General features: G+C 54.0%; 53 protein-coding genes and 1 tRNA gene (2 of these 54 cut by a window edge). 34 read left to right on the top strand and 20 right to left on the bottom strand.

Annotated elements, in window-relative coordinates; all coding sequences use genetic code 11:
• The 11 genes from NDQ72_03585 to NDQ72_03535 form a co-directional block, all read right to left on the bottom strand.
• Window positions 1-136 carry the 5' portion of a branched-chain amino acid transaminase gene (locus NDQ72_03585; protein WKD29039.1) on the bottom strand. 821 nt of this gene lie to the left of the window's left edge, so 136 of the gene's 957 nt are visible here — the first part of the coding sequence; the start codon lies at window positions 134-136; its stop codon lies off the left edge, out of view.
• Window positions 133-1,239: a class II histone deacetylase gene (locus NDQ72_03580; GenBank protein ID WKD29038.1), complete on the bottom strand. Its 1,107-nt coding sequence runs from the start codon at window positions 1,237-1,239 to the stop codon at window positions 133-135. Before NDQ72_03580 ends, NDQ72_03585 begins: the two co-directional genes overlap by 4 nt.
• Window positions 1,240-1,249: 10 nt before the next feature.
• Window positions 1,250-2,290, bottom strand: coding sequence for a histone deacetylase family protein (locus tag NDQ72_03575; GenBank protein ID WKD29037.1), 1,041 nt, complete (start codon window positions 2,288-2,290; stop codon window positions 1,250-1,252).
• An 18-nt stretch (window positions 2,291-2,308) separates the two neighbouring features.
• The gene (locus NDQ72_03570) at window positions 2,309-3,583 is read right to left on the bottom strand and encodes a TRAP transporter large permease (GenBank protein WKD29036.1); all 1,275 of its coding nucleotides are present in this window, start codon (window positions 3,581-3,583) and stop codon (window positions 2,309-2,311) included.
• Complete coding sequence (locus NDQ72_03565; GenBank protein ID WKD29035.1) at window positions 3,580-4,125, bottom strand: TRAP transporter small permease; 546 nt, start codon at window positions 4,123-4,125, stop codon at window positions 3,580-3,582. The genes NDQ72_03570 and NDQ72_03565 overlap by 4 nt, the downstream gene beginning before the upstream one ends.
• Window positions 4,126-4,182: 57 nt before the next feature.
• Window positions 4,183-5,256, bottom strand: a complete 1,074-nt coding sequence (gene dctP, locus NDQ72_03560) for a TRAP transporter substrate-binding protein DctP (protein WKD29034.1) — start codon at window positions 5,254-5,256, stop codon at window positions 4,183-4,185.
• Between the two features lie 155 nt (window positions 5,257-5,411).
• Entirely contained in the window at window positions 5,412-6,347 is a 936-nt protein-coding gene (locus tag NDQ72_03555; GenBank protein ID WKD29033.1) for an ornithine cyclodeaminase family protein, read from the bottom strand.
• 1 nt (window position 6,348) lies between these two features.
• Window positions 6,349-6,705, bottom strand: a complete 357-nt coding sequence (locus NDQ72_03550; GenBank protein ID WKD29032.1) for a RidA family protein — start codon at window positions 6,703-6,705, stop codon at window positions 6,349-6,351.
• A gap of 130 nt (window positions 6,706-6,835) precedes the next feature.
• A complete protein-coding gene (locus NDQ72_03545) occupies window positions 6,836-7,603 on the bottom strand; it encodes an AraC family transcriptional regulator (protein ID WKD29031.1) in 768 nt (255 codons plus the stop codon).
• A 196-nt stretch (window positions 7,604-7,799) separates the two neighbouring features.
• Window positions 7,800-14,255, bottom strand: coding sequence for a calcium-binding protein (locus NDQ72_03540; protein WKD29030.1), 6,456 nt, complete (start codon window positions 14,253-14,255; stop codon window positions 7,800-7,802).
• 401 nt (window positions 14,256-14,656) lie between these two features.
• The gene (locus NDQ72_03535) at window positions 14,657-15,580 is read right to left on the bottom strand and encodes a LysR family transcriptional regulator (GenBank protein ID WKD29029.1); all 924 of its coding nucleotides are present in this window, start codon (window positions 15,578-15,580) and stop codon (window positions 14,657-14,659) included.
• A gap of 109 nt (window positions 15,581-15,689) precedes the next feature.
• Here NDQ72_03535 and NDQ72_03530 point away from each other — a divergent pair, with 109 nt between their 5' ends.
• The 4 genes from NDQ72_03530 to NDQ72_03515 all read left to right on the top strand — a co-directional run bounded on the left by NDQ72_03530 (window position 15,690) and on the right by NDQ72_03515 (window position 18,487).
• On the top strand, window positions 15,690-16,673 hold the full coding sequence (locus tag NDQ72_03530; protein WKD29028.1) for an MBL fold metallo-hydrolase: 984 nt from the start codon (window positions 15,690-15,692) through the stop codon (window positions 16,671-16,673).
• Window positions 16,674-16,858: 185 nt separating this feature from the next.
• On the top strand, window positions 16,859-17,392 hold the full coding sequence (locus NDQ72_03525; protein ID WKD29027.1) for a TetR/AcrR family transcriptional regulator: 534 nt from the start codon (window positions 16,859-16,861) through the stop codon (window positions 17,390-17,392).
• Window positions 17,393-17,506: 114 nt separating this feature from the next.
• Window positions 17,507-17,770, top strand: a complete 264-nt coding sequence (locus NDQ72_03520) for a hypothetical protein (GenBank protein WKD29026.1) — start codon at window positions 17,507-17,509, stop codon at window positions 17,768-17,770.
• A gap of 93 nt (window positions 17,771-17,863) precedes the next feature.
• Window positions 17,864-18,487, top strand: a complete 624-nt coding sequence (locus NDQ72_03515; protein ID WKD29025.1) for an NAD(P)H-dependent oxidoreductase — start codon at window positions 17,864-17,866, stop codon at window positions 18,485-18,487.
• 10 nt (window positions 18,488-18,497) lie between these two features.
• Here the strand turns inward: NDQ72_03515 and NDQ72_03510 are convergent, their stop codons facing one another.
• Window positions 18,498-19,919 carry a PLP-dependent aminotransferase family protein gene (locus tag NDQ72_03510; protein WKD29024.1) on the bottom strand — a complete coding sequence of 474 codons (1,422 nt, stop codon included), beginning with the start codon at window positions 19,917-19,919 and terminating at the stop codon, window positions 18,498-18,500.
• A 162-nt stretch (window positions 19,920-20,081) separates the two neighbouring features.
• On the opposite strand from NDQ72_03510, the gene NDQ72_03505 reads away from it, so the two are divergent.
• Complete coding sequence (locus NDQ72_03505) at window positions 20,082-21,188, top strand: redoxin family protein (protein ID WKD29023.1); 1,107 nt, start codon at window positions 20,082-20,084, stop codon at window positions 21,186-21,188.
• 77 nt (window positions 21,189-21,265) lie between these two features.
• The gene (locus NDQ72_03500) at window positions 21,266-23,431 is read left to right on the top strand and encodes a thioredoxin family protein (GenBank protein ID WKD29022.1); all 2,166 of its coding nucleotides are present in this window, start codon (window positions 21,266-21,268) and stop codon (window positions 23,429-23,431) included.
• 153 nt (window positions 23,432-23,584) lie between these two features.
• Here the strand turns inward: NDQ72_03500 and NDQ72_03495 are convergent.
• Window positions 23,585-23,671, bottom strand: a tRNA-Leu gene (locus NDQ72_03495).
• 113 nt (window positions 23,672-23,784) lie between these two features.
• Here NDQ72_03495 and queA point away from each other — a divergent pair.
• The 5 genes from queA to secF all read left to right on the top strand — a co-directional run bounded on the left by queA (window position 23,785) and on the right by secF (window position 29,391).
• Entirely contained in the window at window positions 23,785-24,816 is a 1,032-nt protein-coding gene (gene queA, locus NDQ72_03490) for a tRNA preQ1(34) S-adenosylmethionine ribosyltransferase-isomerase QueA (GenBank protein ID WKD29021.1), read from the top strand.
• 46 nt (window positions 24,817-24,862) lie between these two features.
• On the top strand, window positions 24,863-25,999 hold the full coding sequence (tgt, locus tag NDQ72_03485) for a tRNA guanosine(34) transglycosylase Tgt (protein WKD29020.1): 1,137 nt from the start codon (window positions 24,863-24,865) through the stop codon (window positions 25,997-25,999).
• Window positions 26,000-26,070: 71 nt separating this feature from the next.
• On the top strand, window positions 26,071-26,397 hold the full coding sequence (gene yajC, locus NDQ72_03480) for a preprotein translocase subunit YajC (protein ID WKD29019.1): 327 nt from the start codon (window positions 26,071-26,073) through the stop codon (window positions 26,395-26,397).
• A gap of 135 nt (window positions 26,398-26,532) precedes the next feature.
• Window positions 26,533-28,386, top strand: a complete 1,854-nt coding sequence (gene secD / locus NDQ72_03475) for a protein translocase subunit SecD (protein ID WKD29018.1) — start codon at window positions 26,533-26,535, stop codon at window positions 28,384-28,386.
• A gap of 78 nt (window positions 28,387-28,464) precedes the next feature.
• The gene (secF, locus tag NDQ72_03470) at window positions 28,465-29,391 is read left to right on the top strand and encodes a protein translocase subunit SecF (protein WKD29017.1); all 927 of its coding nucleotides are present in this window, start codon (window positions 28,465-28,467) and stop codon (window positions 29,389-29,391) included.
• Between the two features lie 119 nt (window positions 29,392-29,510).
• Here the strand turns inward: secF and NDQ72_03465 are convergent, their stop codons facing one another.
• Entirely contained in the window at window positions 29,511-30,305 is a 795-nt protein-coding gene (locus NDQ72_03465; protein WKD29016.1) for an inositol monophosphatase, read from the bottom strand.
• A gap of 142 nt (window positions 30,306-30,447) precedes the next feature.
• On the opposite strand from NDQ72_03465, the gene trmJ reads away from it, so the two are divergent.
• The 15 genes from trmJ (at window position 30,448) to NDQ72_03390 (ending at window position 44,895) form a co-directional block, all read left to right on the top strand.
• Window positions 30,448-31,194, top strand: coding sequence for a tRNA (cytosine(32)/uridine(32)-2'-O)-methyltransferase TrmJ (gene trmJ, locus NDQ72_03460; GenBank protein WKD29015.1), 747 nt, complete (start codon window positions 30,448-30,450; stop codon window positions 31,192-31,194).
• 173 nt (window positions 31,195-31,367) lie between these two features.
• A complete protein-coding gene (cysE, locus tag NDQ72_03455) occupies window positions 31,368-32,321 on the top strand; it encodes a serine O-acetyltransferase (protein WKD29014.1) in 954 nt (317 codons plus the stop codon).
• Window positions 32,322-32,397: 76 nt separating this feature from the next.
• A complete protein-coding gene (gene iscR, locus NDQ72_03450) occupies window positions 32,398-32,865 on the top strand; it encodes a Fe-S cluster assembly transcriptional regulator IscR (GenBank protein ID WKD29013.1) in 468 nt (155 codons plus the stop codon).
• Window positions 32,866-32,896: 31 nt separating this feature from the next.
• Window positions 32,897-34,063 carry an aminotransferase class V-fold PLP-dependent enzyme gene (locus tag NDQ72_03445; GenBank protein WKD29012.1) on the top strand — a complete coding sequence of 389 codons (1,167 nt, stop codon included), beginning with the start codon at window positions 32,897-32,899 and terminating at the stop codon, window positions 34,061-34,063.
• A gap of 56 nt (window positions 34,064-34,119) precedes the next feature.
• Window positions 34,120-34,446, top strand: a complete 327-nt coding sequence (locus NDQ72_03440; GenBank protein ID WKD29011.1) for an iron-sulfur cluster assembly accessory protein — start codon at window positions 34,120-34,122, stop codon at window positions 34,444-34,446.
• A gap of 166 nt (window positions 34,447-34,612) precedes the next feature.
• The gene (gene ndk / locus NDQ72_03435; GenBank protein ID WKD29010.1) at window positions 34,613-35,038 is read left to right on the top strand and encodes a nucleoside-diphosphate kinase; all 426 of its coding nucleotides are present in this window, start codon (window positions 34,613-34,615) and stop codon (window positions 35,036-35,038) included.
• Window positions 35,039-35,123: 85 nt separating this feature from the next.
• Entirely contained in the window at window positions 35,124-36,308 is a 1,185-nt protein-coding gene (gene rlmN / locus NDQ72_03430; GenBank protein ID WKD29009.1) for a 23S rRNA (adenine(2503)-C(2))-methyltransferase RlmN, read from the top strand.
• Between the two features lie 188 nt (window positions 36,309-36,496).
• Window positions 36,497-37,231: a type IV pilus biogenesis/stability protein PilW gene (pilW, locus tag NDQ72_03425; GenBank protein WKD29008.1), complete on the top strand. Its 735-nt coding sequence runs from the start codon at window positions 36,497-36,499 to the stop codon at window positions 37,229-37,231.
• Between the two features lie 39 nt (window positions 37,232-37,270).
• Window positions 37,271-38,266, top strand: coding sequence for a DUF4115 domain-containing protein (locus tag NDQ72_03420; protein WKD29007.1), 996 nt, complete (start codon window positions 37,271-37,273; stop codon window positions 38,264-38,266).
• An 8-nt stretch (window positions 38,267-38,274) separates the two neighbouring features.
• Window positions 38,275-39,390, top strand: coding sequence for a flavodoxin-dependent (E)-4-hydroxy-3-methylbut-2-enyl-diphosphate synthase (gene ispG / locus NDQ72_03415; protein ID WKD29006.1), 1,116 nt, complete (start codon window positions 38,275-38,277; stop codon window positions 39,388-39,390).
• Window positions 39,391-39,476: 86 nt separating this feature from the next.
• Window positions 39,477-40,772 (top strand): histidine--tRNA ligase, encoded by a 1,296-nt coding sequence (hisS, locus tag NDQ72_03410; protein ID WKD29005.1) that lies wholly within the window; start codon window positions 39,477-39,479, stop codon window positions 40,770-40,772.
• A 76-nt stretch (window positions 40,773-40,848) separates the two neighbouring features.
• Window positions 40,849-41,508: a tetratricopeptide repeat protein gene (locus tag NDQ72_03405; GenBank protein ID WKD29004.1), complete on the top strand. Its 660-nt coding sequence runs from the start codon at window positions 40,849-40,851 to the stop codon at window positions 41,506-41,508.
• Window positions 41,505-42,689 (top strand): outer membrane protein assembly factor BamB, encoded by a 1,185-nt coding sequence (gene bamB / locus NDQ72_03400; protein ID WKD29003.1) that lies wholly within the window; start codon window positions 41,505-41,507, stop codon window positions 42,687-42,689. Before NDQ72_03405 ends, bamB begins: the two co-directional genes overlap by 4 nt.
• Window positions 42,686-44,089, top strand: a complete 1,404-nt coding sequence (der, locus tag NDQ72_03395) for a ribosome biogenesis GTPase Der (protein ID WKD29002.1) — start codon at window positions 42,686-42,688, stop codon at window positions 44,087-44,089. Before bamB ends, der begins: the two co-directional genes overlap by 4 nt.
• A gap of 191 nt (window positions 44,090-44,280) precedes the next feature.
• Complete coding sequence (locus NDQ72_03390; protein ID WKD29001.1) at window positions 44,281-44,895, top strand: hypothetical protein; 615 nt, start codon at window positions 44,281-44,283, stop codon at window positions 44,893-44,895.
• Here NDQ72_03390 and NDQ72_03385 read toward each other — a convergent pair.
• A complete protein-coding gene (locus NDQ72_03385; protein WKD29000.1) occupies window positions 44,892-45,770 on the bottom strand; it encodes an ATP-binding protein in 879 nt (292 codons plus the stop codon). The genes NDQ72_03390 and NDQ72_03385 overlap by 4 nt on opposite strands.
• 97 nt (window positions 45,771-45,867) lie before the next feature.
• Between NDQ72_03385 and NDQ72_03380 the strand changes: the two genes are divergently transcribed.
• On the top strand, window positions 45,868-46,671 hold the full coding sequence (locus NDQ72_03380) for a M48 family metallopeptidase (GenBank protein WKD28999.1): 804 nt from the start codon (window positions 45,868-45,870) through the stop codon (window positions 46,669-46,671).
• A gap of 22 nt (window positions 46,672-46,693) precedes the next feature.
• A complete protein-coding gene (locus NDQ72_03375; GenBank protein WKD28998.1) occupies window positions 46,694-46,951 on the top strand; it encodes a hypothetical protein in 258 nt (85 codons plus the stop codon).
• Between the two features lie 95 nt (window positions 46,952-47,046).
• Here the strand turns inward: NDQ72_03375 and aroE are convergent, their stop codons facing one another.
• The 5 genes from aroE to NDQ72_03350 form a co-directional block, all read right to left on the bottom strand.
• Window positions 47,047-47,874, bottom strand: a complete 828-nt coding sequence (gene aroE / locus NDQ72_03370; GenBank protein WKD28997.1) for a shikimate dehydrogenase — start codon at window positions 47,872-47,874, stop codon at window positions 47,047-47,049.
• 9 nt (window positions 47,875-47,883) lie between these two features.
• Window positions 47,884-48,816 (bottom strand): oxygen-dependent coproporphyrinogen oxidase, encoded by a 933-nt coding sequence (hemF, locus tag NDQ72_03365; protein WKD28996.1) that lies wholly within the window; start codon window positions 48,814-48,816, stop codon window positions 47,884-47,886.
• A gap of 73 nt (window positions 48,817-48,889) precedes the next feature.
• Window positions 48,890-49,447: a Sua5/YciO/YrdC/YwlC family protein gene (locus NDQ72_03360; protein WKD28995.1), complete on the bottom strand. Its 558-nt coding sequence runs from the start codon at window positions 49,445-49,447 to the stop codon at window positions 48,890-48,892.
• A gap of 81 nt (window positions 49,448-49,528) precedes the next feature.
• Entirely contained in the window at window positions 49,529-50,650 is a 1,122-nt protein-coding gene (gene dprA / locus NDQ72_03355; protein ID WKD28994.1) for a DNA-processing protein DprA, read from the bottom strand.
• 27 nt (window positions 50,651-50,677) lie between these two features.
• A complete protein-coding gene (locus tag NDQ72_03350) occupies window positions 50,678-51,472 on the bottom strand; it encodes a peptidoglycan-binding protein (protein WKD28993.1) in 795 nt (264 codons plus the stop codon).
• Between the two features lie 246 nt (window positions 51,473-51,718).
• Here NDQ72_03350 and def point away from each other — a divergent pair, with 246 nt between their 5' ends.
• The 6 genes from def to NDQ72_03320 all read left to right on the top strand — a co-directional run.
• Window positions 51,719-52,231, top strand: a complete 513-nt coding sequence (gene def / locus NDQ72_03345; protein WKD28992.1) for a peptide deformylase — start codon at window positions 51,719-51,721, stop codon at window positions 52,229-52,231.
• Between the two features lie 154 nt (window positions 52,232-52,385).
• Window positions 52,386-53,372 carry a methionyl-tRNA formyltransferase gene (fmt, locus tag NDQ72_03340; protein ID WKD28991.1) on the top strand — a complete coding sequence of 329 codons (987 nt, stop codon included), beginning with the start codon at window positions 52,386-52,388 and terminating at the stop codon, window positions 53,370-53,372.
• The gene (gene rsmB / locus NDQ72_03335; GenBank protein WKD28990.1) at window positions 53,369-54,703 is read left to right on the top strand and encodes a 16S rRNA (cytosine(967)-C(5))-methyltransferase RsmB; all 1,335 of its coding nucleotides are present in this window, start codon (window positions 53,369-53,371) and stop codon (window positions 54,701-54,703) included. The genes fmt and rsmB overlap by 4 nt, the downstream gene beginning before the upstream one ends.
• Before the next feature lie 48 nt (window positions 54,704-54,751).
• Complete coding sequence (locus NDQ72_03330; protein ID WKD28989.1) at window positions 54,752-54,958, top strand: dodecin family protein; 207 nt, start codon at window positions 54,752-54,754, stop codon at window positions 54,956-54,958.
• Window positions 54,959-55,071: 113 nt separating this feature from the next.
• Entirely contained in the window at window positions 55,072-56,445 is a 1,374-nt protein-coding gene (gene trkA, locus NDQ72_03325; GenBank protein WKD28988.1) for a Trk system potassium transporter TrkA, read from the top strand.
• A gap of 63 nt (window positions 56,446-56,508) precedes the next feature.
• A protein-coding gene (locus NDQ72_03320) for a TrkH family potassium uptake protein (protein WKD28987.1) crosses the window boundary here: on the top strand, window positions 56,509-57,671 show its 5' portion. The gene runs 286 nt beyond the window's last position; the window shows 1,163 of its 1,449 coding nt (coding positions 1-1,163); the start codon lies at window positions 56,509-56,511; its stop codon lies off the right edge, out of view.

The raw sequence follows: 57,671 nt of genomic DNA, 5'->3' as shown, positions 1-57,671 counted from the left end.
CATAGGCGCGCACGCCCTCAAAACAGCCCATTCCATAGTGCAGCGTATGGGTAAACACATGGACCTTGGCCTCTCGCCAAGCCAGCCATTCACCATCCTGCCAAATCCAACCATCGCGATCATAAAGCGGTGTCATTGCGTAACTTGCTCCCACTGTTGGCGCCAGCCGTCGATTAGCGCTTGCTGGTGCGGTTGTAAGGCTTGATACCCCCAGGCAGCAATTTCATCGTTTTGCGGGTCGGGGACACTAATGGTGCTACCTGCCAGCGTTTGAATAACGCTATGTCCGCATAGCGGCACATAGCCTTCTGAGTAACCACCTTCATGGACGAAGACCAGCTTCCCCTGACAACAACGGGCGGCCAGCGCTTTTAGCTGTGCGGTCATTTCGGCAAACGCGGCACTGTTGAGCAACATCTTGCCTAGCGGATCTTTGGCACAGGCATCATAGCCACAGGCCACCACGATTAAGTCTGGGTTAAAAGCTTCCAGTGCTGGCAACACCAGCGACTCCATCGCATAGCGATAAGCGCCCAAACCACAGCCCGGCGGCAGCGGCAGGTTAAGGTTTGCCCCTAGCCCTTCGCCTTCGCCTTGCTCGTCAAAACTGCCGCTATCAAGCGGATAGTTCGCGGCTTGGTGAACGGAAACGGTAAACACCTCAGGCTCGGCATAAAACGCCGACTGCTGGCTATTACCGTGGTGCACGTCCCAATCAAGAATCGCTACCCGTTTCACTTGCCCCAGGGCTCGGGCACGCATCACCGCTACCGGGATATTACCCAGCAAACAGAAACCTCGCCCCTGATCCGCCTCGGCGTGATGCCCCGGCGGGCGACAAAGCGCATAAGCGTTATCAACATGCCCAAGCGCCACGTCCTCTACCGCTGCGACGGCAAGCCCCGCGGAGTGCCTTGCGGCGGCCCAGCTGCCAGGAGTAAAGGGGGCGCAGTCACCACCATTGCCACCACCACTCGCATCGGCGTCCGCCAGCATTTGCAGGTAACGTGGGGTGTGAAAGCGCAGCAGGTCTTGCTGCGCGACAACGGGTGGTTTGACCACTCTCAATTCATCTATCAGGCCGCTGACTTCAAGAATATTCTTCAGTCGTCGCTTGCTCTCGGGGCTTTCTGAAGCAGGCTGAGGCTGCAGAAACTCACCGGGAGCAGAGAAAACACCAATTGCCCCCTGGTCGTGCCAAAAGCAGCGTTCGTGCCAGTAAAACCCTGTCTTACTCATTGAGCTTCTCTCAACTTCTCTGATAACCACGCATAAAGGCGGCAAGGTTAGCGCTTAGCTGCTCAGTCGGATAGCCACCTTCCTGAATCACCACAGTGGGGTACGGCAAATCGCTCAACTGCTTACCTAGTGCGACAAAGGCTTCGGTTTCCACGCTTAACCCGGCAAGCGGATCATCCTTGTGGACATCCAGCCCCAACGACACCACGACCGCTTCTGGCTGGTAACGGTTGAGCTGCTCAATCAGCATAGCCACCGCATTAAGGTAGGTCTCACCATCGCTGCCCAATGGCAGAGGCAAGTTGACGTTGGCGCCTTCACCCTCTTCGCACCCTATCTCGTCCACGCCCCCCCAGAAGAAGGGATAAAAAACACTTGGGTCGACGTGTACAGAACCCGTCCAGACATCCCCGCGGGAGTAGAAAATATCCTGAGTACCGTTACCGTGATGCAAATCCACGTCAATGATCGCTACTTTGGCAAACTTCTCACGCAGCACGCTGGCAGCCAAGGCAGCGTTATTCAATAAACAGAAGCCACCCGCATTATCCGGCCCTGCATGATGACCCGGTGGCCGACACAAGGCGTAAGCGCGGGCGAGCGATGCGCCATTCATCACTTCCTCAGTGGCAGCCACGGCTGTCGCAGCCGAGGCTAATGCCCCTTGAAAGCTCGTTTCGCTTAATGGGCATGCCATATCGTGCAAATGCCAGCCTGCCTGGCCAACGGGGTGACTCGGGTAGTGGCTAGCACCACCACAAGGGTGAACGTTCGGGGCCACCAGCGCCGCTGCATTAGGCAGCGCTTGCCAACGCTCGTAAATCGTTTCCAAAAAGTGTAAATAGCGCGGTGTATGAATCTGCTCAAGACGTTTACGCAGCATCGGCGAGTCAGTTTCACTGGGTGCCGTCAAGCTCAAACCAGCCGCGGCCAGCCCTTTGCTTAGCAGCTCAGCACGCACCGGCCCTTCCGGTGATGGCGCTGGCTGTCCACGCAGCAGAAAGGTCGGCGGCGCATGGTAGTCCTGGTCAGGGTGGTAAAAGCACTTCATGTGTTGCACATCCGCCTTTTAAAGTAGTGAGGGAATCCAGGTTGAAAGCGCTGGAAATGCCGCTAACAGCACAATAACGCCAATGAAAGCCACATAAAATGGTAGTGATGCCACAATGGCCCGCTCATAAGGCACTTCGGCTATTCGGGCCGCCGTCATTAATGTCATCCCTACTGGGGGCGTCACATTGGAAACGTTAAGCACCACAATCATCAATATAGCGAAATGCAGCGGGTCAAAACCCAGCTGAATCATGGCTGGCACAAGTACGGGCGCAACCACTACAAGTGCCGGCAACACGTCCATCACCGTACCAATCACCAACAGTAGTAAGCACACCAGCATTAACTGTAGGAAGGCGGCATCACTAAAGGTGGTAATAAGCCCGGCAGCATCTCTGGCAATCCCTGAGCGTGTTACAAACCAGCCCAGTACCGCCGAGGTGGCAAGCAAGAAAAACACCACTCCAGAGAAACGTACTGTCACGACCAGCGCGTCCCAAATTTTTCGCCAAGTGAGATTCCGATAAAATACGACGCCAATCACGATGGCATACACCGCCGCAAACCCAGAGGCTTCAGTGATGGTGGTTAAGCCCGACAGAATGCCACCCAAAATAATCAGCGGCACCACCATGGCGGGCAGCGCAACCACAAACGACATCAGCGCTACTTTAAACGGCGTGGGCGCCTGTTTGGGATAACCCCGTTTCCAAGCTAGGAAAAAGCTCACACCTAGCAGCGCCAACGCCATCAACAGCCCAGGTACAATGCCGCCCGCGAAAAGGTCGATCACCGAAATATCACGCAACAGCGTGGCGTACACCACCATCACCACACTGGGCGGAATAATCGGCCCAATAATCGATGAACATGCCGTAACGGCGGCCGCGTACTCAGCGTCATAGCCCTGCTTTTTCATTTCGGGAATCATGATTTTGCCGATTGCCACGGTGTCAGTGACAGCGGCACCGGTTAACCCGGCAAAAAACACCGATACCGAAATATTGACGTGGGAAAGTGCGCCACGAACCCGGCCAAACAACGAATTATTAAACGCAATCAGCTTGTGGGTTAGGCCGCCCTGATTCATTAACTCGGCGGTAAAAATAAAATAAGGCACCGCAATTAACAGAAACCCAGAGACCCCTGAAAACATACGGTCAGCAATGATGCCGAGCATGCGTTCTCCCCCCAGGGAGAAACCGCCAGCCAGCCCGGACATGGCCATGACGACCGCCACGGGAGCCCCAATAAACAGCAACAGCACAAATACAATAATCGTAGGCGTCATGGGCGAGCCTCCTCTTCAGAGCTCTCAAGAAGGTCATCGATCACCTCATGCTCGCTTGTAAAGTGCTCAAGCAGTGCAAAGCCGTGAACGAGATGCAGCAACATAATCAGGCCGCTGATAGGAACAACAATGGCCGTCACTTTGCTAGGAATACGGATTTGATCCGACACCATGTAGACCTGCGTCGCGTTGGAGAAGTAGCCCCAGCCATACCAAGTAAGCATGAGTGCAAATAAGCCGAGGATCGCCAGACACATCACCGCCGCTATTTTCACCATGATTTTAGGCAGGCTACGCACTAACAGCGTCATCGCCACATGCTCGCCATAGCGCAGTGAAATGGTCATTGAGAGAAAGCCTATCCATGGCAAAAAAAGCCGGGCCAGCGAATAGGTCCAGCTCAGCGTGCTGCCGGTAAACAGTTTGTAGAGAAAGGCGGTAAAAGAAATGCCCAGCATCGATAAAATACAGCCAACGCATAATACAATCGCCGCCTGATTGATGTGATCGCTTAGACGGCGTAACGGGGGTAAAACGCTCATCGTGATTCCTCACGCTGGGGCAACCTTGCTACCCCAGCGTTTGTCCGTCGCTAAACCTTACTGGCCGTAAATGCGCAGATCATCATCTGCCAATTGCTGACCAACCCGCTCAACTTCGTCAAGCAGCCCCTGCACGCGGGCTTCATCCATACCGAAGTCATCGACAATCCACTCTTTCCAAGCGGGTCGGGCAACTTCTGCCATGCGTTCCCGCTCAGCATCAGGCATCAGGTAGCACGCTTCGAAACGTTCGCAGGACTCTACCCAACTGGCGGTGGACAGCGCACCCGACATACCGTGGCTCAGTTGAATCGCTTCGCGGGCAGAGCTGATTAACGCCTGCTGATGCGTTTCCGGCAGCGACTGATACCAGGATTCACTGACGACCCAAGGGGCGCTGTTGTACACATGCCCTGTCAGGGTGGTGTAGTCCGTTACCGCATCAAAGTTGAACGTGGTATTCAGCACGGGAGCGTTAAACTGGCCATCCGCCAACCCCGTTTCAAGGGCAGTAATCAGCTCACCCCAAGGTAGCGGCGTGGCAGAAGCACCAAGTGAGCGCATAATAGCGACGTGAGCGGGGTTCTCTTCGGTACGGATATTGAGCCCTTCGAGATCTTCCATGGTCTCAATCAAGCGCCCGTTGTTAGTGAAGGCTACAAAACCACCGCCATCATCGAACGTTCCTAAGTAGCGCATATTGGCGTCTTCAACGGTGCCGGACATGAAGTCAGCAAACCATTCGCTGTCAAAGAAGCTCCACGCTTGGCGCCAGCTGGTAAACAAGAAAGGAGCCGTTACGGCTTGGTAGTCACCATAAAACGACGACATCGCACCCGCTGACATAATGGTCGATTGCAGGGTACGACCACCCTGCACTTCTGAGCCATTTTCGACTTCTGAACCTAACTGACCGCCACCAAAAATAGAGACCTCAAGATCGCCATCGGTACGCGCTTCCACAAGGTTTTTGAAATGCACCAGGGCAGGATAGATTTCGTTATTTTTCATATCCTCTGGAAGCTGGGTGGCGATGACCATTTCATAGGACTGTGCCTGGGCGGTTGCACTGGCAATAGCCAGTGGCAGAGCCGCCATGGCAGCAAATAAAAAAGACTGTGTAGGTTTCATAACTTACCTCGTTTTGGTTATTAGCTGGTTTGCGTTATGACTGGCGTTTCCACTCGTAAGCGATTGTTTTATTATCGTTATTATCCATGCCTTAGACGGCAAATGTGACTATTCCCTGTGAGTTACTCGGCTCTCTGTTAGTTACTGGCTGTTAGCTACTGGTTAATGGCCTCCCACACTTCAATGGCCGCTGCTAAGTCTTCAAGCGATGCGCCAACTGACTTAAACAGCGTGATGGTTTCAGCAGAGCGCCGACCTGGCTTGGTTCCCGCAAGCACCTCAGCAAGCTCTGCCTTGATATTCTCAAAACGGAACGCACCCTCATCGATTGCCTGAAGAATATCGCCGGCTTCGCCCTTAGCCCCGGCGTAGGTATCCACAAATACGGCAGATCGACGCAGGCACTCAGCATCGGTTTCGCGCATTTGGGGGCGGAAAGCGCCGATAAGGTCAACATGCGTGCCCGGTGTTAACCACTCACCTTTAATTAGCGGCTCTGTGGAGAGCGTGACGCAGCTGACAATATCAGCCTGTACAACCGCGTCTTGCAGATCACTAACGACCTGGGTGTCAAACCGGTCGGCATAGGCCTCGACGATAGCAGAAGCCTTTTCAGGATTTCTGCCCCATACCAGCACGCGTTTGATTGGTCGAATGCTGGCATGGGCTTCAATGACCATAGGGGCCAACTTGCCAGTCCCTACCACCAATAGCGTTTCCGCCGCCTCGTTGGCTAGTGCTTGTGCCGCCAAGGCAGAGGCAGCCGCTGTGCGGCGGCGCGTTAGTTCGCTGCCATCAATGCAAGCCAGTGGTTGGCCATGCTTACCTTCACTAAGCAAATACAGCCCGGAAATAGCAGGAATATTGTGCTGGGCGTTCTGAGGAAAGACGTTGACCATTTTGACGCCGATATAGCCTGCTGGCTCCCAGGCAGGCATCAGCAGCATGGTGGCTTCACCGTCGGGGCGATGCATCGCATGATGATGGCGTGGCGGAGATTCAACGCCATTCACAAAGGTAGTATGTAGCCGCTTAATCAAACCTTTCCAGGTAAGATAGCGCTCCACTTCCGCCGCAGACACAACCCGCATATCAGGCCTCCGGCAGCGCAGCAACAACCATGATTTCTACTTTCCATTCCGGCTTGGCAAGCTTAGCTTCAACCGCTGCACGTACGGGCGGGCGGCCAGGCACTACCCAGGCGTCCCAAGCAGCATTCATTTGATCAAACTCGGCCATGCTGGTGACCCAAATTTGTGCAGAAACCAGCTGCTCTTTCGAGGTGCCTGCCTGGGCTAACAGTTGGTCAATGCGCGCGAGCACTTGCTCGGTCTGGCCACGCATGTCAGCCGTTGCGTCACTGGGCACTTGGCCGGCGAGATAAACGGTGCCGTTGTGAATCGCGACTTGGCTCATGCGGGCATTGCTGTCTTGATAGGTAACGCTCATGGTGTCTCTCCAAGGAAAATGAGGTTCCTTTTGAGACTACGATGATGATGAGCGGCGTGCTTGCCCGAAACTCTGGCAAATTTGCCCGTAAGTGTTGTAACTCATCGAGCAATGATTTCTGTTTGCCAAGCTAACGGTCTGAGGAGGGGGCAATCTCAAAGTAACGCCGATAGGCGCGAGAAAAGCTTCCTTGGTCGCGGAAGCCAACCAGCATGGCAATATGGCCCAGGCTTAGGGCGCTGTGCCGAACCAACGTACGCGCGTGTTCAAGCCGTCTGCGCTGAACATATGCTAATGGCGTCACACCAGTTAGGTCACGAAAGCAGGCATGAAAATGCCCAGGGCTTAGTGCACATAATGCGGCTAATTGCTCAACCCGGATATCGTCCGCCAAGTGCTGATCCAGCCAGGCATCCAGTCTTTCCAGGTCAAGCCGTTCACTGATACAGCGAACACCAATCTGATCAGCAACTTGCTTCGGCTCATCTTGAAGGTACATATACAGCGCTCGAAGCAGCAGCACGGCAATTTCATTTTGCAGCGCAGGACACTGCTCCAGCTGGTTCGTTAAGGCATGGGTCAACTGATTAAGCGCCGGAGGTACGGTAAAAAAACGTGGTTTGTCGAATAGCCGCTCGATTTCACTGCCTTTTTCCAACACCGCTAAGTGCTTAACAGGAATGTCCAACACCAGCGTGCGGTTACCGCCATCGCCTTGGTACTCATGGTGTCGAGACGATGGGATCAAGCAGCCGCGACGTGCCGTGACGCGCTCGCTCTGCCCTTCCATAGCAAGCTCAGTCACGCCGCACGTTGCCAGAATTAACTGGTGAAAATCGTGTGAGTGGGATACCTGTTCAGGGGCTAAATTACGGTTATGCAGCTCAAACTGGACCATGAACGTACCGTTTGGTTCTACGTTGACGCTTGCACTATAAAACGGCTGACCATAGAAAAGCGAGAAAGCGCTAACGCTTGGCTAACGCTCTCTTTTTGCGTAAAGCAATTTAACTAATGGCTAATTACAGATAACTACGCTCATCTGTAATTAGCGGTAGCTGCTAAGCTAGTCCAGTACCGCTTTGGCAATGTCATTAGGTCATCGTGTTGTAATTGGTATTCCAGTTAACGTTGTCAAAGTCGCCAAGATTAATAGCCTCGAACGACGCTAGCGTGTCTGTATCAAACGCACTGTTTGAGAGTGCTTCCACACGCTGCAGCAGCGCATCATCGGCGATGTCTGGCGTATTGCCATCTCCGGCTAAGAGATACACCACGTCACCGGTTTCCAGGCCAAGTTGATCAAGCCAATCAACACCGCTTTCAAATTCAGCGGTCGTGAACACGGCGAAGGCGTCATTAACGTCTAGCGCTTGCACCTCTTCGCTGATCACAAGTCCAATCCCCTCGCCGCGCAGTGCTGCGAACTCATCGGCGGTCAGGTCAACGCGTAACTCGTCAGCACCTGGCACATCACCGACGCGGAAGTCGGTGATGCTCATCACCTCGCCACCAGGCTGACCATCCACCGTAAAGGTTTGGGCAAGTTGATCAATGCTTCCTCCGACTTCAGCACCCGGCTGATGCTCGTAGCCATTGACCGTAAAGGCAATATTCAGATCCTGCTCATCGTCACTGTTAAGCGGGTCATCAATGACGACAATGCTTGCGGCATCATCGACTAGAAAATCAGCCGGAACCCCACCATTGCCTGCGACATTAAGGGTGTAGATATTGCTGTAGGTATCCTGCACTACCCATGAGGTTAGCGAGGAGAGAGGCACGTCGTTATTTACCGCGCCGTCCAGCAGTGTACTGGCGGTATCAAATAGCTCCTTCGCCGCGCGAACATCCAACAATCCAGCATCAAAAAATGCGCTTTGATCGGTCTCCAGCGAGTAGTTTTCAGGGATGCTTCCCCCGCTGATAAAGCGCTGCACCAGATCCGCTAGGGGGTAAGACACCGTTAGCCCTGTTTGGTCAAAGTTCTTTAGCTCGCTGAGCACTTCAAAATCTTGATAACCGATCTCATCAGTATTGACGCGTACACTGCTCGCCGCTAATAGTACGTCACTATCGATAGCGTCCATGAGCTGCTGGACACTATCTTCCACCACCCAGTTCAGCAACGTTTCGCGGTCCAGCTCAGCGGCATTGTTGGCATCTGCCATAATGGAGGCGACGGTGGCTAGCAGCTGTTCACCTTCCGCGACGGTTAACGAAGAGGCATCAAAAAGCTGGTCAGCCAGCACTTGGTAGCTACCCGGGCGCTCATCGGTGCTGGCTGGCAATACCTCTCCGGCATTTATTACGGCAACCGCTTCTTGTAAGGAGTAACCCACTTCCACGCTATCGAGCGTCACATTGCCTAGCGCGACAAACGCCTCGTACTGCTCGGCGCTCAGGAGCTCATCAGCTCCCAACTCCAAGCTGATAGTAGTAGCGCCCGTTACCCACGCTTCATCACTCGCCGCTAATAAATCATCCGCCTGAGCCCTGGTAATACTCCACGTTTGCAGCACTTCCACACTGACATCGCGGCTGTTTAGTGCACCATCGACAATTGCCTGAACCGACTGATATCGGGCTTGTGCATCAGCAACCGAAGCAAGTGAGAAATTGGGTAACTCACCACTGTTTGGGGAGATTTCATAGCTATTGGCAATGCTTTCAATCTGATTCAGCGTTAAGTTACTGGTTAAGATAAATCGCACGGGCGTATCGCCAAGCTCAAAATTATCTAACCGTTGCAAACGCTGTAAATCAGCAATCGCTAGAATGTCGTTATTAACTGATACCTGCTCTGCGCCAGTGATATGCAACGGGAATTCGGTGCCAGCCTGAGCCTCTAGCAAGGCAGCTGCCGTATCAACAACCGTCCATTTCAGTAGTGCATTTACCGCTGGCGTGGGCCCATTGGCATTTGCCAGTGCAGATAGCGCTTTATCCACCAACGGTTTAACGTCAGCAGCGGTGAAAGTACCCACGGACAGCTCTTCATCAGCAATGCGATAACCCACACTGTTATCGCTTGGATCTTTATTGAGACTTTCAACCCCCTCTTCGTCAATGATCTCTAATGCTTCTTCTAGGGTATACAGCACTTCAATGGGGTCATCGGCATACTGATAGTTACCTAGGGTCGTCAACGACTGATATTGCGCGTAGGTGATTTGATCATCCGTAATCGTGACATTGCCAGCCAGCGTTACGTGGCCCTGATTGATCGCACGAATAACGTTGTCAGCTGTGTCGCTTACCGTCCAGTCAAACAGGGTTTGAACGGTTTCATTGTTATTTTCAAGACCGTTAGCCGCTTCCAATACCGTGCGGATATTTGCCAAGGTGTCGGCGGAGTCTACGACAGTTAAGGTTTCCACCCTGGCTGTCGTGTCATCTAGCAGACTAAAACGCCCTGCTGGTGCGAGCAGATCGGCCTCTTCGGCACGCAGCGCATCGCTAATATCGGCATAGGTTACTGCGGTCGTATCACCTAAGCTAAAGTTGTTCAGCGTCGTATCCAAACGCTCATATTGTGCTGCGGTTAAGGTGGGGTTAGTGACTTGAATGGTATCCGCAAGCTGCAACCCTTCAGGGAGATTAGCCCTTAACTGCGCCTGGATATTAGTGTAGCTATCAAGCACGCTCCAGGTATAAACGCTGCCGAGGTTCGGCGCGTTTTCGGCGCTATCTAGCAGTTGGCGCACAGCGGCCAGATCATTAATAGCAGACTGTGCAGTCAATGGCTGCGGGGCAAATAACGCGCCAGTACTGATGATGTAATTAGCCACGACATCGTCGATACCGACGCTAAACGCCTGTGCTAGCGTGTACTCCACCTGCTCGTCGCCACGCTGGTAGCCGACATTATCGCTTTCAATCGCTAACAGCGCATTGTATTCGCCGATGCTAATCGTTGGGTCGGTGACACGAAGTTCGTCAGCAAGGGCGATATGCAATGCACCTTGCTCAACGGCTAAAATCGCCTCAGCAGTATCATTAATCACCCAGTTGAATAGCTCGTCAGCGTCTAGCCCATCGGCGTTATTGGCGCCGCTTATTATGTTTTCAACACGAGCAAGCTCAGAACTAGCGCCAGCAACGCTGAGCTCTCCTGGGCTGTAAACATCTGGTGCAATCTGATAGTTATCCGCCAGTTCAATGTCGGTACTGATAGCACCTTCTAAGGTGTAGCGAACAACCGTGGTGGCCAGTTCAAAGTTTTCTAACATGGCCAAGCGTTCGTACTGGGATTGATTAATTCCTACATTGGCGACACGCACCTGATCCGCCAACATCACGTGATCTTCAGCAATATCACCAATGATGGTGTTGGCGTTATCGACCACTACCCAGCTAAACGGCTGGTTTTCGCTTAGTTCAGCACTATTTTCAGCGTTTTTCGCCAACTCGACGACCTGGGTATACGCGTCACGTGCGTCTTCCACGGTGACTTCGCCAGCCTCACGAATCGCCTCTAGATTGATCGCATAATTATTGAGTAGCGAATCACTATTGTCAGCGGCAATGGCGCTTGAAAGGGTGTACTCAACGGTTTCTCCGCTGCGTACGTAATTGCTCTGAAGTCCTGTTAGGGCTTCATACTGTGCCAAGGTAATCACACCATCGCTAACGTTGACGGCATTGGCACGCAGTAAATGGGCAACATCACCCGCATCCAAAATAGCGTCAACCGTATCAAGCACTGTCCAGTTGAAGAGTTGATCGACATTGGGCGTTTCTGGGTTCAGCGCATTCGCCAGAATGTTTTCTACGGTCGCGAGCGTATCTTCTGCTTCCAACACGCTAACACTGCCCGCATTAAAGGGCGGCTGTTGGGCGATTTCGTAGTTATCGGCAAGCACGTCAGCAGCGATTGCTTGTGCCAAGGTGTAGCCTACAACGGTGTCGCCTAGCTGGAAGTTATCCAGCGTATTAAGCTGGTCAAACTCATCAACGGTTATCGCACGATCACTAATCGTGACGGGGTTAGCGCCAGCGACGTGGCCATCGTTGATATCCGCAATAATGGCACTAGCACTATCACTGACGGCCCATTGAAATAGCGTCAGTGGCGGTTGATTGTTGGCACCTTCCAAAACACGCGAAACATCGGCAAAGGCTGAAGCGGCTTGTGCGACGGTCACGGTACCGACATTAAGGGGAGCATCGAGATCAATGATGTAGTTGCTGGCCAGCGGTGTTGCATCGAGGGCTTGTGCAAGCGTATAGCCTACTTCTGTGGCACCTAGCTCGAAATTGCTCAGCGCATCGAGCTGCTTAAATTGCTCTGGCGTAATGACGGCTTCTGTAACGCTGACACGGCGGGCTTCATTAAGCTGCGGGTCAGCGCTGGAAGCGTCTATCACGTTGTCAAAACTATCGAGGATGGTCCAGTTCAACAACATCTCGCGTGTTAAACCATCATCCCCAGTATTCAGCGCGCGATCTGTTAACAGCCGTGTTTCATCAATAAGCTCTGCCGCTTCACGCAGGCTTAATTCATTATTAACAAACGGCGTTTCTGGATCTAACGTGTAGTTTGCGGGCATTTCTGCCGTTTTCAGCGCCTCTTCAAGCGTGTAAGGCACCACCGTGCTGCCAAGTACAAAGTTATCCAGCGTATTCAAATCTGCAAACTGGTCCGGCCGGATTGTTTCATCCGTTAGCGTAACGCGCTCAGCACCTAAAACGGTGGGGCGCTCCAAACCGCCAGTCACTAACACATCTTCGACGCTAGCGCGAATTGACCATGTGTAAATGTCGGAAAGCTCGATAGGCGCCGTTTCAACATCGTAATCGCCCGCTAAAATCTTCTCCACCAGCGCCAAGCGGTCGGCGGCAACGGTCAATCCCAACGTACCCGCAGAGAACCCCTGATCAGGGTTGATCAAGTACTGAGAGGGCAAGTCTCCTTTTTGCGCAAGATTAACCGCGGTTTGAAGCGTGAGATAAGGAAGATCAGCGCGAACATCAATCGTATTAGAAAGATCGCTGTTGGGGTTTTGAACCGCTTGTTGAGCATCGCGAAGTGGGTTGCTGTCGCCGTCTCGATAAGCATCAAGGTTGACGTCTGCCCCCGCGTTATCAATAGCGTCTAGTGCTTGCTTTACCTGACCGGCAATAGAAGGCAGCCCTAATGCATCAGCCATTTGCTGATTGGTCAGCTCACGACCCGCGTCATTGGCTTGATTGAGTGCGTTGGCAAGTAGTGAAAGCGCGTCGCTACTGCTAATACCCGCACTGTCGGCCATCGCTAGCAAACCAGCAACTTTAACACCCGCGACAAGCAACTCAACGCTAGCGGATTGATCGCCCAGTGGGTCGGTAGTCAGCAAATCAACGCGTTCATCTAATCCCAATGCAGTTTTAATGACACTTTGTGATGTGGCGTCGTTAATATCGAACTGCGCCGATAACTGAACCATCATGGTGGTCAACGGCGTGATCACCGTGGCATCTTCTGGCGCTCGCAACACCCCGTTGAACGGCAGCCCAGTGGCAATATCAACGCCACCTGTGGCCGTCAAGATACCGCTGCCCTGCAGGCCACTGAAGAAACCGCTATTGTCGGTTTCCACTTGATTAGCATTGACGGCACGAGTAACGGTGGCACCCACAATATAGCCATCAATCACATAGCCGCTGATCGTAGGTGGTTCTGGTGCAGGCGGTGTTGAGGAATCACCACCTCCCCCGCCGCCGCCACCTGCTGCGGCCGCACCTAACGCCAACGCCCCTCCACCGAGGTAAAGCCAGGGTGGAATATCACCAAAAGAGCTAACTGGGGTGCTGCTACCGCTTGTGGCATTTGCATTACTTGGCGTGGTTTCGCTGCCGCTAACGCTAGGTGAAAAAGACGCACTAGGCACAAAGAGCAGCGTGCCAAAGTCAGTGCTGCTTTCTGCCACACCTTGCTGCAACGCACTGCTCGGGCTGATTAACAAAAGATCACCCTGTTGAACCACGGCGCCACGCTCCACGAGCAACAGCGAGCCATCTGCGCGGGTAATCATTACATTACCATCGGGCAACAGCTCCCAGGTCTGCACATTGGGCAACTGGCTTAACGGCACAAGCAGACCGCTGTCGGCATCCAATTTTTCCATGAGCGCTGTGATATCGACCACCACACGGCCGCCCTCAAGCTCAACATCCGCAGCCGCTAGGTAAATACGCTGGCCGTTATCCATTACCAATGTCAGGCTGCCATTAGGCTGACGAATAACCTCATCAACCCCTTGCAGGTCATTAACAGCGACCATATCATCAGCCATCGCCTGCTGAGCCATCAGCGGCAGTACTAGCGTTGCTGCCATTCCACCACGTTTCAGCACTTTTTGGTTTTTCGCCATCCAACGGCGAACGAAAGCAAGGCGTGCCTGCGGATCAGCCGGTATTTCTATGCGCGCCACACCCTCTTGGGTGTCAGCGAACGCTTGCCAGTCGCCCTGTGAGTCCACTGAACTCACCCTGACGCCATTGAGCAGGTGGCCGTTCATCACGCCAGGCTGGGTCGACTTAAGAATATCGGCTGATGATATCGCCATTGAGCACTTCTCCACTGAAAGTTCGCAGGCGCTTGGCGCCTAATCGTTTTTATATCTGGTTGGCGTATATCGCCCACACGCCTGAACGCACACTGTGCTTATCAGGCGCATTAGAAAAATAGGCCTAAGTATTCCACAAAGAAGTGTTAGCCAAACCCTGAAAAAGGCTGGTTATATAGCGGTAACAGAGCATTAGACGCATCGCCACCACCGAAACGCGGTAGCACGCAATGGAATCAGCCGAAAAGAACGGCCAGATGAAAAAAGATCGTAAAAAGCAGACTTGCCCCCCTCATTAGCACTCAGCCCGCTGCGATATGCTTTTGGGGAAGCGAATGTCGGCTTTTCAATGGGAGCTGTATTCAGCAAGCTTTCATGAATTACTATGCAGTAATGGCCAATTAACTCCGCGAGATATCGTCAATCACTAACCTGATTTGGTCTCGCAACCAGCTCAGTCCGACATCCTTATCCGACCATATTGCCCAATTCATAGTTACCGGTGGGAAATTAAGCGGAATAGGCATTTCACAAAATGCCAGCCCGAATAACGGTGCATACTGCACGGCAATCCTTTTAGGCACTGTTGCCACAACGGGTGCATTGCGTGCTGCAGCAAGCAGCGGCATAAAGTCAGGCGCCGCTAAAATGACATTGAGCTCTATTCCCAATGCTTCCAAGGCATCACCAACACAGCCCGCGACATTTGCCGTCTGGGAAAGAACAGCGTGCCGTGCGCCAAGGTAATCATCACGCGATAATGGCGGAACTAATCGACACAGATCGGCATTAAAGCAGCATGCCACATTGGATTCGAACAGAACTTCTCCTAGATGACGAGACTGTTTACAGCCAATGGCCAGATCAATTTCGCCCGAATCCATCATCATATCTACTGTTTCGACCGTAATCGCGCGACTCAGCAGTCGAACCCCTGGTGCCGTTGATTGCAGTCGATCCACCAAGGCAGGTAGCAGAACCATCTCCATTTCACCGGCAATACCCACCCGAAAAATCCGGTCTGCCGTTTGCGGCTCAAAACTATCCGATGACTGAAGCGCATTTTGCGCCTGCGTCAACGCTACTCGCACCGGCCCAGCCAGCGCTCGAGCTTTGGCCGTTGGCTGCATTTTCTGCCCAACACGAACGAAAAGGTCGTCCTGCAATAGCATCCGTAGGGTTGATAAATTATGGCTCATTGCCGACTGACCAATTCGGAGCTTCTCGGCAGACTTGGTGACACTCAGCTCTTGCATCATTGCGTCAAACGCGACCATAAGATTGAGGTCGAAGGAGCGTAAATTGAAATGATCAATATTATCCATGATTGGCATCGATTTGATTACTGACCAATGGGAATATACCTTTTCCTCATCGCGTTACAAACCGCCGGTTGAATTCTGGCCTGTTGATTGATTGAAAGAGGGTGTTTTTATGCTGTCACGCAGAGATATGCTTAAAGGTTCGCTGGCTGCTATGGCCGTTGGTGCAGCCGCCAGCAGCGTTTTCATCCCATTACACGCGGCAGCCAGCGCACCGCTAGTTGGCACGCAAGCGCCGGGCTATTACCGTTTGATGGTGGGTGATGTCGAAGTCACTGCGCTTTCGGATGGTACGGGCCTATTTCCGATCGCCGACCTTTACCTGAATATCACCCCCGAACAGGCTCGCACCGCACTTGCTAATGCATTTCAAGGCACGCCAACCCACCTGTCAGTTAATGCCTATTTGCTGAATTTCGGTGATCGGCTGATTCTTCTGGATGCAGGGACCGGTAATCTGATGGGCTCAGCCTTGGGTAAACTGACAAACAATATCATCGCATCGGGCTATCACCCCGACCAGATCGATGATGTGGTAATTACCCACATTCATTCCGATCATGTCGGCGGGCTCGTTCTAAACGGTGAAAAGGTGTTTGCCAACGCGATAGTCCATGTGCCGAAACTGGATGCGGAGTATTGGCTTAGTGCCGAAAACCGTGACAAGGCCCCAGACGACGCTAAGCCGTTCTTTGATCAGGCGGTCTCGTCAACCAAGCCCTATATCGACAGCGACACGCTTAAAACCTACGACACGGATATGCCAGCCATTCCAGGCGTGATTAATTCAACCCACCGTCCAGGCCATACCCCTGGTCACAGTGCCTTATGGTTTGAAAGCAAAGGCGAAAAATTCGTCTATTGGGGTGATATCACCCACGGCGATGTCATTCAATTCGACGAACCGGGCGTGGCGATTGCCTTTGATGTTGACCCGAACCAGGCGGTCATCACTCGTGAAGCGGCCTTTTCCGAAGCGGTAGCAGAGAAATACATGGTGGCTGGTTGCCATATCGCATTCCCAGGCATCGGGTACGTGGTCGAAGACAGCACGATGTTTGATTGGGTGCCCGTCAATTATCGCGCTGACGTCTGACCTGTCGCCATTATTTGTCCATGCACGACAAATGATCGATCACTATTCGAGATATTCCTGCTTTCGACGACATGATGATACCTCTCGCCAACAAATCCGGTTTTTTGCATTAGGCACCAGCCTTTGAGCCTAAGCCGTGGGCAGGTATCATCAGTCAGCCAATGGACATCTCGGAGAGTGAGAGGATGAGCAAGAAGGAAGTCACCCGCAAGCGTATTCGTGAGGCTGCCTGGGCGCTGTTCTCCGAACGCTCCTTTTCCTCTACTACCACTCGTGAGATCGCTCGTCGTGCTAGTGTCGCCGACGGCACTGTGTTCAGCCATTACCCCAACAAAATCGATATCTTGCGGGAGGGCATGGAAGAGCAGATCAGCCACATCGCCAAGACCTTCCTCGCGAGCTGGGCGGGCGGCAACGAGCACGAAGCATTAGTTGAGCTGGCCTCCCACTTCTATCGCTATTACTTCGATCATATCGCCTTGAGCCGTAGCCTGCTGAAAGAGGCACTCTGGGACCTTGATTATTTACGCAACGTCGACGATTCACTGCTGCCTTGTATCTTAAGCGCAACGACTTTGCATGACGCCACTCGTATGCGCCTGATCGAAAACAGCTACCTCATGACACTTGTCCGCCATCTTAGCCACGATCAGCCTTGCCGAGAGGCTGCCATCAACGACTTCCGAGCCGAGCTCACGGTTATCTTACCCACCAATTAAGACCTTCCCCACCGTATTCCAGGTCTCATCTCGAAGGCCGACCAGGGCAAAATTGCTTGACTTTTTGAGCGCGCTCAATTAAAAATTGAGCATGCTCAAAAATAGAGAAACCTCATGCGACATATAATTGTGAAATCCATCGACTACCTGGTTGGCATGCCATTTCTTGTGCTGTTCTGTTACATCATTGGCCCCATAATCGGCTTAGCACTGGGATTCAGCGGGTTACTTGCACTGACCTTGCTCTCAGGACGGAAGGGAATAAAAGCCTTTTATCGCGGTATGATATTGGGAGTAGGTTCTGACGGCCTTCCAGCGTCAGATAGGCAAGTACAGGAACAAAAGTTGACCGCAGGCCAGGATCGTCCTGTCACCTGATTGATTGACTGAACTCCTTCAAGATAATCAGGAGAAGGTCACCGTCGTTTTAAGAAGTGGGTTTTAAAAAGAGGGTTTTAAAAAGAGAGGTTTATGCACAACACCTTATTTGTTCACGCTAGCCCGCATGGCAAGCATGCGCTGGGCTATCGCCTGGCTCAAAAGATCCTAGCTGAGGAGACAGCCAGAAACTCAAACGTGGGGTTGATAGAACGCGATTTAGTTGCCGCTCCGCTGTCGCCACTAACCCACCATTACTCTTCGGCGCTACTCAGCCACAATATCGGCGATCGTGTTAACACTGCCCTGTCAGAGTCCGAGCAACTGATTCGTGAGTTGGAGCAGAGCAACCGCTTATTAATCGCGCTGCCTATGCACAACTTCAGCGTACCGGCAGCGCTGAAACTCTGGATAGACCACGTGGTGCGTATTAACCGCACATTTATCGTCTCAGAGGGCAAACAAGGGTTATTGCACGATCGCCCCACCACCGTTCTGGTGAGCGCGGGCGGTATGTTACAAGGCGATAACCCACAACCGGATTTTCTCACTCCCTACCTCAGCCTTATTCTCAACACCATCGGCATTCGGGATGTCCACTTCGTATATCTGCAGGGCTTAGTGTTCGGCGAAGCCGCGATCGCCAAAGCGTGGCAACAGGCGCAGACCACGCTAATCGAAGCTGGCGTACTGACTAATGACGAGTCATCGATTTAAAGCCCAGCCACTATTGGTGATGGCGATCAATAAGCGCTGCCAACTGCTGATAGCCTTCTTCACAGGCAGGGCTGGATAGATTGGTTATGCCTAGCAGTAACCCTTTTCGCGCCCCGGCTTGGGTGGCATACCAGGGAGACAGCGGCATCGGGGCCAAGTTAAAAGCCTGGGCAGCCTCGGCAATAGCAACGTCGTCCATGTCATCCTCCAAGGCGAGCATCAGTGACAGACCTGCCATATCGCTCAGTGAGACCGATCCATTGATGAGTGCCAGCAGCCCATCTCGTCGCTGTCTATACAAGCGTTTCATACGCCGAATATGACGCAAGTAATGACCATCGCGCAGAAACTCCGCCACGGCTAGCTGGCTCGGCAGTCCAGACGCGGGTGATAAAGCGGCAGCCGTATCGCCAGCGCGCTCTGACAGCTTGGCCGGTACAACCATAAAACCGAGCCGCAAGCGTGGGCTGATGGTCTTACTGAAAGTACCGATGTGAATCACCCTTCCTTCACGATCCAGCGAGGCCAGCGCCGGTGTTGCTTGTCCGCTTAGCTGCAGTTCGCTTAGATAATCATCTTCGATGATCCAACCCGCATTTTCTCGAGCCCATATCAGTAGTGCTTGGCGCCGATTCAGCGACAACTGCATCCCCAAGGGGGCTTGCTGGCCTGGCGTTACAATCGCTAAGCGGGCATCCGCGGCCAGCGCTATGCCTTGCTCCACACATATTCCCTGATCATCCACCGGAACGGGAACTGATGTATATCCTGCCAGCGACAAGGCATGCCGAGTTAGCGGATAGCCAGGGTTCTCAACCCACACCCGCCGTGAATCCAGGCGTAGCAGGTGCAATGCCAAACCCAGCGCGCCCGCATAGCCATTGGTGATAATGATCTGCTCGGCAGAGCAGAGTAGTCCCCGAGATACCGCTAGATAGGCAGCAATTTCCTTGCGCAACTGAGACTCGCCCCGAGGATCTGGATAACGCAGCGACTCAGCCACTGCCTTTCGCGTACAGCGCAGCATGATGCGCGACCACTGCTTAAAGGGGAATGCGTCCTGAGCTGGCACGCCCACTTGAAAAAGCTTGGGAACACTATCCAGATCCTGATACAGATCAGGCAGTGGCAGGCGAGAGACCACCGCGGCCATCTCTGGCACTGCGGGTAGCACGGAGCTAACGAAGGTACCTGCAGCCCCCTTGGAAACAACTAGCTGGTCGTCGCTGAGCCGGTCATAAGCCGTTTTTATGGTGCCCCGCGAAACACCCAGCTGCGCGCCAAGATCACGCCATGAAGGCAGCCGCGCGCCCTCATACAAATGCCCTTGCCGAATAGCATCCGCAATGCTGAAGCGTATTTGTTCGGAAAGAGACTGCTTGCCCTGGCGATCAAGCGAAAAGCGAAGTTTGTTCATAACGTAATGGTACATAAAAACCAGTCATTCTTGGTTCTTTTTTTAGACCATGATGCCATTCACAATCCTGCTCACACTCCACACTACTTTTATCGGTCTGAAACCTTGTTCTCGTTCTTTGAGCTAGCCCAAAGCGATTGCGCAAGGCCCGAACCATTTACCCAGAGGATCTCCCCTATGCGAATAAACAGCACCAGGCTTTCAACGGCGATACTGCTCGCCATGTTGCTCGGCTATGTTGGCCCTTCACTAGCGACCGAGACCACTGAACAACAGGAATCTGAACAATCGGAATCTGACCAGGCCTATGATGCCGACGTCGATGGCGAACAGCGCGCCAAAGCGGCTGGCGAGTCGCTGATTGGTCAACCCGGCCCCGAGTTAAGCATTACCACGCTGGAGGGTGACACCATCGATCTCAGCACCCTGTATGGCGTCAAACCGGTATATATAAAGTTTTGGGCAACCTGGTGCGTACCCTGCCGCCAGCAGATGCCAGGCTTTCAGGCCATCCAGGAAACACATGGTGACGACATTCAGGTCATCGCCGTTAACACCGGCTACGCAGACAGCGCAGCATCTGCGCGTGCGTATCGCGAAGAAATGGGCCTGACGATGCCTATCACGGTAGATGACGGCACGCTGGCTGAAGCCCTTAACCTGCGCGTTACCCCGCAGCATGTCGTGATTGATCGCAGTGGCCACATCACTCACATTGGCTATCGTGACGATCAAGCCCTAGAAGAGGCATTACAAGCAGCACTAACACCCACTGAGCCCGACTCATCAACAGCCACTCACGACGCCCCAGCCGAGGGTATCGACGCCAATGCGTTAGCGGTAGGCGAGACGGTTAGCCAGATGAATATCACCACGCGCGACGGCGACACCATCGACCTGTCCCGCACAGCGACAGATAAGCCCCTAGGCATGGTGTTCTTTGCTTCATGGTGTGAGTCCTACCTTGCCGAGAGCCAGCCGGCCACCGCCTCTGCTTGTCGCCGCGTTCGCGAAACCGTCAACCAATTGAGTAAAGACTCGGAGACTCAATGGGTAGGCATTATTTCTGGACTTTGGACCAAAGAGTCCGATGTCGAAAGCTATTTAGATACCACCGAGACAGCGTTTCCCGTGCTACTTGATGCCGATGGTGACATACACCGCCGCTTCGGCATTCAACAGATACCAACCGTTGTGCTTATTGATGCCGATGGCAAGGTAGCCGACAAGCTTGGGCCACAAGATACCGAGCTCGCCGAAGCCATCGAACGCATCAGCCAATAACCTACCGCCATTTCGCACCAGCCACGGCGCGATATACTTTTCAATGGAGCAGCCCGTCTCAAGCGGGCTGAGAACCAATGCCCCGATCCATTTACCGCTATTGTGTCCTCTTTTATCTGGCGTTAATGCTGTTCCCCCAGATCGGGGCTGCTCAAGAGTTTCCCGGCACTTCGGGCGAGACACTCATCAAGAGCAGCTTGATAGCGGAAACGAACCAACCCGCAGCCGGCACCTCCAGCACGTTAGCCGTTTTCATGGAGCCGCAATCAGGTTGGCATGGGTATTGGAAACAGCCGGGCAGCATTGGCTTGGCACCGCAGTTCAATTGGCAATTACCGGATGGTGTCAGCGTGGGCGATGCCAGATTTCCAGTGCCACATACGCTGATGACCGGCGACTTGATGAATCATGTCTTTGAGCATCCTTACGCGCTACTAATCCCCGTTGAGATAGATGGTTCGGTCGCGCCGGGAACGCCTCTGCCAATCACCGTCGGTTTGAACTATCTCGCTTGCCGTGCGGATGCCTGCGTTCCCGAACAATCGACGCTAGCCATTACCCTCACCGCAGGCGATGGCCGTATTACGCAAGAGCGCAAAGCGCGCTTCGATGAGTGGCGGCGTGAGTTACCCAGGCCACTGGGCTCGCAAGCCAGCTTTGTGACGATCAACGATGCGCGGCTGCGAGTCAGCATCCCCTTGCCCGCTAGCGTAACGCTGAATGATCCACACTTATTCGTCGACACCGATAACATCGTGGACCCCGCGGCTGAACAAATCTTCAGCCGTGAAGGCGATGTCTTGATTGTTGAAACTCAGCGGGCTAACTCCTGGTCGGCAAACAGCCCGCCCGATGCGTTCGAGGCGCTGCTATCATTGGGAACCGGGACCGGCTTAACACTGGTTAGCCATAGCGCTGAGGCGCCAGCGGCGAGCACCAACGGATATCAGAGTGCCTCCTCCTCCAGTAGTACCACCATCGCCAATACCACCAACGCCAGCACCACCGGTGAACAAGGCAGCCCTACTCTGCTGCTGACAGCATTCTTCGGCGCCCTATTGGGCGGTGTTCTGCTCAATATCATGCCCTGCGTTTTCCCGATTCTCAGCCTTAAGGTGCTTAGCCTTGCGCGTTTAACCGGAGGTCAACGCGAAGCCCGGCGCGAGGCGTTAGCCTATACCGCTGGCGTGGTTATCGTTTGCTTAATACTTGGCGCGACGATTATCGCCTTACGTGCAGTGGGTACTCAGGTTGGCTGGGCCTTCCAACTGCAAGACCCGCGAGTCATCCTGGTGCTGACCCTGTTGACCGCGGCCATCGGTTTTAATCTGGCCGGCCTTTTTGAGCTGGGATCCATCAATGCCGGTGGCAAGCTAGCAAGCCAGGACGGTGTAGCCGGTGCCTTCTGGACAGGTGTACTGGCCGCCTTCGTCGCAACGCCTTGCTCCGGTCCCTTTATGGCCACGGCTCTTGGCGCAGCCTTGGTACTCCCCACGTTTGCCGCACTGACAGTATTCGCTGGTTTGGGTCTGGGCATTGCCCTGCCATTTTTGCTGCTTGGGTTCGTGCCAGTGCTGCGCCGCGTACTTCCCCGCCCTGGCCCTTGGCTTGCCACCTTTCGGCATATCATGGCCATCCCCATGTTCCTAACCTCTTTAGCCTTGGCTTGGGTGCTCGGCCGCCAGCTCAGCAACAACGGCATGATTGCGAGCCTCGCGCTGATCATGTTGCTGGCGATAGGGCTTTGGTTCACCGGACTACGTCAACGAAGCGCCAAGCGGTTAAGCTGGCTACCGGCAGGACTCGCTGCCGGGCTGGCGCTGACTGGAAGCGCGCTCGTTCCTGGCGCCTTTATCCCGCAAGCGGTAGACCCCAATCCGCTCCCAAGTTCAGTCGACACACGCTCACTCGACTTCAATGCGAACCGATTGACCGAACTTCGTCAACAAGGTCACGCCATTTTGGTCTACTTCTCGGCAGACTGGTGCGTCACTTGCAAGATCAACGAACAGCGGGCCATCAACACACCCCGCACGCAGCAAGCATTCGAACAGGCGGAAGTGATCACAATGAAGGGCGATTGGACTAATGGAGACCCCGCCATTACCACTTTCTTGGAGCAGCACGGTCGTTCAGGGGTACCTCTCTACTTATGGTACGCACCAGGCGCAACCGAGCCTGAAGTTCTTTCACAACTTCTTGCGCCTAATACCTTATCGGTGCTGGCGAGCCAATTGGATTAACTCTCTCTTATCCAGCATCGCCATATCGAAGATATTTTTAATGCTGCAAAGAAAAACACCCTGACTAACCAAGTGGAGTATCTTTTGATGGTGTAGCAAGCTTGGCGCACCACAAAAAAAGGGCTTAGCGATAAATCGCTAAGCCCTTGAATTTGGTGCCGGTGGCCAGACTCGAACTGGCACACCCGTAAAGGCGGCGGATTTTGAATCCGCTGCGTCTACCAATTCCGCCACACCGGCAATGGCTGCGCATTATACGGAGATAACCTCGCAGGTCAATCACATTGACTGACTTTATCTATCTAAAGCGCTATCCTATGCCGCCTGTTTGACCACTGATAAGAGCCATTTCCATGCAGCGCGCGGATTTTCATTTCGAGCTACCCGACGAGCTAATTGCTCGCTACCCTTCTGAGCAGCGCAGCGACTGCCGTTTGCTATGCGTGGATGGCCAAAGCGGCGCGCTTGAGCATCGCCGGTTTGCTGATTTACTTGAACTACTCGAACCCGGCGACTTGCTGGTATTCAATGATACGCGCGTCATTCCAGCACGCCTGCACGGCCACAAGGCTAGCGGCGGCAAAGTAGAAATGCTGCTGGAGCGCCCGTTGGATAGCCACCGTGGTTTAGCACATATCCGTTCGAGCAAATCGCCCAAGCCCGGCACCGAGTTGATCTTTGAAGGCGACATTCATGCGGTGGTTGAAGGCCGCCGCGATGCGCTGTTTGAGCTGCGCTTTTTAGGCGACACGCCAATGATTGCGCTGCTTGAAAAGCACGGCCATATGCCACTGCCGCCCTATATCACCCGTGACGATGAGTTGAGCGATCGGGAACGCTATCAAACGGTGTATGCCCGCCGCGACGGCGCAGTAGCAGCGCCCACCGCAGGGCTTCACTTTGACCAACCGTTGTTGGATGCCCTGGCCGAGAAAGGCGTTAACAGTGCTTTTGTGACCTTGCACGTCGGCGCTGGCACCTTTCAGCCAGTGCGCGTCGACAACATCCTTGAACACCATATGCATAGCGAGTGGATTGAGGTGTCTGAGGCTGCCTGTCAAAAAGTGCGTGACACTCAGGCCGCTGGGAAACGGGTCATTGCCGTCGGCACTACCAGCGTGCGCTGCTTAGAAAGCGCTTGCCTGAAAAGTAGCGACGGCCAGATCGCCCCCTACAGCGGCGACACCGATATCTTTATCTACCCTGGCTACGAATGGCGCTGCGTAGACGCCCTGATAACTAATTTCCACCTGCCCGAGTCGACCCTGCTGATGCTGGTCTCTGCATTTGCAGGCTATGACCACATGATGCGGGCATATCGCACGGCAGTTGACGAGCGCTACGCGTTCTTTAGTTATGGCGATGCCATGCTGCTGACCCGCTAAACACGATACGTCCAGCGCCTTAACCGATTATTGACGAGTTATTTAGATGCGAAACGAATGTTTTATGCGCTTTGAGCGCCTAGCCGACGATGGCCGTGCACGCCGGGGACGCTTGCACTTCCCCCGCGGTACCGTCGAAACCCCGGCCTTTATGCCGGTGGGCACCTACGGCACGGTGAAGGGCATGACACCTGACTCCGTGAAAGAGATTGGCGCAGAAATCATTCTCGGCAACACCTTTCACCTATGGCTGCGCCCAGGCACCGACGTGATTGAAGCCCATGGCGATTTGCATGACTTTGCTCAATGGGACAAACCTATCCTGACCGATTCCGGCGGTTTTCAGGTTTTTTCCTTAGGCGAAATGCGCAAAATTACCGAGCAAGGCGTTCACTTCCGCTCGCCGGTCGATGGCAGCAAGGTATTTATGGGGCCGGAAGAGTCCATGGCCGTGCAGCGCTCGCTGGGCTCTGACGTAGTGATGATTTTCGACGAGTGCACGCCGTACCCAGCCACTTTTGAAGAAGCCGAAAAATCCATGGAGCTATCGCTACGCTGGGCGAAACGCTCACGCGAGGCTCATGGTGATTCGCCTTCGGCGCTGTTCGGCATTATTCAAGGCGGCATGCACCCTGAACTTCGCGAACGCTCACTAAAAGGGCTGCTCGAGATTGGCTTTGATGGCTTAGCCATTGGCGGCCTGTCGGTAGGCGAACCCAAAGAAGAGATGATCAAGGTACTCGATTATCTACCGACGTGGATGCCTGACGACACCCCTCGCTACCTGATGGGCGTTGGCAAACCAGAAGACTTGGTAGAGGGCGTGCGCCGAGGCGTCGACATGTTCGATTGCGTAATGCCTACCCGTAATGCACGCAACGGCCACCTGTTCACCTCCGACGGTACGGTCAAGATCCGTAACGCTAAGCACCGCTTTGATACCCAACCGCTTGATGCCGAGTGTGACTGCTATACCTGTAAGAATTTCTCACGGGGCTACCTGCACCACCTGGATCGTTGTAACGAAATGCTGGGTTCCATGCTCAATACCATCCATAACTTACGCTACTACCAGCGGGTAATGGCTGATTTGCGCGCGGCAATCGAAGCGGGTACATTGACGACCTTTGTGGAAGGCTTTTATGCCCAGCGCGGCCTGCCAGTGCCTCCCCTAGCGAATTAATCGCCATCCGCCATTGGCGGGTGGTTTAATCGGTTCACCCATTGAGTTTTCTAACCCAGGAGTTCTCTGCAATGCTGGATTTCTTCATCTCACCAGCCCATGCCCAAGAAGCCGCTGCCGGCGGTGGCATCGCGCAAATTGTCATGCTGGTTGGTTTTGTGCTGATTTTTTACTTCCTGCTGTGGCGCCCCCAGGCAAAGCGCGCTAAGCAGCACAAGCAGCTGGTTACTGGCTTGGCCAAAGGCGATGAAGTCGTCATCGGTGGCGGTCTTGTTGGTCGTGTTACCAAAGTTAATGATGAGTTCCTAACGCTGGAAGTTTCTGAAGGCACCGAAGTTAACGTGCAGAAAAATGCCGTTGCTGCCGTACTTCCTAAAGGCACTATTAAGTCCATCTAACGCCTGCATCTCCCCCCTGCCGATCCAGTGCCAGCCACCCCGGCAGGGGTGACATGGTAGCCACGATGGTGAACTTTGCTGTGCGCGGTTTTTCCGTGCACAGCAATTCCGTTTGTAATTGAAGGCAGGGCTTGCATGCTCAACCGTTACCCCCTGTGGAAGTATCTGCTGATACTGGTCGTCCTGGTGGTTGGCCTTATCTATTCGCTTCCCAATTTATTCCCCGCAGATCCCGCCATCCAGGTTAGCGATGCCCAGGGCGATTCGCTGGATGAACGGCAAATATCCCGCGTTGAAGAAGCGCTCATTGATAGCGATATCGGCATTAAAGCCATTGAAGAAACGAATGGCCAATGGCTGATTCGCCTTCAGAGTGATGATGATCAGCTAGACGCCCGCGATATTGCCGCAGATGTATTGGGTAGTGACGCGACTGTCGCACTCAACCTCGCTGACGCCACCCCTGGTTGGCTGCAAGCCTTTTCCGCATCTCCCATGACACTGGGCCTCGATTTACGTGGAGGCGTGCACTTCTTACTCGAAGTAGATATGGATGCCGCCCTTACCCAGCGCTTGGAAGTGAATGCCAGTGCCATGCGTGAACTGCTACGTGGGGAGCGCATTCGCTATCGCAACACCACCATCGACGAGCGTTCGCTGTCAATCGGCTTTGGCAGTGCAGAAGACCGCGATACTGCCCGGCGCTTGATTAGTCGCGACTTCCCTAATTTTGAATACAGCAACGAAGGCGATGGTCGTGCTTCCAACCTAGTCATGACGCTCAGTGACCAAACGGTTAACGAGATTCAAGACTATGCGATCAATCAAAACTTAACCACGCTGCGTAACCGCGTTAACGAGCTGGGCGTCGCTGAGCCGATGGTTCAACGCCAAGGCCCTAGTCAAATCGTGGTTGAACTGCCCGGCGTTCAAGATACCGTGGCTGCAAAGCGTATTGTGGGTGCAACGGCAAACCTAGAGTTTCGCCTGGAAGCTCGCAACGACACGCCTGACACGGAAACCGAACGTCTAGAATTCCGTAACGACCCAGCACGCTCGGCAGAGTTGATGCGCGATGTCATTATTACCGGTGATAGCGTATCCAGTGCCAGCAATAGCTTTGATGAAAATGGTCGCCCCCAGGTCAACATTAACTTGGACGGCACCGGCGGTACGTTAATGAACCGCGCCACGCGAACCAACATCGGTCGCAATATGGCGGTATTGTTCATTGAACATAAAAGCGAAGATCGCGTAGAAATCGACCCTGAAACGGGCGAAGAAACGATTATTCGCGAGCCCTACGTCGAACGCGGCTTGATCAGCCTTGCCACCATCCAAAGTGCACTGGGCAATAGCTTCCGCATTACCGGCTTAGACTCACCGACTGAAGCTGCTGAGCTTGCCCTTCTGCTCCGCTCTGGTTCACTCGCCGCCCCTATCTACTTTGTCCAAGAACGCACTATTGGGCCAAGCTTGGGTGCCGAAAACATTGAGCGTGGCCTGCTGTCGGTACAAATCGGCCTATTACTGGTCGTGCTGTTTATGCTGGTGCGCTACAAAGTGTTCGGGGTATTTGCCAACATTGCCCTAGCGCTAAACCTAACGCTGCTCGTCGCGGTTATGTCGATGCTGGGCGCTACGTTAACACTACCAGGCATTGCCGGGATTGTGCTGACGCTAGGCATGGCAGTTGATGCCAACGTGCTGATATTCGAGCGTATACGCGAAGAATTGCGCAACGGCATGTCAATTCAGCAAGCAATCTATGCGGGCTACGAGCGCGCCTTCACCTCTATCGTGGATGCCAACATCACCACGCTGCTGGTAGCGGTGATTCTGTTCTCAATCGGTACCGGCCCAGTGAAAGGGTTTGCCGTTACGCTCTCCATTGGCATTTTGACATCCATGTTCACAGCACTACTGGTCACGCGCGCCATGGTCAACCTGACCTATGGCAGCAAACCCGTCAAAAAGCTGTGGATTTAAACACATGGATCTAAATGGCATAGATTTGAAAAGCATGGATCTGAACCACGTGCTTAGCCCAGAATTTAAGAGGTGGTAATGAAACCCCTATCACAACTGCGAATCGACTTTATGGGGCGGCGCAACCTTGCGTTTATCGTCTCTGCCTTGATGCTAATCATCTCGATTGGCGCGATTATTTTTCAGCAGCTAAATCTCGGACTGGACTTCACCGGCGGCACCCTGGTGGAAGTGCGCTACGGCGCAGTCCCTTCCTTAGACGCGATTCGCCAATTGCTCGAAGACAGTGGTTTCCAAGACGTGTCGGTGCAAACGTTTGGCGCATCAACAGAAATACTTATCCGCATTCAGCAAGCATTCGATGCGGATGTCGGTAACGATGTTGTCAGCCTGCTACGTGCCAATGGCGATAGCGTTAATCTTGTGCGGGCCGAGTTTGTCGGTGCACAGGTAGGCGACCAACTTCGCGACCAAAGCGGCTTAGGCCTTCTAGTGGCATTGGGCGTAGTGATGCTTTACGTTGCCTTCCGCTTTCAATACAAGTTTGCTCTTGGTGCCCTGCTAGCCTTGCTTCACGATGTCATCATTGTTGTTGGCATCTTCGCGCTGTTCAAGCTTGAGTTCGATCTAACGGTTCTGGCAGCGATTTTGGCCGTTATCGGCTACTCGCTAAACGATACGATTGTTGTCTATGACCGTATCCGCGAGACTATTCGAACATCGCGTATTGATGATATGCCGCAAATCTTCAACGAAGCGATCAATGCCACCCTGTCCCGCACGCTCGCCACCTCTGGTACTACGGTACTGGTGTTGCTGGCGCTGCTGCTATTAGGCGGCGACATGATCGAGAACTTCGCTATTGCGCTGTTAATTGGCATCGTGGTGGGTACGTTCTCATCAATTTATATCTCAGGTGCGTTACTGATTCCGCTCAAGCTTTCACGGGAAGACCTTATCCCCACCAAGAAAGAGACGGATGAAGAGGAAGAAGAGCTGCCGTAAACCAGCAAAAGCAATCCGCAACAAAAAGGCTCTGCCGATAAAATCGACAGAGCCTTTTTAATGCGTGGTCATCGAGCAGACTGTATCAATCGCTTTTACCACTTACCATTTTTACGAACTTAAAAATGCGGTGCCAATTGTTTAATCAAGGCTTTGTACAGACGTGGGCCAGCGGCCATCAGTTGACCTTCAGCGTTCACTGTCGGCTTGCCGTCAGGCGTGCCCATCAGCGCACCGGCCTCTTTCAGCAATAGCGTTCCCACCTGCATATCCTGCTCTTCAAGACCCAAAACAAAGACACTGTCCACACGCCCACAGGCAAGTTCGCAAATATCCAGCAGGCCGCTAGCAGATGCCAGCATGGCTTCCACTTGGGGAGCTAATTGTTGAGTAATGGTCAGGTAAGCGGGCAAATGGCTGGGGCGCAACCAAGTTTCTGGCAGGCTCATCGCTATCCGCGTACCGCTAATGGCGGTAGGCTTGCTTACACGCATGCGCTTATCGTTGTGCTGAGCACCGCGGCCGCGGCTGGCGATATACTCATCGTCAGAAAACGGACAGATAATGACCGCGTGTTCGGGGCGATCTTTGACGAGACACACCACTGAGAGAGCAAAGCCCTTACCTGCCACTGCTAAATTGGAATAGCCGTGCATTGGTTCAATTTTCCAGACGATATCAGCGCCTTCGCCTTCACCCGCTTTATGGGGCGTATAGCGGCCACTGAAGCCGTGCTGGGGGTACCCACGCTGCAGCTGTTGAACAATGGTGGCCTCTGCTTTGCGAGCAGTGTCTTCTAGCAAGCGGTCGAGGTTAAATTCATCGTGAGCATTTTCAATGCGTTCACGAACACGTAAAAAGTGTTCAACAGCGCCACGCGCAGCGCGCAGCGTAAATTGGACCATAGGATTCATGATCGGGCCTTGTCACAGTGATGTTAAAGAACGGAGGCAGTGGCAGGACTGCTTTGGCGGGCAATTCTAACAGAGCCCTCTCGGGCATGCTATCGACTCATGCTAAACTGCGCGTTTTCCGCACTTGATTACCGAGCCCATTATGCTTGAGCGCATCCGTATTGTTCTTATTGGCACTAGCCATCCTGGTAATATTGGCGGCGTCGCCCGCGCCATGCACAACATGGGCTTAGCCGATTTAGCCCTGGTGGCACCGCGCTGTGAGGTGATTACCCAAGACAGCATTTCCCGCGCGTCGGGAGCCGACCACCTGCTGCATCAGGCAAACGTTCACGCCTCTCTTGAAGACGCCGTTGCTGACTGTACGCTTGCCGTGGGCGCTAGCGCTCGTTCGCGCACGCTGCCCTGGCCAATGATTTCCCCACGCGAGCTAGCCGAGCGCTTGCCCAGCGAGTGCCAGCCCGACAATGCACGTGTCGCGCTGGTGTTTGGCCGCGAGGACAGCGGCTTAACCAATGCCGAGCTACAGCGCTGCCATGCCCACGTACATATCCCCACCAATGCGGATTTCAGCTCGCTAAACCTAGCCGCCGCCGTTCAGGTGATTGCCTATGAGTGCCGCATGGCATGGCTAAGCCAACAAGATAGCGCTAGCACCGCTGAAGAGCCGGATGATGCGCTGGCCACCCATGCCGAACTAGAGCGCTACTTTGAGCATTTGGAGCGCACGCTGATAGCCATTGAATTTCATGACCCCGCACAGCCGCGCCAACTGATGGCGAGATTGCGTCGCCTGTACCTACGTGCTCGTCCTGAAAAAATGGAGATGAATATTCTGCGTGGCATTCTTTCGGCAACCGAAAAAGCGACAGACAAACATCATCCATAGCGCTGATCACCGCTGCGGCTTGGGCAACCGAAGCTTGAAGTCGCACCGGCGCGCCCCAACATCATTTTTTTGGCGCCGCGCTGCATTGCACTAACTATATTTCAAGTACCATATTCCCAGCACCATATTCCAAGAGCTGATGATTACCGCCCTTTAACGCCCAAGGATCACCCATGTTTCAACGCCTGCGTGAAGACATTAATAGCGTATTCGACCGCGACCCAGCGGCACGTAACTCTCTTGAGGTGCTGACCAACTATCCCGGCCTGCACGCCCTGCTGCTTCACCGCTGCAGTCACTGGCTATGGAAGAAAAATTTTAAATGGTTGGCGCGAACGCTATCGACGTTTTCCCGCTGGCTGACCGGCATTGAGATTCACCCAGGCGCCACTATTGGCCGCCGTTTCTTTATTGATCACGGCATGGGCGTGGTGATTGGTGAAACAGCGCTAGTCGGCGATAACGTGACCCTTTATCAAGGCGTTACCTTAGGCGGCACCAGCTGGAATAAGGGCAAGCGTCACCCTACGTTAGAAGATGGCGTCATTGTTGGCGCTGGCGCTAAGATCCTTGGCCCATTCACCGTTGGCGCGGGGGCTAAAATTGGCTCTAATGCGGTGGTCACCAAAGAAGTGCCATCCGGCGCTACGGTGGTGGGCATTCCTGGCAAAATCGTTAAACGCGCCGACCCCGATGTGGAGGAAGCGTTAGATGTTGACCCGGCTCGCCGCGAAGCGATTTGCCAAAAATTTGGCTTCGATGCTTATGGTGTAAGCCAGGATATGCCCGACCCTGTGGCACGTTCGATGCAGGCGATGCTTGATCACATGCACGCCGTGGATGAACGCATTGAGCGTATGTGCTCGACACTGCGTCAATTGGATGCCAACTATCGCGACGGCCAACTCCCGGCTCTGCGCGATGAAGATTTCGCCGACATTCTTGATGAAAACGACACAGGCTGCCCAGGGATTGGCAAACACAGTTCCGAGCCAAAAGCCAACGCCGAAACGACCGAGACAGCCGCCGCCAGCACGCAGCAAACCGCTCCTGATTCAACGGCTAACTCGCCATCTGACTCAGCGGCTGACGCAACCTCTGATTCAACGACATCGCGCAATAGTTGACCAAAGCACTCAGGATTTCCATAATGGCGCTACATTTGCCGTAAGTGCGCTGAGGTTCAGCGTCGAGGTGCCTGTCATGCGCTTGACCACTAAAGGCCGTTACGCCGTTACCGCCATGCTCGATTTGGCGATAAATACCCCCCAAGGTCCGACCAGCTTGGGGGATATTTCTCAGCGTCAGGAAATTTCGCTCTCTTATCTTGAGCAACTATTTGCACGCCTGCGTCGAGCGGGTCTAGTTAGCAGCGTGCGTGGTCCTGGTGGCGGCTATTTGCTGGCTAAACCAGCCGAAGACATCAGCGTTTCCCAAGTGATTGACGCCGTTAATGAGACCGTGGATGCAACACGCTGCCAAGGGCTTTCAGACTGCCAACAAGGCGACACCTGCCTAACCCATCACCTATGGTGTGATCTATCAGGGCAGATTCGTAATTTCCTTGATGACACCAGCCTTGCACAACTGATGCAACGCCCCGATGTTATACGCATTGCCTCTCGGCAAAAGCAGCGCGTAGAAGCAGGCATTCTCGCCTCATCCCCTTAACGGCTTTCACTGCACGTTGGACTCTATGACGATGACTTCCACCCCTTCGCTGCCGATTTATTTAGACTATGCCGCGACCACGCCGGTCGATACCCGTGTGGCCGACGTCATGCAGCGCTATTTAACCGCTGATCAGCTGTTCGCCAACCCAGCCTCGCGCAGTCACATGCTGGGCTGGCAGGCGGAACAGGTGGTAGAGCAGGCTCGCCGTCAAGTCGCCGATACCATTAACGCAGACCCGCGTGAAGTGGTTTGGACCAGCGGTGCCACTGAGGCCAACAATCTAGCGCTGATCGGCTACATGCGCGCCAATCGTGAGCGCGGCATGCATCTGGTAACGTCCACCATTGAGCATAAAGCGATAGTGGATACTGCCAACGCCCTGGAAAGCGAAGGTTTTGAAGTGACGTGGCTCACGCCTGGGCGAGACGGGCGAACCACGCCAGAACAACTGCGCGCCGCCATGCGAGACGACACGGCACTCGTGTCATTAATGGCGGTCAATAACGAATTGGGTAGCATTAATGATATTGCCGCGCTGGCAGAGGTCACCCATGAGTTCGGGGCTGTTTTTCATACTGATGCGGCCCAAGCTGTAGGACGTATTCCGTTAGATGTGGTGGCGCAACAAATTGATTTGATGTCGCTGTCTGGACATAAAGTTTATGGCCCCAAAGGCGTTGGTGCGCTTTACGTCAAACGCCATCCAGATATACGCATAGAAGCACTTATCCATGGTGGTGGCCACGAGCGAGGCATGCGCTCTGGCACACTTCCGACCCATCAAATTGCCGGCATGGGTGAAGCGTTTGCGCTAATGCAACACCATCACCAGGAAGACCAAGCCCATATTGCCCAGCTACACGCGCGCTTCCTAAAAGGGCTAGAAGATGTTGATGGTGTCTTTGCCAACTCTCCGTTGGACAATGCCGTTCCCAATATTTTAAACCTGGCATTTAAAGGGGTAGACGGTGAATCTCTATTGATGGCGCTGCGCGATGTTGCTGTGTCAACCGGGTCTGCCTGCAACTCTGCTAGCGTCGACCCTTCCTACGTTTTATTGGGAATCGGCACACCGCGCGCCCTTGCACTCTCATCGCTACGTTTTAGTTTTGGGCGTTTCACTACTGACGCCGACATTGATCATGCGCTGACACTACTGCGCCACGCATTGAGCGGACTACGCTCAACGCGTTAAACGGCTGATGCCACACTTGGCAATCAACCTACCGACTTCTTGAAGGAGGACGCCCGATGGCAACTCTCAACATTACCCCTGCTGCGGCTCAGCAAATCCGTCACGTTCTCGATGAGCGTGGCCAGGGGCTTGGGCTGCGCGTTTCTGTAAAGCCTAGCGGCTGCTCGGGCTATAGCTACGTACTCGACTTTGCCGACGACGTGAGCGATGACGAAATTCGCTTTGAAGAGCACGGTGCCAGCGTGTATATCGCGCCAGACGCGCTAGAAATACTCAATGGCAGTGAAGTGGACTATGTCAGCGAAGGGCTGAATCGCTTTTTCCGCTTCAACAATCCCAACGTCAAAGATGAGTGTGGCTGTGGCGAAAGCTTCACGGTCTAAGCGTTTAGCGCTGCATCACCGGTATTCATCACCCCCTTGAGGCGCTATAATCGCGGCCACTCGGCAATCGGTAATGCACAACCGCCCTGCCGACTCTTTTTTTCCTGCGCCGCCTCGGCTTTCCGGGGCGGCACTTCTGCTTTATGCCTCTTAAGGAGATTCCACCATGGCAATTGAACGTACTCTTTCTATTATCAAGCCTGATGCCGTTGCTAAAAATGCGATTGGCGACATCATTTCTCGCTTTGAAAAAGCAGGCTTGAAAGTTGTTGCTGCGAAGATGGTTCATCTTTCTGAAGAAAAAGCAGGCGGTTTCTACGCCGAGCATAAAGAGCGTCCTTTCTTTAAAGACCTGGTGGGCTTCATGACCTCTGGCCCGGTTGTTGTGCAGGTACTAGAAGGCGAAGGCGCTATTGCTAAAAACCGCGACCTGATGGGGGCTACTAACCCGAAAGAAGCGGCACCCGGCACTATCCGCGCTGACTTTGCGGAAACAATCGACGCAAACGCTGTCCATGGTTCTGATTCTCCGGAAAGCGCTGAGCGCGAAATTAGCTACTTCTTCGGTAACGACGAAATTTGCCCGCGCTAAACCAAGCGTGCCGCCGATTCAACATCCGTTGCCGGCCATTTTCGCGGGGGCTATGCCCCCGCCTTTTCTCTGAACGCTGACCGCCATGACCACTACCGTAGCTCAACATACGCCTACCTCTCTCTCCTCGACCGACAGCGAACCTGCCGCCACTAATGCGCCAGAGCGCCAGAACCTGCTGGGCATGTCTCGCGAGCAGATGGAGGACTTCTTTTTGTCGATTGGCGAAAAGAAGTTTCGTGCCGCCCAGCTAATGAAGTGGATTCACCAGGAAGGTAGCGATGATTTTGCTGCCATGACGAATCTATCCAAACCGCTGCGTGAAAAACTGGCTCGGCTGGCAGAGATTCGCGGCCCTGGCGTTGTCTATGAAGGCACTTCCAGCGACGGCACACGCAAGTGGGTTCTGGAAGTAGAAGATGGCAGCTACGTGGAAACGGTGCTGATTCCTGCGGAAAATGGCAAACGCCGGACGCTATGCGTCTCTTCCCAGGTAGGCTGCTCGTTAGACTGCAGTTTTTGCTCAACGGGCAAACAAGGCTTCCAGCGCAATCTGACCGCTGCCGAAATTATCGGCCAGGTGTGGGTCGCCCAGCGTAGCGTAGGCCCGCGCCGCGATACCGCTAACCGTCCGGTGACTAACGTAGTCATGATGGGCATGGGTGAGCCACTGCTTAACTTTGATAACGTCGTGCCAGCAATGAAGCTGATGCTCGACGACAACGGCTACGGACTTTCCAAACGCCGCGTCACGCTTTCCACATCAGGCGTTGTGCCGATGATAGATAAGCTTGGCGATGAGATCGACGTAAGCTTAGCCATTTCGTTGCACGCTTCTACTGATGAGCTACGCAACGAGCTGGTACCGATTAACCGTAAATATAATATTCGTGCGCTTCTGGATGCCTGTCACCGTTACCTATCCAAATGCCCGGATAACCGTCAGGTTACCATCGAATATACGCTCATTAGAGATGTGAATGATCAGCAGGAACATGCTGAACAACTGGCGGCACTGCTAAAAGAGCTGCCCTGCAAAATCAACCTGATACCGTTCAATCCATTTCCTAATTCAGGCTACGAAAAGCCCTCACGTAACCAAGTGATGCGCTTTCAGCAATGGCTATACGACCTGGGTTATAACGCCACCGTACGTATCACGCGGGGCGATGATATCGACGCTGCTTGTGGCCAACTGGTAGGAAAGGTGAAAGACCGCACTAAGCGAAGTGCGCGCTATATTCAGTCTGTACAGCTTGATGCGGACTAAACCGCTGTTATCTTGACTTCCATCGAGTGCGGCGCTTTGATGGACACGTTTTCAAACCGCCACAAGTGCAGTTCTATCGAATGACGATGCATCTGATGATCACTGCAAGATGGTTATTAGCAGATAGTTATTAGAAGATAGTTAATAGAAGATTGTTATTAGCAGATAGCGACTACAAGAGGGTGTACATGATCGGTCACCGCTGGCGACGTTACCCATCCCGGGTTCACATGCTGTGCGTGCTAGTAAGCAGCATGTTGTTAGCTGGCTGTGCCACGTCAGGTAGCACGTCTTCTCAGGCTGACGATGACGCTGCAGACGCTTACACCCAACTAGGCGTTGCTTACCTAGAACGCGACAACCTAACCCGTGCGCTCAGCGCGCTGGATCGTGCGCTTGAAATTAATCCACGCAATGCCGAGGCACTTCAGGCGCTTGCGCTGGTCTATCAACAGCAGAATGAACATGAGCTTGCAAATCGCTATTTTCAGCAAGCGATTAACACAGCACCTTCTTTGACACGTGCGCGTAATAATTACGCGGCGTTTTTATATCAGCAGGGGCAGTTCAACGCCGCTTGCGAACAGTTAGAAATAGCATCTCACGATGCCCAGTATGCCAATCGTGCCCAGCTATTTACTAACCTAGGGCAGTGCTATCTGGCAGCCGATAACATTGATGAAGCGCGCAAACGCCTATTGCGCGCAGTGAGCATTGATCCACGTAGCCCGCGTGGATATTTATTATTAGCCGAACTTGAAGCTTCACAGGGCAATTATGGTCAAGCCTGGGAGCCGCTGCAGCGCTATTTGCAGCTGGCCGGGCAAGATCCAGTCGCGTTGGAAATGGCGATCGATATCGCCCACGCCCGTGGTGATCTCGCTGCGGCTGCGAACTACCAGCGCTTATTGAATATTGACTAACGGTGCCCTGACCACCTAATTATTGAAGGATGCTCAGCTATGAGCGATACACAATCATACGATAATGTTACGACCTCTAGCCCAATTGCCACACCCGGCGAGCTTCTCTCACGCCAACGCGAAGCTCTCGGCGTACCGCTTACCGATGCCGCACGGGCGCTTAATTTACGCCCTGCGGTTGTCGACGGTTTAGAACAAGATAACTACGAAGAGATCCCTGTTGCCGCTTATCGCCGGGGCTATTTACGTGCTTATGCAAAATACCTGGGCATGGATGACCGTCTAGTACTTGAGGCCTACCAGGCTAACCATGGGAGTACAGAGACAGACCGTCGGGTGGCTCCAGTGTCAGTCACCCGGCCACCATCGCGTATTGGTGCATGGTTATTTAAGCTAGTCACCCTGCTAGTTATTGTTGCCTTGATTGCCGTCACGGTCATGTGGTGGCAAAGCCGTGGCGGCAGCGAGCCCCCCAGCATGGGGAGCAATCCTTCACTAGAAGAAGGCGGCTCCAGCGATACGCCAGCCGAAAATGTAACACCGACTGAACAAACGCTGGCTGCTACCCCTCAGCTGTCTAACAACGCCCCAGCACAACAAACCGGCACGGCCGAGGGAGTCGATGAGGGAGCGGCTAACGCCGCAACGGCTGCCATTGAGTCAGCCGCTGAGTCGTCTACGTCTGCCGAAGGGGCAGAAGCTGCTGAGTTCACCGCTGCAGATACCGCAGAACAAGCGGACGCTGCCACTGACAGCGAAGACACCACGGTCGAAACAGCGCCAGCAACAAACCCGAACCTGCTTGAACTTACGTTTAACGAGCAGTCGTGGACTGAAATTTTTGATGCCAATAACCAACGGGTGTTCGTTGGTCTGCAAACGCCTGGCACCACAGCAAGTGTTGAGGGCGAACCGCCTTTTCGTTTAACTATCGGCAATGCCACCGGCGTAGAGCTGCGCTATGAAGGCGAGGACGTTAACCTTGTACAGCGCGCCGGTGCCAATAATGTTGCCCGCTTTACCCTGGGAGAGTGACCCGTCTTATGCACGCCCCTTCTCCGATTAAACGCCGCTTCTCGCGTCAAATTCACGTTGGCAATGTGGCCGTAGGTGGTGATGCACCTATTGCTGTTCAGAGCATGACCAACACCAATACGCTGGACGTCGATGCCACCGTGGCACAAATTCAGCAGTTAGAAAAAGCGGGAGCCGATATTGTCCGCGTTTCAGTACCCGATATGGACGCCGCTGAAAGCTTTGGCAAAATTAAGCAGCGTGTCGATGTCCCACTGGTGGCAGACATTCATTTTGACTACAAAATTGCCCTGCGTGTCGCCGAACTAGGTGTCGACTGCTTGCGTATTAACCCAGGTAACATTGGCCGCGAAGATCGCGTACGTGCGGTTGTTAATGCTGCCCGCGATAATGGCATACCGATTCGTATTGGCGTCAATGCCGGATCGCTGGAAAAAGATCTACAGAAAAAGTATGGCGAGCCCACTCCCGCAGCGTTAGTGGAGTCGGCCATGAGGCATATTGATTACCTGGATCGCCTTGATTTCCAGGAATTTAAAGTCAGCGTCAAAGCCTCAGATGTGTTTATGGCGGTAGCCGCGTACCGCGACCTGGCTACCCGTATCGAGCAGCCACTTCATCTAGGTATTACCGAAGCCGGCGGCCTGCGTTCGGGTACGGTGAAATCGTCGATTGGCCTTGGCATGCTGCTAATGGATGGCATTGGCGACACAATTCGCGTATCGCTCGCCGCCGACCCAGTGGAAGAAATTAAAGTCGGCTTTGACATGCTTAAAAGCCTAAGGCTGCGAGCCAAAGGCATTAATTTTATTGCCTGCCCCAGCTGCTCACGGCAGAATTTTGATGTTATCAGCACCATGAACCAGCTAGAAGAGCGGCTTGAAGACGTCATGACCCCACTGGACGTATCGGTGATTGGTTGCGTCGTTAATGGCCCAGGTGAAGCGAAAGAAACCGATATTGGCCTAACCGGCGGCTCACCTGCCAACTTGGTGTACATCGATGGCAAACCCGCTAGCAAGCTGCGTAACGACCACCTGGTGGATGACCTGGAAAAATTGATCCGCGAGAAAGTACGCCAAAAACAGCAGCAAGAAGACGACATGATTGCTCGCAGCGTTTAAAAAAGCCGAGCAAGTGATACCCAACCTGGAGGCGGGCATAACCTTTTTCCCCGCCCCAGTGTTGTCTCCCATACAAGGAGTTTTCATTGAGCAAGTCCGCCGCAAAAAAAATTCAAGCTATTCGTGGTATGAATGATTTATTGCCCAGCGAAAGCCCCCGCTGGCAATTTTTTGAAGCCAAGGTGCGTCAGCTGATGCATCGCTATGGCTTTGATGAAATCCGTACGCCCATTGTTGAACAAACGGCGCTATTTGCTCGCTCTATTGGTGAAGTCACCGATATTGTCGAAAAAGAGATGTACACGTTCGACGACCGCAACGGCGACAGCCTAACGCTGCGACCCGAAGGTACAGCTAGCTGTGTACGGGCAGCGATGGAACATGGTTTGCTGCATAACCAAACGCAACGGTTGTGGTATCAAGGCCCGATGTTCCGCCACGAGCGTCCGCAAAAAGGCCGCTATCGTCAATTCCATCAGGTAGGCGTAGAAACGTACGGCTTTGATGGGCCGGATATCGATGCGGAAGTCATTCTGCTTTCAGCACGTCTATGGCAAGAGCTGGGCTTACTGGAACATGTGACGCTAGAGCTTAACTCCCTAGGCTCCACAGAGGCGCGCGCGGCCTATCGCGATAAGCTCGTCGCTTATTTTGACCAGCATCACGACGTCCTTGATGATGACTCTAAGCGTCGCCTCACCAGCAACCCACTGCGCATTTTGGATTCCAAGAATCCAGCGATGGCGGAAATGCTCAACGGTGCGCCGCAGCTGATGGATCATTTGGACGATGAGTCGCGGACACATTTCGAGCAACTCAAAGCAGTGCTGGATGCAGCAGGCATTAACTACGTTGTTAACCCACGCTTGGTACGCGGTCTTGATTACTACTGCCGTACGGTATTTGAGTGGACGACCACGGCCCTAGGCAGCCAGGGCACGGTATGTGCAGGCGGTCGCTACGATGGCCTGGTCGAACAACTAGGCGGAAAGCCCACGCCAGCGGTTGGTTTTGCCATGGGTATCGAGCGCTTAATATTGCTGCTGGAAACATTAGACCTGATTCCAGAAGAAGCGCTAGGTGGCTGCGATGTTTATCTGCTACCCATGGATGACAACGCGACCATTGTCGCCCTCACCCTGGCTGAAAAACTACGTAGTGAGCTGCCAACCCTTAGGCTGCAGTTGCACTGTGGTGGCGGCAGTTTTAAAAGCCGTATGAAAAAAGCGGACAAAAGCAACGCACCTGTTGCAGTCTTATTGGGCGAAGATGAGCTAGCAGAGCAAGCCGTAACGCTTAAGTTCCTGCGTGATGATCGCGAACAGTTGCGCGTATCTCAGGCTGAGCTCACCGCGACACTGCAAAACCTAGTGCCCCACTAACCTTACTGCCTACTCTCTGGCAGACGAACACTCGCCAGCCGCCCTTGCGGCTGAGCTAAAGAACAGGAGGCCGCCCGTGGCGGAGCTGAGAAGCGAAGAAGAACAGCTAGAGGTAATTAAACGCTGGTGGAAAGAGAACGGAACCTCTCTCATAGCAGGGGCTGTTCTTGCTGCGGCGGGTGTGTTTGGCTGGAATGCATGGCAAAACTATCAAGAAGGCCAGGCAGAAGCCGCCTCCGTGCGTTATCAGCAACTCGTCAATATGACCGCGGGCAACACTTTGGCAGATGATCAGTTAGCCAATGCCCGTGAGCTCATTGATGACATCACCAGTGACCATGGCGATACCCTCTACGCAGAGTTAGCGCAACTGCTGGAAGCACGTTTAGCCGTTCAACAGGGTGATCTTGATGCAGCGAAAAGCGCGCTTGAGAACGTGGCTAGCGACTCCTCTCGCCGCTATGTGCAAAGCCTTGCATGGCTGAGATTAGCGCGTATTGAGATTGCAAACGGCAATCCACAAGCCGCCCTGAGTTTGTTAGATGAGTCGATTACCGATGCTCTGGCAGCTCAACAGGCTAACGTGCGCGGCGACGCTTACGCTGCGTTAGACCAAACAGAACAAGCGCGAGACGCTTGGCAAACTGTGCTAGAACTGGCCCAAACCCAGAATCAGCCGCTTTACGGCGTACAGTTCAAGCTTGATGATCTCGGCGTCGAAGAGGTGACACAATGATCATGACCAGTCTTCCCAAATCGCTACTTTCAAAGCCGTCTGTGCGCATTACCGTCGGAGCCGTGGCACTCGCCTTGCTAGCAGGCTGTGCCAGTAAAGGCGAAACGGCTGACTCGCCTAAAGAGCTGCGTAGTTTTACAGCAACCTCAACACTTAATGAGGTATGGGACAGAGACGTAGGCGATGGTCTTGGTCGTGCCCGTTACCCCATTGCTCCGGCGCGTGAAGGCGACAGCGTATTTGCTGCGGATGCCAATGGACTGGTGGCCGCATTTAATGCGGATAACGGCGAACGCAAGTGGGAAATCGAGCTGGATACGCCTATTTCAAGCGCGCTTAACGCTATTGCAGGTCAGGTTTATTTAGGCACCCGTAACGGTGAAGTTATTTCTCTGGATCAGCGCGACGGTAGTGTCAATTGGCGCTCACGGGTTTCCAGTGAAGTGCTGGCAGCACCTCAAGCGAATCAACAGCTACTACTGGTGCAGAGCGTTGATGGCCAAATCACCGCGCTCGACCGCGTCACTGGCGAGGAGCGTTGGGTATATGCCAGCTCACAACCGTCGCTCACCCTTCGTGGTACCGGCACGCCAATGGTCATTGATCCTGTAAGCTTTGTTGGTTTTGCTAACGGACGCCTAGCAACATTAGACAACCGCAATGGTCAGCCACTGTGGGAGTTACAAATTGCGACTCCCCGCGGACGTAGCGACGTCGACAGGTTGGTTGATCTTGCCGGTCAGCCGGTAGTAACGCCTGATGGTCGACTTTTCGTTACTAGCTATAACGGTAGCGTCGTAGCTTTGGAAGCAACCCGCGGTGGCGTTCTATGGGAAAGCAACTTATCTAGCCGCCATACGCCTATTTTGGTAGGTAACATTCTGCTAGTGGTCACTGATGATAGCCACGTCGTTGGCCTGAATGCCGACAACGGACAAGAAGTGTGGCGTAACGATGACTTGGAAGACCGCCGGTTAACAGCACCTGCATTTGCAGATGGCCGCGTGGTCGTCGGTGACTTCGAAGGCTACGTTCATCTACTTGATGCCCGCGAAGGCACGTTAGTAGGCCGTACGCGCGTGCACAAATCTGGCATCAGCGTGCGTCCTGCCACTGAAGGCAGCACCATTCATGTCCAGGCCAATAATGGTCGCCTGGAAACCCTGGAAGTAACCCCATGACACCCGTCATTGCTTTAGTCGGTCGGCCCAATGTGGGCAAATCGACGTTGTTTAACCGCCTAACCCGCTCACGCGATGCGCTCGTAGCGGACTTTCCTGGCCTTACCCGTGACCGTAAATACGGGAACGGAATGCTAGGCGGCAAAGCGTATACGGTGATTGATACCGGCGGCATCAGCGGTGACGAAGAAGGGATTGATGCGGCAATGGCCGAACAGTCCCTGGCCGCCATTGATGAAGCCGATATTGTACTGTTTCTAGTAGACGCCCGCGCAGGGCTTAACGTGGCTGATGAGGCCATTGCGAATCATCTGCGCGTTAATCAGAAAAAAACCTGGCTGGTAGTCAACAAAACCGATGGTTTAGAAGAGCATTCGGCCATGGCCGACTTCTGGACCTTAGGGCTTGGCGACCCATGGCCGATTGCTGCCGCCCATGGTCGCAATGTCTCACTGCTCATTGATACCGTGCTGGAGCCGTTTCCCGAGCGCGATCCCAGCATTCCTGGGGACACGGGCACCAAAGGCATTCGTATCGGTGTTATTGGCCGTCCTAATGTGGGCAAATCCACATTGGTTAATCGGCTGTTGGGTGAAGAGCGCGTTGTTGTATTCGATGAGGCAGGCACTACCCGCGATGCGATTGAAATCCCGTTCGAGCGTCGTGGTAAGCCCTACGTATTGGTTGATACTGCAGGTATTCGGCGGCGTAAGAACGTTCGCGAGATTGCTGAAAAGTTTTCCATTATCAAAACCCTTGATGCGATCAAAGAGTGTCACGTCGCGGTCATGGTACTGGATGCGCGCAGCGGTTTAGTTGAGCAAGATCTTCACCTGCTAGACTACGTGCTAACCACTGGCCGCGCGTTAGTACTGGCCATCAATAAGTGGGACGGACTGGAAAGCGAAGCGAAAGAGAAAATGCGCGCAGAAATTAAGCGCCGCTTGGGCTTTGCCGAGTATGCCGAGATGCATTTTATCTCCGCCCTGCACGGCACCGCTGTGGGTGATCTTTATCCTTCGATCGAACGAGCTTTCAATGCTGCGAACGCTCATTGGTCGACCAACCGATTGACCACGCTGCTTCAAGATGCGGTCAGCCAGCACCCGCCGCCCATGGTTAACGGCCGGCGTATCAAACTGCGCATGGCACACCAAGGTGGTAGCAACCCGCCTATCATCGTAGTGCATGGCAATCAGACTGAATCACTGCCGGAAGCCTATCGCCGCTATCTAACCAACACCTTCCGCAAAGTGTTGAAGGTTCGCGGTACGCCAATGCGCTTTGAGTTCCGTTCGGGTAGCAACCCGTTTGACCACATGGCAGGGGCAAGCGATAAAGAGAAAGCCAAAAAACGCGAGCTCAACCGTACTAAAGAAGCACGTAAAAGCCGCCGCTGAGGCTCGCTCATTAATCTACCAAACGCCTGCTGACCCTCATCAGCAGGCGTTTTGGTTGATGGCCCCCATTATCGAGTAAATTTGCTTGACAGCTATCCGCACTAGCTCTCAAATAGCCGCGTTTTTCGGCAATCGCCTCTCTGACATTATGCACCTCTGAACCTTTGCCCTTCTTAGGAGAGATATTATTAATGCACTACGCAATTAAACGTGGGCGCGGGTTGCTCTTACTGCTGATGGCAAGCTTGCTAGCAGGTTGCCTTGCTCTGCCCCAAACAGGCTTATTTGCCTTTCGCTTGGCGGTCACATCGCTGGGCATTGAAGAGGTACGTATTGGCCCTTATAACGTGCAAGCAGGGCTTGATACTAGCGACCTGACAAGTTTGCTTGCGTCTAGCCTTGGCACTGGCAGCTTGCCCGTTCAGGCCACCTTAGCGATGGGCCTTGGTTTACCTACCGGTATGCCCGCTGTTGAGATGTCAGGCTTCCGTTGGATGCTCGATATGCCGGGGGTCGATCCAGTGCAAGGCCAATATCAAGAGGATGTAACGCTAACATCAGGGGAAGACTCAACGTTACGTCTACCGGTATCGTTTGATATCCTGACTACCGACACCCAGCGTATGATGCCAATGCTAGAACTCGCCAGCCAGTTAGCCACCCAGGGCTCACTACCGCCTGGCAGTGAGCTTGCTATCACGCCAGGAGACCTGCGTGGACTGGGTATGACATTACCTGCAGGGCTTTTAACGCCGACCATTCGCCTAAACGTAGGCGCCGACGGCCAGTTGACGCCTGTGCGTTAAGCCTGACGACTTCCTTCATGAAGCCGTTTGCGGCCCACCCACTGGGCTGCAAACTGCCAAGCCGTTCGGCCACTGCGCCCTCCTCTTAGCGTGGCAAAGCGAACCGCTTCTGCCCGTGCGGCCTCACCCCAATCCTGCTTATCACCAATACGAGCCACCCAGTGCTCACAGACCTCTAGGTAAGTCGCCTGGCTGAAAGGATGAAAACCTAACCATAAGCCGAAACGATCCGACAATGAGATCTTTTCCTCAACAGCGTCACCGTGATGCAGCTCTTCACCGACAAGACGTGTACCGCTATTGTCGTCCATGGATTCCGGCAATAAATGGCGGCGGTTAGAAGTGGCATACAACAAGACGTTTTCCGGCGGCCCCGTTAATGCGCCGTCTAAGACGCTTTTTAGCGCCTTGTAAGCATCATCATTACCTTCAAACGAAAGATCGTCGCAATACACCACGAAACGATGCGGCGTATCGCGCAGCTGTTCTACCAATATCGGCAGACTACCTAAATCGTGGCGATCCACTTGAATCAAGCGCAGCCCATCATTCGCCAACGAGTTAAGCAGCGCACGAATCACCGATGACTTCCCGCTGCCACGTGATCCCCACAGCAAACCATGGTTGGCAGGTAGCCCCTGCAAAAATGCACGGGTGTTATCGACTAAGGCTAATTTTTGACGCTCGATGCCTAACAGATCATCCAGCGTCATCGTGTCGCGCGGTGGTACGGGAACCAATCGTCCACCTAACGGATGGCGCTGCCAAATAGCCGCCACATGCTTGTCCCAATCCACCTGGGTCGGTACAGGCGGCAACCAGTGTTCTACGTGGTCCAGCAACCGCGTTAAGCGGTGGCTCAATTCAGCATCCATGATTGTCCTCAGAGTGCGTTATGATATGAGTTGATTTACCACTGACAGTGGTTATCTTGTGTGCAAAGATCCCTACTCGTCTATAAGGAAACCGCTTATGCGCTGGCTTCGTCCCTTGGCTGTTACCGCACTGTGTGCTTCTGTCGCAGCATGCTCCACGTCACCTACCGGTCGTTCTCAGTTGCTGCTGCTTTCAGATGATCAGCTCAATCAAATGGGCCAGCAAGCCTTTGCGCAGTATCAACAAGATATTCCCACCGCAGGTCAGGCAAGCCATCGCTATGTGCAGTGCATCGCAGATGCCATTGTAGAAGTATTGCCAGCCGAACAGCGTAATCTTGATTGGCAAATCCGTGTCTTTGAATCTGAACAGCCCAACGCCTTTGCTCTGCCCGGTGGCTACATGGGTGTGAATACGGGCATGCTTGATATCGCCACCAATCAAAACCAGCTAGCCTCGGTTGTCGGCCACGAAATTGGTCACGTCATTGCGAATCATGCCAACGAACGCGCCTCAACAAAAAGCGCAACGTCACTTGGTTTATCGGTGCTTGCCAGCACCTCCGGCATGCAAACCCCGGGTGGCCAACAACTGATGGGGGTGCTGGGAATGGGAGCGGAATACGGTATTGCGTTGCCGTTCTCCCGTCGTCATGAAAGTGAAGCCGATGTTATCGGCCTTCAGTTAATGGCCCAAGCCGGTTTTGATCCACGGGAAAGCGTTACCGTTTGGGAAAATATGCAGGCGGCCTCCGGCGGTGGCGCTCCGCCCGCCTGGATGTCGACGCACCCAAGTGAAGGCCAGCGTATCGAAGGACTTCAAGCCAGCATGAATAACGCCATGGCAAGCTACGAGCAGGCACGCAATAGCGGCCGCACGCCCAACTGCCCACGCCCCTAAGCATCTTAGTGTTGAGGTTTGAATGATTCGAATTGGTTTATTGCTGCTTGTCTTGCCGATTTTAGTGTTGCTCGGCGTCTATTTCTGGGAACTGGGTGACGTACGCGCTTGCCAGCTCGACGGGGGGCATTGGGATTACCTGACAAATGCGTGCCGTGACACGCCGCAGCCCTTTGTATCGTGGCTTGAGCGCTCACCGCTGCTGGTTAACGGCGGTATGCTGGTCTCTGTGGTTGGTCTCGTTATGTGCATGATTGGCTTTTACACCAAATCTCGCTAAACATGCGAGAACAACCAGCACTAACCAATAAAGGCAGCCGCAATGGCTGCCTTTTGCTGTCTTATCTTCAGAGCGTATGGAAACGCTCGCTATCGCTAGTCACTGGCGACGTTCAACGATTGCCTTAACAGTGTACGCACCGGGGCTGTTGCGGGTCGCAGGTTACGCCATAAAAAGAAAGATTCAGCAGCTTGTTCAACCAGCATCCCCAGGCCATCGAGCAACTTGGCGCCGCGTGGGCCTGCCCACTGCAAAAACACCGTGGGTTCTGAGCCATACATCATGTCGTAGGCCCAAGCGCCTTGATTAAATAAGTTATCCGGCAGCGGCGGCAAATCCCCAGAAAGACTGGCGCTGGTGCCATTGATCACCAGATCAAACTGGCCTTCTAACGTCTCAAACCCACCGCCATGAAGGGTGCCTAAGTCGGCAAATGCATCTGCTAATTGGGCGGCTTTGTCCGCCGTCCGATTGACGATAACAACGTCACGAGGTTGCTCGGCAAGCAGCGGTTCAAGCACACCACGCACTGCACCACCGGCACCGATCACCAGCACGCGTTTATCCTTAATGGGCACGTGATGGTATCCAAGGTCACGCACCAGCCCAATACCGTCAGTGGTATCACCGTAGGTACGGCCATTGCCGCCGACAATCAGCGTATTCACCGCCTGAGCGCGCTTGGCGCGGTGGCTCAGGGTATCGCACAGCGCAAAGGCATCGCCTTTGAAGGGGACAGTCACGTTCGCCCCTCGACCACCCGCTGCCACAAATTCTCGCCAGGCGCTGACAAAACCTTCCACCGGTGCAAGTTCGGCGGTATAGGTCATAGGTTGCTGAGTTTGATTAGCAAACTCTTCGTGAATTAATGGCGACTTAGAGTGCTTAATCGGGTTTCCAAAGACACAGTAACGGTCGGTCATACAGGCTCCTTACACTTTACCCAACTGGGTGGCTTCGGCTAGCCAGTCGCGTGGCACCAAGTACTCGTGCAACTTAGCCTCTCGGCTGCCCTCGGGTGGTGTAAATGCGTACTCCCAACGGGCTAGCGGCGGCATCGACATCAAGATAGATTCGGTGCGCCCACCACTTTGCAAGCCAAACAGAGTGCCCCTATCCCACACTAAGTTAAATTCTACATAGCGGCCGCGGCGGTAAAGCTGAAAATCACGCTCTTTTTCACCCCATGCATCACCCTTACGGCGCTCTACAATCGGTACGTAGGCGTCCAAAAAGCTGTCGCCCACCGCACGCTGAAAAGCAAAACAGTCGTCGAAACTGCCTTCATTTAAATCATCGAAAAACAGCCCACCAACACCGCGTGTCTCGTCGCGATGCTTAAGGTAGAAGTACTCATCGCACCACGCTTTGTAGCGCGGATATACCTCTTCGCCAAATGGCACGCAGGCAGCCTGGGCAACCCGATGCCAGTGCACAACATCTTCAAACACCGGGTAGTAAGGCGTTAGATCAAAGCCACCACCAAACCACCATACCGGCGCTTCACCCTGTTTTTCAGCGATAAAAAAGCGCACGTTTCCATGACTTGTCGGCACATTAGGATTTTCAGGATGGAGCACCCAGGAAACACCCACCGCATGAAAGCTACGTCCGGCTAGTTCCGGTCGTGCCGCCGTCGCCGAGGGGGGCAACTGAGCACCGTAAACATGTGAAAAATTAACACCACCTTTCTCGAAAACAGCGCCCTCTTCGATGACCCTTGAACGTCCGCCACCGCCTTCTTCACGCTGCCAGCTATCTTCTTTAAATGTTGCTTTTCCGTCAGCAGCGGCAAGCCCTGCACACAACCGCTCCTGCAGATCCAGAAGGTAATGTTTAACGTCGTCTAGGTGCTCGTGAGCCACAGTAACTCCAAAGAGGTTGAGGATAAGTGTGATTGGTAAGTAGTCAACGGCAGAGAAAGCTCAAGGCGCTTCGCTATGAACGCATGACTTTGCCCGACACCAGGTCTCTGATGGTGCTGGGCTTTGCGTTTCCTCCAAGCTCACCCGCGACAATCGCCGCGACCTCCTCACCGAAAATAGCCGCGACTTCATCAGCGCTCATGGCGGGTGGGTCGCCCGCGCGATTAGCAGAGGTAGAGACGAGCGGGCCACCAAAAGCCTCACAGAGCGCTTTCATTAGTGGATGGTCGGTCACCCGCAGAGCCACACTTTGATGGGCACCGCGTACCAAACCATGACTACGGCCATTGTCAGGCACTAGCCAGGTATTGGGGCCAGGCCAACTGGCCGCTAAGGGCGCATGCAGTGCAACTGGCAGTTGGTTTAGCCAAGGCTGAAATTGCTGAATATTCGCAGCAACAAGAATCACCCCTTTGGCGGGATCACGCTCTTTCATACGCATCAAATGCGCTAACGCTTCATCGTTATCTGGGTCACAGCTCAGCCCCCAGACTGCTTCGGTGGGGCAGGCGATAACGCCCCCCTCTTTTAATGTTCGTACCGCCTCTTTAACCTCAACAGCCGATTTCATAGATGCTCCTCGTTACAAACGCGGCCCCTCATCACCTGAGATTGTTACATCTTCAGTAGATGAAAAACGGTTACTTACATCCTACCATGGCCGCGTCAAACGCACCCAGCCACCCGCTTGCTGCGCCACTTTGCCATCAAGCTCCAGCATCAATAACCGTTGTTGGCATTCACTGACCGTAAGGCCCGCGCTCTGAACCAATATATCAATCGGCGTTGGCGTTGCGCCCAGCGCGCTTAGTAGGTTGTCCTTGGGCTCATCGTTTTCAATAGGCAAATCAAGGCTTGCGTTGTCAGCGATAGTACGTGGATCGGTTGGCATATAGCGTTCAGCCCAGTGCTGCAACTCTTCTAAAATATCGTCCACATGACGCACCAGCGTTGCACCGCTACGTAATAACTGCAGGCAACCACGAGCCTGCACGTTATGTAGCGACCCGGGCAGTGCAAACAACTCACGGTCTTGCTCAAGGGCTAATCGTGCGCTGACCAATGAGCCGCTCTTCTCAGTCGCTTCGACCACTAACGTACCTAATGAAAGGCCGGTCACAATTCGGTTCCGTCGAGGAAAGAAGGCTGGCCGAGCAACGGTTCCCGGCGGATGCTCAGATAATAACAAGCCTCCTCGCACGCTGCTTAGCTGCTCATGTAAATCACGGTGACGGGGCGGATAAATAACATCAACGCCACAGCCAAGCACCGCAATCGACTGCCCTCCTGCCGCTAACGCTGCGCGCTGTGCCACCCCATCAACTCCGAGAGCCATGCCGCTGACGATGCACCAGCCGCGATTAACAAGCTCTCTGGCAAACGCCTGAGCATTACCGCTTCCTTCAGTAGTGGGACGCCGAGTGCCCACCATGGCCAGTTTTGGGCCATCTAGTGCACTAAGATCACCTTGTGCCCACAGCACCACGGGGGGATCCGGCAATTGATCGAGCAACTCAGGCCATGCGGGGTGATTACGATGGAGCAAATGGCGATTAGGCGCGGCCGCCAGCCATGCGAAGGTATGGTCGACTGCCTGCTGCAACGGGCTTCGCTCTGGCTGCGCTAGCCAAAGCCGCAGTGCACTCGCGGCGTTGCTGGGCAACCCAGCAAGCCAGCCATGGGGCCATTGCGGCTGCTTCGCAGCCAGCGCTGCGGTGCGAAGCGCCCCCATACCCGGTAGCTCATTCACCACTAGCCACTCCTTGGCATCCATACCTATCCCCTGTTAGTTGTATGGTGTTTAGCGTACCGGCGAGTGTACCCGGTCTCCAACCGCTAAAACGTTCGATGTCTGCATCACCAACGCATAGCTCATCAGGCTATACGGCTTTACCACCATGACGCTTCCCGCTTCAGTGGCGGGTAGTTGCAGAAGCTCTTGGCTACGCGGGTCGTTAACAAGTTCCCCCTGCTGGCCAACATGTAATACATGGCCGGGCTGCAAGCCATCCTGAGTACCAATATCCAGGGCCACTATTTGTAAGCGTCCAATAAAGCGCACTCCGCCAGGTACCGCAATAATCTGACCAGCGACATCGTTCAACGGTAAACGAGGCTGAAAACTATTTTCTGACGACGGAGATGCAAACAGCGGGGTGTCAAGCGGCAGCAAAATATCGTTATTACGCACCTCCTGGTAGGCGCTGAGCACTTCTAGGCGGGCAATATCTCCCTCTCTGCTGAGCTGGCGCGCTTGGCCAATATTGATTAACTCCGTACCCAACGGGGTACCCTCAGCGGAAACATAATGCTCGCCCGGACGATAAATTCCTAAACGCGCTCTGGACGGTAGTACGCCGCGCGCATACAACGTATCTCCTGCGCCACTCAACAATCGTTGATTCTCACCGCCCACGACGTAGGCCAGCTCCCGTATAGGCGTGTCCGGCTCTGCGACTCGGTGCGCTCGCAAAAACGCCCGGATCGTTTCCATCGGCAGCGGCGCCATTGCCTCTTGCTGAGGAACGGCGCGCATCTGGGGAGAAAGCGTTACCACCCGCTGCGGTGATTCCCACGCAAATGCGGCGGTCGTCATAAGCGTCAAACATGCCAACGACACGCTATAATAAAGAAACCTTTTCGCCACTGCCCTTTTCACCACCATCCTGTGCTCTCTTGTCAGTTATGGGTGAAGCCGTTGAGGGGAGCTGCATGGCGTTGTGCGTGCCCAGGAACGCTTACAGCATGATATAGTGGCCGATAGTAAAGCACTTAGGCCTGCCAACACAGGTGGCAAGGCCTGCTCATATTAAAGACTCAGCATAACGGTGATTGTAACGCCATGGCCAAACTTCCTATTCTCGAATTCCCCGACGAGCGCCTGCGCACCAAGGCTGCACCGGTGGAAACCGTTGACGATGAGGTCCGCCAGCTCGTCGACGATATGTTGGAGACCATGTACGACGCGCGCGGCATTGGCCTTGCAGCGACGCAAATCGATGTTCATCGGCGTGTCGTAGTAATGGATGTCAGCGACGATAACTCGCAGCCGCTAGTACTTATTAATCCGCGCTATGAGCCGATTGGTGACGAAAAAGAGCCGCTTTCTGAAGGCTGTTTATCGATTCCGGAATACTACGCGGAAGTACCGCGCTATTTAAAAGTAAAGCTGAACGCGCTAGATCGTAGTGGTGAGCCCTACGAGCTAGAAGCCGATGGTTTATTAGCCCACTGCATTCAGCATGAGTACGACCATTTGGAAGGCGTGCTTTTTGTTGACTACTTATCACCCCTAAAGCGTGACCGAGTGATGAAAAAGATGCAAAAACGCCACAAGCTATTAAACAACGCATAAACCGACCTACGCCGTGTTATTGCTGGCCGAGCTGACACGCTGCAAACGCACTGAACGTTATTGCTGGTGCGTTGTAGCGTTGCTTCTCGGCCTTTATTTGTTTCCCCCACGGCACACGATTACTTTCCCCCTTCAATGCTAGGTAGTCATCACCATGTCACAGTTGCGCGTTGTTTTTGCTGGCACGCCTGATTTCGCCGCCTCAAGCCTTGCTGCCGTGCTCGAAAGTCAGCATCAAGTGGTAGCGGTATATACTCAACCTGACCGCCCAGCAGGCCGCGGGCGCAAGCTCACCCCCAGCCCCGTCAAGCAGCTCGCTGTTGAGCATGGGCTACCTGTCTACCAGCCCGTCAGCTTAAAAGACTCTGACGCCCAAGCGGAACTGGCAGCATTGAATGCCGATGTAATGGTTGTCGTTGCTTACGGGCTACTACTGCCACAGGCCGTGCTCGACATTCCCCGTTTAGGCTGTATCAACGTACACGCCTCTCTGCTGCCACGCTGGCGAGGTGCTGCCCCCATCCAACGCGCTATTGAAGCCGGTGATAGCGCATCAGGCGTCACCATTATGCAGATGGATGCGGGCCTGGATACCGGTGAGATGCTGTATGAAGTTCGTACGCCAATCACCTCGCGCACCACGGGCGGAGACTTGCATGATCGGCTGGCCATTCAAGGGGCGAATGCGCTGATTAACGTGCTGGATGCGCTGGACAGCAACGATTTAAAAGCAACACCGCAACCTGACGAGGGCGTCACCTACGCCGCTAAGCTCAGTAAGGCGGAAGCAGAGCTGGACTTTCATCAGCCTGCCGAGCAGCTAGCGCGCAAAATCCGTGCCTTTAACCCGTGGCCAGTGGCTTGGTGCACGTTAGGCAATGATCGCTTACGTTTGTTGATGGCCAGTGTTGAACTAGGCGAACAGCCTCCCACTTCGCCCGGCACACTACTTCAACATGGCGAGGATCACCTACGCATTGCCTGTGGCGAGCAAGGCCAAGAAGTACTATGCGTTAGCCACGCCCAGTTACCTGGTGGTAAAGCGATGGCCGTGCGCGACCTGCTTAACGCCCGTCAAACCCCGCTTACCGTCGGCGCACGCCTTGGGCACGCCGCCGCTCATCAAGGAGTTAGTGAATGAGCCAGAATCGCCCACCCAAAGGCGGCAGCGGCCAGGAAGTTCGCGCCGCGGCCGCCCGTGCGCTAGTCCCTGTTTTGACTGACCAAGGCTCGCTAGCCGGGCTAGATGAGCACAGCGTGATTGCCCGCGACCGCAGCCTGTTAAAAGAGCTGTGTTACGGTACTTGCCGACGCTTACCGCGCCTGGAAGCATTGGCTGGCGCACTGCTCAAGCAGCCTTTTAAAAAGCGCGATAGCGATGTTCACGCCTTGTTACTGGTAGGAATCTACCAGCTGCTTTATATGCGTATTCCGGCCCACGCGGCGGTTGGCGAAACCGCTGGCGCCGCTCGCCTGCTAGGCAAAGAGTGGGCCACCCGAGTGCTTAACGGCTGCCTGCGCCGCCTCCAGCGTGAATCCGAAGAGCTTCAAGCCGCTGTTGACCTAGATGAGAGCGTTGCCCTGGAGCACCCGCCCTGGCTGCTTAATGCGTTGCGCAGCGCTTGGCCTGAACAGTGGCGCGCCATTGCCGCAGCGAACAATGAACCAGGCCCCATGACGCTGAGAGTCAATCAGCACCACAACGACCGTGAAGCCTATTTACAACAGTTGACCGAGCAGGGATTAAGTGGGCACCTATGCCTACATGCGCCGGATGGCATTACCTTGGATGCACCCTGTGATGTCACCATACTTCCCGGCTTTGAAGAAGGTCATGTCAGCGTCCAAGACGAAGCCGCTCAGCTCTCCGCCGCCCTGTTAGGGCCTGCATTAGCCCCCCGCCCAGGCGCTCACGTTCTCGATGCTTGCTGTGCACCTGGCGGTAAAACTGCCCACCTATTAGAGCAGTTTGATATTGCTCTGACGGCCATTGATAGCGACAACCAGCGCTTAGGGCGTGTAGACGATACACTGAACCGCCTAGGCTTAACGGCGGAACTGCAGCACGCTGATGCTACCCAGCAAGACTGGTGGAATGGCGCGCCTTTCGACGCGATTTTGCTTGATGCGCCCTGTTCTGGCACAGGCGTTATTCGTCGTCACCCCGACATTAAAAAACTGCGCCGTAAAGAGGATATTCGCCAGCTCGCTAAGCTACAGCGCCAACTGCTGGATAACCTTTGGTCACTACTTCGCCCAGGCGGCACCTTGCTATACGCCACCTGTTCAGTGCTGCCCGAGGAAAACGCTGAGCAAATCAATGCCTTTCTTGACCGCACGCCCGATGCAGAAGTCACCACGCCAAATGACGTAGCCTGGGGCGAACCAAGTGGCCAAGGACGTCAACTGTTTCCCGCGCAAAGCAGTCATGATGGCTTTTTTTATGCCAGACTAGAGAAGCGTACTGCTTAATATACTGCCCTACCAGGGCGGTGAACCGATGACAAGGATGGAGACACTATGAGTACTCACACTTATAAGCATATCGAGCTAACCGGTTCTTCTGAAAAGGGAATTGAAGACGCTGTGCAAAGTGCCCTCGCCAAAGCATCAGAAACCATTCATAACTTGCGCTGGTTCGAAGTCACCGACACTCGTGGCCATATTGAGGACGGCCGTATCGCTCACTGGCAGGTCACGATAAAAGTTGGCTTCACACTCGAGTAATCCCGACCTGCTTTTCAACGGCGGCTGGTTTACACTGGCCGCCGTCTTTATTGCAGCGCATATATCTCTTGCCGAGAACGCGCTGGCGCTTACAACGGAACCGATGCTTAGCAATGAAAATCATCATTCTCGGCGCCGGCCAGGTCGGCGGCACCTTAGCGGAGCACCTCGCCCGCGAGGAAAACGATATTACCGTCGTCGATACCGACGGCGCGAAACTGCGCGAACTGCACACCAAGCTGGATATTCGCACCGTGACGGGCGCGGCTTCGTATCCCATTGTGCTGCGTCAGGCAGGCTGTGAAGACGCCGATATGTTGATTGCGGTGACCAACACCGATGAAATCAATATGATCGCCTGCCAAGTCGCCCATACGCTGTTTCGCACGCCTACTAAAATTGCCCGCGTACGCTCAACCGCCTACCTCACCCGTAAGGGGTTGTTTGCCCACGAAGCGATTCCTATTGATGTACTGATCAGCCCTGAACAAGTGGTCACGGATCATGTTCGCCGCCTGATTGAGCACCCCGGTGCGCTGCAGGTGTTGGAGTTTGCCGGTGGTTTGGTGCAGCTGGTGGCGGTCAAGGCGTTCTACGGTGGCCCACTGGTGGGACAGGATTTAGCCTTTCTCGCCGAGCATATGCCCAATGTGGAAACACGCGTCGCAGCCATTTATCGCCGCAACCGACCGATTATTCCCCGTGGCGATACGGTGATTGAAGCCGACGACGAGGTGTTTTTCCTGGCCGCACGGCGTGATATTCGCGCGGTAATGAGCGAACTACGCCGCGTTGAACGGGATTTCCGACGGGTGGTGATTGCCGGTGGGGGCAATATCGGTGAACGCTTGGCCGAGCACTTGGAGCACAGCCACCAAGTTAAGATTATCGAGCACAGTTTAGAGCGCTGTACTGCGCTTTCCGAGCGGCTTGACCGAACGGTGGTACTCCACGGCAGCGCCACCAGCAAGCGGCTGCTGGAAGAGGAGAACATTGAAGACTGCGATATCTTTTGTGCCCTGACCAACGACGACGAGGTCAATATTATGTCGTCGCTGCTGGCCAAACGCTTGGGCGCCAAGAAGGTACTGACGCTGATTAACAACGCTGCCTACGTGGACTTGGTTCAGGGGGGCGAAATCGATATCGCCATTTCACCTCAGCAAGCGACCATCGGCAGCCTGCTTACCCACGTCCGCCGGGGCGATATTGTCAACGTACACTCACTGCGCCGTGGTGCTGCGGAAGCCATCGAGGCGATCGCCCACGGTGATAAGCAGTCGTCCAAAGTGGTGGGCCGGACTATAGCTGAGATCAATCTGCCTGAAGGCACCACCATTGGTGCCATTGTGCGCGGCAAAGAGGTCATGATCGGCCATGGGGATGTGATGGTAGAGAGCGGCGACCACGTCATTCTGTTCGTGATTGATAAGCGGCGCATTCGTGACGTGGAGCGGCTGTTCCAAGTGGGATTAACGTTCTTCTAGGCAATGGCCTTCTAGGCAACGCTCTTCAAGAAAACAGGCCACCGCTATGAGGCAACCACTGCTATGAGTTTGCGGGTCATACTACGCATTTTAGGGCTACTGTTGATGCTATTCAGCCTCACCATGTTGCCACCCATGCTGATATCGCTTTGGTTTCGCGACGGTGTTTGGCACGCTTTCATGAGCGGCATCGCCATTTCAGTGATTACGGGCTTACTGCTTTTCCTACCCAATCGCCGCGCCCATAAAGAGCTACGGATTCGCGACGGTTTTATTATTGCGGCCATGTTTTGGACCGTACTGGCACTCTTCGGCTCGCTACCACTGATGCTGTTTGGTGAAGGCTCGCTCGGTGTCACCGATGCGGTATTTGAATCGTTTTCTGGGCTAACCACGACCGGTGCAACCGTCATTACTGGCATCGATTTTCTGCCAGAATCCATCCTTTACTATCGCCAGCAGTTGCAGTGGTTAGGCGGCATGGGGATTGTAGTGTTAGCGGTGGCCATTTTGCCCACCTTGGGTGTCGGGGGAATGGCCCTGTACCGTACTGAAATTCCTGGGCCGTTAAAGGATTCAAAGCTGACGCCGCGAATTACCGAAACCGCTAAAGCACTATGGTACATCTACGCAACGCTAACGCTGGCCTGTATGGTCGCTTACATGTTGGCGGGGATGAGCTGGTTCGATGCCTTGGGACACAGCTTTTCGACCGTCGCGATTGGTGGATTTTCGACCTATGATGCCAGCATCGGCTATTTTGACAGTGCCGCCATTGAGCTGATTTGCGTTGGCTTTATGCTGATCTCAGCCTTCAGCTTTAGCCTGCACTTTATTGCTTGGCGTGAAAAGCGTCTGCTGCACTACTTTCAGGATCCTGAAGCGCGCTTTTTAATGATCTTTCTTGCTGGGTTAACCACGATCACCGTGATTACTTTGTGGCTCACGGACACCTACGACGATGTTGAAGGTCTGCGACACGCGCTATTTGAAGTCGTCTCTGTCGCCACCACTGCGGGCTTTGCAGTTGCCGACTTTTCAGGCTGGCCGGGTGCGTTACCGTTTCTGTTATTTGTTGCCGCCTTTGTAGGTGGTTGTTCCGGATCGACGGCGGGCGGCATGAAAGTAATCCGCATTATTCTGATCTTGAAGCAGGGTATGCGTGAAGTCATGCGCCTTATTCACCCCAACGCAGTGATTGCCGTTAAAGTGGGCAAAGTTAGTGT

The organism is Halomonas sp. KG2, assembly GCA_030440445.1.
Lineage (GTDB): Bacteria > Pseudomonadota > Gammaproteobacteria > Pseudomonadales > Halomonadaceae > Vreelandella.
Note: the sequence above shows the minus strand (reverse complement) of the source record. Positions and strands in the feature narration are given on the sequence as shown.

Bases quoted from the DNA above. Each gene is read 5' to 3' on its own strand.
- NDQ72_03505 (WKD29023.1), top strand. From the start codon at position 20,082: ATGCGAATAAACAGCACCAGGCTTTCAACGGCGATACTGCTCGCCATG.
- iscR (WKD29013.1), top strand. From the start codon at position 32,398: ATGCGCTTGACCACTAAAGGCCGTTACGCCGTTACCGCCATGCTCGAT.
- NDQ72_03510 (WKD29024.1), bottom strand. From the start codon at position 19,919: ATGTACCATTACGTTATGAACAAACTTCGCTTTTCGCTTGATCGCCAG.
- cysE (WKD29014.1), top strand. From the start codon at position 31,368: ATGTTTCAACGCCTGCGTGAAGACATTAATAGCGTATTCGACCGCGAC.
- NDQ72_03575 (WKD29037.1), bottom strand. From the start codon at position 2,290: ATGAAGTGCTTTTACCACCCTGACCAGGACTACCATGCGCCGCCGACC.
- dprA (WKD28994.1), bottom strand. From the start codon at position 50,650: ATGGATGCCAAGGAGTGGCTAGTGGTGAATGAGCTACCGGGTATGGGG.
- NDQ72_03375 (WKD28998.1), top strand. From the start codon at position 46,694: ATGATTCGAATTGGTTTATTGCTGCTTGTCTTGCCGATTTTAGTGTTG.
- NDQ72_03580 (WKD29038.1), bottom strand. From the start codon at position 1,239: ATGAGTAAGACAGGGTTTTACTGGCACGAACGCTGCTTTTGGCACGAC.
- NDQ72_03465 (WKD29016.1), bottom strand. From the start codon at position 30,305: ATGAATCCTATGGTCCAATTTACGCTGCGCGCTGCGCGTGGCGCTGTT.
- NDQ72_03440 (WKD29011.1), top strand. From the start codon at position 34,120: ATGGCAACTCTCAACATTACCCCTGCTGCGGCTCAGCAAATCCGTCAC.
- bamB (WKD29003.1), top strand. From the start codon at position 41,505: ATGATCATGACCAGTCTTCCCAAATCGCTACTTTCAAAGCCGTCTGTG.
- NDQ72_03350 (WKD28993.1), bottom strand. From the start codon at position 51,472: ATGACGACCGCCGCATTTGCGTGGGAATCACCGCAGCGGGTGGTAACG.
- NDQ72_03550 (WKD29032.1), bottom strand. From the start codon at position 6,705: ATGAGCGTTACCTATCAAGACAGCAATGCCCGCATGAGCCAAGTCGCG.
- rsmB (WKD28990.1), top strand. From the start codon at position 53,369: ATGAGCCAGAATCGCCCACCCAAAGGCGGCAGCGGCCAGGAAGTTCGC.
- fmt (WKD28991.1), top strand. From the start codon at position 52,386: ATGTCACAGTTGCGCGTTGTTTTTGCTGGCACGCCTGATTTCGCCGCC.
- NDQ72_03515 (WKD29025.1), top strand. From the start codon at position 17,864: ATGCACAACACCTTATTTGTTCACGCTAGCCCGCATGGCAAGCATGCG.
- ispG (WKD29006.1), top strand. From the start codon at position 38,275: ATGCACGCCCCTTCTCCGATTAAACGCCGCTTCTCGCGTCAAATTCAC.
- NDQ72_03385 (WKD29000.1), bottom strand. From the start codon at position 45,770: ATGGATGCTGAATTGAGCCACCGCTTAACGCGGTTGCTGGACCACGTA.
- aroE (WKD28997.1), bottom strand. From the start codon at position 47,874: ATGACCGACCGTTACTGTGTCTTTGGAAACCCGATTAAGCACTCTAAG.
- NDQ72_03330 (WKD28989.1), top strand. From the start codon at position 54,752: ATGAGTACTCACACTTATAAGCATATCGAGCTAACCGGTTCTTCTGAA.
- secF (WKD29017.1), top strand. From the start codon at position 28,465: ATGAAACCCCTATCACAACTGCGAATCGACTTTATGGGGCGGCGCAAC.
- trkA (WKD28988.1), top strand. From the start codon at position 55,072: ATGAAAATCATCATTCTCGGCGCCGGCCAGGTCGGCGGCACCTTAGCG.
- NDQ72_03570 (WKD29036.1), bottom strand. From the start codon at position 3,583: ATGACGCCTACGATTATTGTATTTGTGCTGTTGCTGTTTATTGGGGCT.
- rlmN (WKD29009.1), top strand. From the start codon at position 35,124: ATGACCACTACCGTAGCTCAACATACGCCTACCTCTCTCTCCTCGACC.
- NDQ72_03380 (WKD28999.1), top strand. From the start codon at position 45,868: ATGCGCTGGCTTCGTCCCTTGGCTGTTACCGCACTGTGTGCTTCTGTC.
- NDQ72_03535 (WKD29029.1), bottom strand. From the start codon at position 15,580: ATGGATAATATTGATCATTTCAATTTACGCTCCTTCGACCTCAATCTT.
- NDQ72_03520 (WKD29026.1), top strand. From the start codon at position 17,507: ATGCGACATATAATTGTGAAATCCATCGACTACCTGGTTGGCATGCCA.
- NDQ72_03420 (WKD29007.1), top strand. From the start codon at position 37,271: ATGAGCGATACACAATCATACGATAATGTTACGACCTCTAGCCCAATT.
- pilW (WKD29008.1), top strand. From the start codon at position 36,497: ATGATCGGTCACCGCTGGCGACGTTACCCATCCCGGGTTCACATGCTG.
- der (WKD29002.1), top strand. From the start codon at position 42,686: ATGACACCCGTCATTGCTTTAGTCGGTCGGCCCAATGTGGGCAAATCG.
- trmJ (WKD29015.1), top strand. From the start codon at position 30,448: ATGCTTGAGCGCATCCGTATTGTTCTTATTGGCACTAGCCATCCTGGT.
- NDQ72_03565 (WKD29035.1), bottom strand. From the start codon at position 4,125: ATGAGCGTTTTACCCCCGTTACGCCGTCTAAGCGATCACATCAATCAG.
- NDQ72_03360 (WKD28995.1), bottom strand. From the start codon at position 49,447: ATGAAATCGGCTGTTGAGGTTAAAGAGGCGGTACGAACATTAAAAGAG.
- yajC (WKD29019.1), top strand. From the start codon at position 26,071: ATGCTGGATTTCTTCATCTCACCAGCCCATGCCCAAGAAGCCGCTGCC.
- ndk (WKD29010.1), top strand. From the start codon at position 34,613: ATGGCAATTGAACGTACTCTTTCTATTATCAAGCCTGATGCCGTTGCT.
- NDQ72_03545 (WKD29031.1), bottom strand. From the start codon at position 7,603: ATGGTCCAGTTTGAGCTGCATAACCGTAATTTAGCCCCTGAACAGGTA.
- NDQ72_03525 (WKD29027.1), top strand. From the start codon at position 16,859: ATGAGCAAGAAGGAAGTCACCCGCAAGCGTATTCGTGAGGCTGCCTGG.
- NDQ72_03540 (WKD29030.1), bottom strand. From the start codon at position 14,255: ATGGCGATATCATCAGCCGATATTCTTAAGTCGACCCAGCCTGGCGTG.
- def (WKD28992.1), top strand. From the start codon at position 51,719: ATGGCCAAACTTCCTATTCTCGAATTCCCCGACGAGCGCCTGCGCACC.
- NDQ72_03530 (WKD29028.1), top strand. From the start codon at position 15,690: ATGCTGTCACGCAGAGATATGCTTAAAGGTTCGCTGGCTGCTATGGCC.
- tgt (WKD29020.1), top strand. From the start codon at position 24,863: ATGCGAAACGAATGTTTTATGCGCTTTGAGCGCCTAGCCGACGATGGC.
- NDQ72_03555 (WKD29033.1), bottom strand. From the start codon at position 6,347: ATGCGGGTTGTGTCTGCGGCGGAAGTGGAGCGCTATCTTACCTGGAAA.
- secD (WKD29018.1), top strand. From the start codon at position 26,533: ATGCTCAACCGTTACCCCCTGTGGAAGTATCTGCTGATACTGGTCGTC.
- NDQ72_03390 (WKD29001.1), top strand. From the start codon at position 44,281: ATGCACTACGCAATTAAACGTGGGCGCGGGTTGCTCTTACTGCTGATG.
- NDQ72_03500 (WKD29022.1), top strand. From the start codon at position 21,266: ATGCCCCGATCCATTTACCGCTATTGTGTCCTCTTTTATCTGGCGTTA.
- dctP (WKD29034.1), bottom strand. From the start codon at position 5,256: ATGAAACCTACACAGTCTTTTTTATTTGCTGCCATGGCGGCTCTGCCA.
- NDQ72_03445 (WKD29012.1), top strand. From the start codon at position 32,897: ATGACTTCCACCCCTTCGCTGCCGATTTATTTAGACTATGCCGCGACC.
- queA (WKD29021.1), top strand. From the start codon at position 23,785: ATGCAGCGCGCGGATTTTCATTTCGAGCTACCCGACGAGCTAATTGCT.